This window comes from Fructobacillus durionis, assembly GCF_900112405.1.
Lineage (GTDB): Bacteria > Bacillota > Bacilli > Lactobacillales > Lactobacillaceae > Fructobacillus > Fructobacillus durionis.
The window spans coordinates 1-56,666 of the sequence record NZ_FOLI01000007.1; the positions used below are offsets into that span (position 1 = coordinate 1).

At 45.8% G+C, this 56,666-nt stretch carries 58 protein-coding genes, 4 tRNA genes, 1 other RNA gene, 1 riboswitch and 2 other annotated features (1 of these 66 running past the window's edge); of the genes, 6 read left to right on the plus strand and 57 right to left on the minus strand.

Annotation, left to right across the window (positions count from 1 at the left end; genetic code table 11):
* Positions 1-11: 11 nt before the first annotated feature.
* The 11 genes from BMZ93_RS05610 to BMZ93_RS05660 all read right to left on the minus strand — a co-directional run bounded on the left by BMZ93_RS05610 (position 12) and on the right by BMZ93_RS05660 (position 8,725).
* Positions 12-84, minus strand: a tRNA-Asn gene (locus BMZ93_RS05610).
* Between the two features lie 135 nt (positions 85-219).
* Positions 220-1,044 (minus strand): energy-coupling factor transporter transmembrane component T family protein, encoded by an 825-nt coding sequence (locus tag BMZ93_RS05615; RefSeq protein WP_091503030.1) that lies wholly within the window; start codon positions 1,042-1,044, stop codon positions 220-222.
* Positions 1,037-2,716, minus strand: coding sequence for an ABC transporter ATP-binding protein (locus tag BMZ93_RS05620; RefSeq protein WP_091503031.1), 1,680 nt, complete (start codon positions 2,714-2,716; stop codon positions 1,037-1,039). Before BMZ93_RS05620 ends, BMZ93_RS05615 begins: the two co-directional genes overlap by 8 nt.
* 14 nt (positions 2,717-2,730) lie before the next feature.
* A complete protein-coding gene (locus tag BMZ93_RS05625; RefSeq protein WP_091503033.1) occupies positions 2,731-3,288 on the minus strand; it encodes an ECF-type riboflavin transporter substrate-binding protein in 558 nt (185 codons plus the stop codon).
* The gene (locus tag BMZ93_RS05630; RefSeq protein WP_091503035.1) at positions 3,289-4,134 is read right to left on the minus strand and encodes an SAM hydrolase/SAM-dependent halogenase family protein; all 846 of its coding nucleotides are present in this window, start codon (positions 4,132-4,134) and stop codon (positions 3,289-3,291) included. It lies immediately after the preceding gene.
* A 74-nt stretch (positions 4,135-4,208) separates the two neighbouring features.
* Positions 4,209-4,457: a binding site (T-box leader), on the minus strand.
* A gap of 108 nt (positions 4,458-4,565) precedes the next feature.
* Positions 4,566-5,495 (minus strand): lactate/malate family dehydrogenase, encoded by a 930-nt coding sequence (locus BMZ93_RS05635; protein ID WP_091503037.1) that lies wholly within the window; start codon positions 5,493-5,495, stop codon positions 4,566-4,568.
* Between the two features lie 10 nt (positions 5,496-5,505).
* Positions 5,506-6,438: an L-lactate dehydrogenase gene (locus tag BMZ93_RS05640; protein WP_091503039.1), complete on the minus strand. Its 933-nt coding sequence runs from the start codon at positions 6,436-6,438 to the stop codon at positions 5,506-5,508.
* Positions 6,439-6,550: 112 nt separating this feature from the next.
* Positions 6,551-6,853: a CHY zinc finger protein gene (locus BMZ93_RS05645; protein WP_091503041.1), complete on the minus strand. Its 303-nt coding sequence runs from the start codon at positions 6,851-6,853 to the stop codon at positions 6,551-6,553.
* A gap of 131 nt (positions 6,854-6,984) precedes the next feature.
* Positions 6,985-7,440, minus strand: a complete 456-nt coding sequence (locus tag BMZ93_RS05650; RefSeq protein WP_091503043.1) for an NADPH-dependent FMN reductase — start codon at positions 7,438-7,440, stop codon at positions 6,985-6,987.
* Positions 7,441-7,625: 185 nt separating this feature from the next.
* Entirely contained in the window at positions 7,626-8,390 is a 765-nt protein-coding gene (locus tag BMZ93_RS05655) for a hypothetical protein (protein WP_091503045.1), read from the minus strand.
* Between the two features lie 247 nt (positions 8,391-8,637).
* Positions 8,638-8,725 (minus strand) — tRNA-Ser (locus tag BMZ93_RS05660).
* Between the two features lie 210 nt (positions 8,726-8,935).
* Here BMZ93_RS05660 and BMZ93_RS05665 point away from each other — a divergent pair.
* Positions 8,936-9,583, plus strand: a complete 648-nt coding sequence (locus BMZ93_RS05665; RefSeq protein WP_091503047.1) for an NAD(P)H-hydrate epimerase — start codon at positions 8,936-8,938, stop codon at positions 9,581-9,583.
* A gap of 97 nt (positions 9,584-9,680) precedes the next feature.
* Here BMZ93_RS05665 and BMZ93_RS05670 read toward each other — a convergent pair whose 3' ends face one another.
* The 35 genes from BMZ93_RS05670 to BMZ93_RS05840 all read right to left on the minus strand — a co-directional run bounded on the left by BMZ93_RS05670 (position 9,681) and on the right by BMZ93_RS05840 (position 40,772).
* The gene (locus BMZ93_RS05670; protein ID WP_091503050.1) at positions 9,681-11,195 is read right to left on the minus strand and encodes a Cna B-type domain-containing protein; all 1,515 of its coding nucleotides are present in this window, start codon (positions 11,193-11,195) and stop codon (positions 9,681-9,683) included.
* A 138-nt stretch (positions 11,196-11,333) separates the two neighbouring features.
* Positions 11,334-11,813, minus strand: coding sequence for a 23S rRNA (pseudouridine(1915)-N(3))-methyltransferase RlmH (gene rlmH, locus BMZ93_RS05675; RefSeq protein ID WP_091503052.1), 480 nt, complete (start codon positions 11,811-11,813; stop codon positions 11,334-11,336).
* A 544-nt stretch (positions 11,814-12,357) separates the two neighbouring features.
* Positions 12,358-13,119 carry a M15 family metallopeptidase gene (locus BMZ93_RS05680; RefSeq protein ID WP_091503054.1) on the minus strand — a complete coding sequence of 254 codons (762 nt, stop codon included), beginning with the start codon at positions 13,117-13,119 and terminating at the stop codon, positions 12,358-12,360.
* Between the two features lie 49 nt (positions 13,120-13,168).
* Positions 13,169-13,241 (minus strand) — tRNA-Lys (locus BMZ93_RS05685).
* A gap of 113 nt (positions 13,242-13,354) precedes the next feature.
* On the minus strand, positions 13,355-13,870 hold the full coding sequence (locus tag BMZ93_RS05690) for a helix-turn-helix domain-containing protein (protein ID WP_091503055.1): 516 nt from the start codon (positions 13,868-13,870) through the stop codon (positions 13,355-13,357).
* 22 nt (positions 13,871-13,892) lie between these two features.
* Positions 13,893-14,456, minus strand: coding sequence for a hypothetical protein (locus tag BMZ93_RS05695; RefSeq protein WP_091503057.1), 564 nt, complete (start codon positions 14,454-14,456; stop codon positions 13,893-13,895).
* Complete coding sequence (locus BMZ93_RS05700) at positions 14,453-15,649, minus strand: lysophospholipid acyltransferase family protein (protein WP_159427794.1); 1,197 nt, start codon at positions 15,647-15,649, stop codon at positions 14,453-14,455. The genes BMZ93_RS05695 and BMZ93_RS05700 overlap by 4 nt, the downstream gene beginning before the upstream one ends.
* A complete protein-coding gene (ribB, locus tag BMZ93_RS05705; RefSeq protein ID WP_091503061.1) occupies positions 15,642-16,265 on the minus strand; it encodes a 3,4-dihydroxy-2-butanone-4-phosphate synthase in 624 nt (207 codons plus the stop codon). The genes BMZ93_RS05700 and ribB overlap by 8 nt, the downstream gene beginning before the upstream one ends.
* A 131-nt stretch (positions 16,266-16,396) precedes the next feature.
* Complete coding sequence (locus BMZ93_RS05710; RefSeq protein WP_091503063.1) at positions 16,397-17,272, minus strand: ROK family protein; 876 nt, start codon at positions 17,270-17,272, stop codon at positions 16,397-16,399.
* 215 nt (positions 17,273-17,487) lie between these two features.
* On the minus strand, positions 17,488-18,483 hold the full coding sequence (galE, locus tag BMZ93_RS05715) for a UDP-glucose 4-epimerase GalE (RefSeq protein WP_091503065.1): 996 nt from the start codon (positions 18,481-18,483) through the stop codon (positions 17,488-17,490).
* A gap of 12 nt (positions 18,484-18,495) precedes the next feature.
* Positions 18,496-19,239, minus strand: a complete 744-nt coding sequence (locus tag BMZ93_RS05720) for an acyl-[acyl-carrier-protein] thioesterase (RefSeq protein WP_091503066.1) — start codon at positions 19,237-19,239, stop codon at positions 18,496-18,498.
* Positions 19,232-20,134 (minus strand): 16S rRNA (cytidine(1402)-2'-O)-methyltransferase, encoded by a 903-nt coding sequence (gene rsmI / locus BMZ93_RS05725; protein ID WP_091503068.1) that lies wholly within the window; start codon positions 20,132-20,134, stop codon positions 19,232-19,234. The genes BMZ93_RS05720 and rsmI overlap by 8 nt, the downstream gene beginning before the upstream one ends.
* 2 nt (positions 20,135-20,136) lie before the next feature.
* Entirely contained in the window at positions 20,137-21,036 is a 900-nt protein-coding gene (locus BMZ93_RS05730; RefSeq protein ID WP_159427795.1) for a DNA polymerase III subunit delta, read from the minus strand.
* A 59-nt stretch (positions 21,037-21,095) separates the two neighbouring features.
* Entirely contained in the window at positions 21,096-21,419 is a 324-nt protein-coding gene (locus BMZ93_RS05735; protein ID WP_091503073.1) for a cyclic-di-AMP receptor, read from the minus strand.
* Positions 21,420-21,422: 3 nt separating this feature from the next.
* Positions 21,423-22,076 carry a dTMP kinase gene (gene tmk, locus BMZ93_RS05740; protein WP_091503075.1) on the minus strand — a complete coding sequence of 218 codons (654 nt, stop codon included), beginning with the start codon at positions 22,074-22,076 and terminating at the stop codon, positions 21,423-21,425.
* A gap of 9 nt (positions 22,077-22,085) precedes the next feature.
* On the minus strand, positions 22,086-22,352 hold the full coding sequence (locus tag BMZ93_RS05745; RefSeq protein WP_091503077.1) for a DUF2508 family protein: 267 nt from the start codon (positions 22,350-22,352) through the stop codon (positions 22,086-22,088).
* Complete coding sequence (gene recR / locus BMZ93_RS05750; RefSeq protein WP_091503080.1) at positions 22,349-22,954, minus strand: recombination mediator RecR; 606 nt, start codon at positions 22,952-22,954, stop codon at positions 22,349-22,351. Before recR ends, BMZ93_RS05745 begins: the two co-directional genes overlap by 4 nt.
* A 9-nt stretch (positions 22,955-22,963) precedes the next feature.
* Positions 22,964-24,976, minus strand: coding sequence for a DNA polymerase III subunit gamma/tau (dnaX, locus tag BMZ93_RS05755; protein ID WP_091503082.1), 2,013 nt, complete (start codon positions 24,974-24,976; stop codon positions 22,964-22,966).
* Positions 24,977-25,018: 42 nt separating this feature from the next.
* Positions 25,019-25,105, minus strand: an RNA gene (gene ffs, locus BMZ93_RS05760) — signal recognition particle sRNA small type.
* A 64-nt stretch (positions 25,106-25,169) separates the two neighbouring features.
* Entirely contained in the window at positions 25,170-25,700 is a 531-nt protein-coding gene (gene tadA, locus BMZ93_RS05765) for a tRNA adenosine(34) deaminase TadA (protein ID WP_091503086.1), read from the minus strand.
* 2 nt (positions 25,701-25,702) lie between these two features.
* Positions 25,703-26,329: a class I SAM-dependent methyltransferase gene (locus BMZ93_RS05770; RefSeq protein ID WP_091503088.1), complete on the minus strand. Its 627-nt coding sequence runs from the start codon at positions 26,327-26,329 to the stop codon at positions 25,703-25,705.
* A 75-nt stretch (positions 26,330-26,404) separates the two neighbouring features.
* On the minus strand, positions 26,405-26,770 hold the full coding sequence (gene rplL, locus BMZ93_RS05775; RefSeq protein WP_091503090.1) for a 50S ribosomal protein L7/L12: 366 nt from the start codon (positions 26,768-26,770) through the stop codon (positions 26,405-26,407).
* Between the two features lie 50 nt (positions 26,771-26,820).
* Positions 26,821-27,342: a 50S ribosomal protein L10 gene (rplJ, locus tag BMZ93_RS05780; RefSeq protein ID WP_091503092.1), complete on the minus strand. Its 522-nt coding sequence runs from the start codon at positions 27,340-27,342 to the stop codon at positions 26,821-26,823.
* Positions 27,343-27,366: 24 nt separating this feature from the next.
* Positions 27,367-27,486 (minus strand) — a sequence feature (ribosomal protein L10 leader region).
* 36 nt (positions 27,487-27,522) lie between these two features.
* The gene (rplA, locus tag BMZ93_RS05785) at positions 27,523-28,215 is read right to left on the minus strand and encodes a 50S ribosomal protein L1 (RefSeq protein ID WP_091503094.1); all 693 of its coding nucleotides are present in this window, start codon (positions 28,213-28,215) and stop codon (positions 27,523-27,525) included.
* Entirely contained in the window at positions 28,215-28,679 is a 465-nt protein-coding gene (gene rplK, locus BMZ93_RS05790) for a 50S ribosomal protein L11 (protein ID WP_091503096.1), read from the minus strand. The genes rplA and rplK overlap by 1 nt, the downstream gene beginning before the upstream one ends.
* 116 nt (positions 28,680-28,795) lie before the next feature.
* On the minus strand, positions 28,796-29,365 hold the full coding sequence (gene nusG / locus BMZ93_RS05795) for a transcription termination/antitermination protein NusG (RefSeq protein ID WP_091503098.1): 570 nt from the start codon (positions 29,363-29,365) through the stop codon (positions 28,796-28,798).
* A gap of 98 nt (positions 29,366-29,463) precedes the next feature.
* Positions 29,464-29,640, minus strand: coding sequence for a preprotein translocase subunit SecE (secE, locus tag BMZ93_RS05800; protein ID WP_091503099.1), 177 nt, complete (start codon positions 29,638-29,640; stop codon positions 29,464-29,466).
* A gap of 9 nt (positions 29,641-29,649) precedes the next feature.
* Complete coding sequence (rpmG, locus tag BMZ93_RS05805) at positions 29,650-29,799, minus strand: 50S ribosomal protein L33 (protein ID WP_091503101.1); 150 nt, start codon at positions 29,797-29,799, stop codon at positions 29,650-29,652.
* Positions 29,800-29,862: 63 nt separating this feature from the next.
* Complete coding sequence (locus BMZ93_RS05810) at positions 29,863-30,420, minus strand: hypothetical protein (RefSeq protein WP_091503103.1); 558 nt, start codon at positions 30,418-30,420, stop codon at positions 29,863-29,865.
* Positions 30,421-30,458: 38 nt separating this feature from the next.
* Complete coding sequence (gene rlmB / locus BMZ93_RS05815; RefSeq protein WP_091503105.1) at positions 30,459-31,211, minus strand: 23S rRNA (guanosine(2251)-2'-O)-methyltransferase RlmB; 753 nt, start codon at positions 31,209-31,211, stop codon at positions 30,459-30,461.
* Complete coding sequence (locus tag BMZ93_RS05820; RefSeq protein WP_091503106.1) at positions 31,195-31,614, minus strand: Mini-ribonuclease 3; 420 nt, start codon at positions 31,612-31,614, stop codon at positions 31,195-31,197. Before BMZ93_RS05820 ends, rlmB begins: the two co-directional genes overlap by 17 nt.
* 195 nt (positions 31,615-31,809) lie before the next feature.
* A complete protein-coding gene (locus BMZ93_RS05825; protein WP_091503108.1) occupies positions 31,810-32,262 on the minus strand; it encodes a hypothetical protein in 453 nt (150 codons plus the stop codon).
* Positions 32,263-32,377: 115 nt separating this feature from the next.
* Positions 32,378-36,037, minus strand: a complete 3,660-nt coding sequence (rpoC, locus tag BMZ93_RS05830; RefSeq protein WP_091503110.1) for a DNA-directed RNA polymerase subunit beta' — start codon at positions 36,035-36,037, stop codon at positions 32,378-32,380.
* Between the two features lie 22 nt (positions 36,038-36,059).
* Positions 36,060-39,689, minus strand: coding sequence for a DNA-directed RNA polymerase subunit beta (gene rpoB, locus BMZ93_RS05835; RefSeq protein ID WP_091503112.1), 3,630 nt, complete (start codon positions 39,687-39,689; stop codon positions 36,060-36,062).
* A 339-nt stretch (positions 39,690-40,028) separates the two neighbouring features.
* On the minus strand, positions 40,029-40,772 hold the full coding sequence (locus BMZ93_RS05840) for a sulfite exporter TauE/SafE family protein (RefSeq protein WP_091503114.1): 744 nt from the start codon (positions 40,770-40,772) through the stop codon (positions 40,029-40,031).
* A 142-nt stretch (positions 40,773-40,914) separates the two neighbouring features.
* Between BMZ93_RS05840 and BMZ93_RS05845 the strand changes: the two genes are divergently transcribed.
* From BMZ93_RS05845 to BMZ93_RS05860, 4 genes are all read left to right on the plus strand, one after another.
* A complete protein-coding gene (locus tag BMZ93_RS05845; RefSeq protein WP_091503116.1) occupies positions 40,915-41,598 on the plus strand; it encodes a response regulator transcription factor in 684 nt (227 codons plus the stop codon).
* A complete protein-coding gene (locus tag BMZ93_RS06630) occupies positions 41,591-42,574 on the plus strand; it encodes a sensor histidine kinase (RefSeq protein ID WP_200769370.1) in 984 nt (327 codons plus the stop codon). Before BMZ93_RS05845 ends, BMZ93_RS06630 begins: the two co-directional genes overlap by 8 nt.
* A 96-nt stretch (positions 42,575-42,670) precedes the next feature.
* Positions 42,671-43,426 (plus strand): ABC transporter ATP-binding protein, encoded by a 756-nt coding sequence (locus BMZ93_RS05855; protein WP_091503118.1) that lies wholly within the window; start codon positions 42,671-42,673, stop codon positions 43,424-43,426.
* Between the two features lies 1 nt (position 43,427).
* A complete protein-coding gene (locus BMZ93_RS05860) occupies positions 43,428-45,383 on the plus strand; it encodes an ABC transporter permease (RefSeq protein WP_091503119.1) in 1,956 nt (651 codons plus the stop codon).
* 41 nt (positions 45,384-45,424) lie between these two features.
* Here BMZ93_RS05860 and BMZ93_RS05865 read toward each other — a convergent pair whose 3' ends face one another.
* The 3 genes from BMZ93_RS05865 to trpS all read right to left on the minus strand — a co-directional run bounded on the left by BMZ93_RS05865 (position 45,425) and on the right by trpS (position 48,863).
* On the minus strand, positions 45,425-46,873 hold the full coding sequence (locus tag BMZ93_RS05865) for an amino acid permease (protein ID WP_091503121.1): 1,449 nt from the start codon (positions 46,871-46,873) through the stop codon (positions 45,425-45,427).
* 85 nt (positions 46,874-46,958) lie between these two features.
* Positions 46,959-47,132, minus strand: a riboswitch (Lysine riboswitch).
* Positions 47,133-47,149: 17 nt separating this feature from the next.
* Positions 47,150-47,803, minus strand: coding sequence for a hypothetical protein (locus BMZ93_RS05870; protein WP_143404279.1), 654 nt, complete (start codon positions 47,801-47,803; stop codon positions 47,150-47,152).
* 43 nt (positions 47,804-47,846) lie between these two features.
* Positions 47,847-48,863 carry a tryptophan--tRNA ligase gene (gene trpS, locus BMZ93_RS05875; protein ID WP_091503125.1) on the minus strand — a complete coding sequence of 339 codons (1,017 nt, stop codon included), beginning with the start codon at positions 48,861-48,863 and terminating at the stop codon, positions 47,847-47,849.
* A 133-nt stretch (positions 48,864-48,996) separates the two neighbouring features.
* On the opposite strand from trpS, the gene BMZ93_RS05880 reads away from it, so the two are divergent.
* On the plus strand, positions 48,997-49,980 hold the full coding sequence (locus BMZ93_RS05880; RefSeq protein ID WP_091503127.1) for a ketopantoate reductase family protein: 984 nt from the start codon (positions 48,997-48,999) through the stop codon (positions 49,978-49,980).
* A 117-nt stretch (positions 49,981-50,097) separates the two neighbouring features.
* Here BMZ93_RS05880 and BMZ93_RS05885 read toward each other — a convergent pair.
* The 8 genes from BMZ93_RS05885 to atpF all read right to left on the minus strand — a co-directional run.
* Positions 50,098-50,169 (minus strand) — tRNA-Glu (locus BMZ93_RS05885).
* Positions 50,170-50,265: 96 nt separating this feature from the next.
* Positions 50,266-51,129 carry a LysM peptidoglycan-binding domain-containing protein gene (locus tag BMZ93_RS05890; RefSeq protein ID WP_091503129.1) on the minus strand — a complete coding sequence of 288 codons (864 nt, stop codon included), beginning with the start codon at positions 51,127-51,129 and terminating at the stop codon, positions 50,266-50,268.
* A gap of 164 nt (positions 51,130-51,293) precedes the next feature.
* Positions 51,294-51,737, minus strand: a complete 444-nt coding sequence (locus BMZ93_RS05895; protein WP_091503131.1) for a F0F1 ATP synthase subunit epsilon — start codon at positions 51,735-51,737, stop codon at positions 51,294-51,296.
* Positions 51,738-51,748: 11 nt separating this feature from the next.
* On the minus strand, positions 51,749-53,149 hold the full coding sequence (atpD, locus tag BMZ93_RS05900; RefSeq protein ID WP_091503133.1) for a F0F1 ATP synthase subunit beta: 1,401 nt from the start codon (positions 53,147-53,149) through the stop codon (positions 51,749-51,751).
* A gap of 48 nt (positions 53,150-53,197) precedes the next feature.
* On the minus strand, positions 53,198-54,115 hold the full coding sequence (locus BMZ93_RS05905) for a F0F1 ATP synthase subunit gamma (RefSeq protein WP_091503135.1): 918 nt from the start codon (positions 54,113-54,115) through the stop codon (positions 53,198-53,200).
* 11 nt (positions 54,116-54,126) lie between these two features.
* Complete coding sequence (atpA, locus tag BMZ93_RS05910; RefSeq protein ID WP_091503137.1) at positions 54,127-55,644, minus strand: F0F1 ATP synthase subunit alpha; 1,518 nt, start codon at positions 55,642-55,644, stop codon at positions 54,127-54,129.
* 12 nt (positions 55,645-55,656) lie between these two features.
* The gene (atpH, locus tag BMZ93_RS05915; protein ID WP_091503138.1) at positions 55,657-56,199 is read right to left on the minus strand and encodes an ATP synthase F1 subunit delta; all 543 of its coding nucleotides are present in this window, start codon (positions 56,197-56,199) and stop codon (positions 55,657-55,659) included.
* A gap of 9 nt (positions 56,200-56,208) precedes the next feature.
* Positions 56,209-56,666, minus strand: partial view of a F0F1 ATP synthase subunit B gene (gene atpF / locus BMZ93_RS05920; RefSeq protein ID WP_091503140.1) — the 3' portion only. It continues 49 nt past the right edge of the window; only the last 458 of its 507 coding nucleotides appear in the window; its start codon lies off the right edge, out of view; the stop codon is at positions 56,209-56,211.

Below are 56,666 nucleotides of genomic sequence, written 5' to 3' on the forward strand. Positions count from 1 at the left end.
TTTCTTTCCAACTGTCCCGGCTGGGCTCGAACCAGCGACCTTCGCATTAACAGTGCGGTGTTCTACCTGCTGAACTACAAGACAATCAAATAGCGTGATATAAATATATCACGCTACCATGTGTTTGACAACACTTTTATGAAATTAATTTTAATTAAATAACAAAATTATGATAAAAAGCTCATTATATGCGCTTTTATGACATTTTTGAACTTTAAATTAAGCAAAGGGGTTCCAGAATCGACCATCGTCGACTGAAACAAGGACAATGGCTAGGATTAGCAAAGCAATTCCTAACAATAGTCCAACCCAGTCAGCCAAATGCCAGGATTGGGCATAGTACCAGGTACGCTTCTTCTTTTTTCCAAAGCGACGAAGTGCCATCGCTTCTGAAATTGTCTCGACTTTTTCAAGGGTTGAAAAAGCCAAAGCTAGGAGCAAACGTGTTGAGGCAACTAACTTCTTTCCAAGCGATGCTTTCTTACCTAAGGCAAAGCCACGGGCTTCTTGCACCTTACGAGTTGTTTGAAACTCACTTTGGATGGTTGGCAAGTAGCGCAGTGTGAGTGAAAAGGCGTAGGCGACTTTGTAAGACACCCCCACCTTGTTCAAACCGGCCGCCAACTGGGAGGGCTGGGTCGTCAACAAGAAGGCCAGTGAAAGCGGAACCGAGAAACAGTACTTTAAGAGCACGAGTAACTCGTAAAAGATCTGTTGGGAAGTTAAGGCGTAGTAGCCTGAACCAAGCAAAACTGTCTTACTATGGTAGAGTTCTACTCCGTACTGTGGTGCAAAGACGTAAATCAATAGCAGGTTCAGCACGGCAAAGAGAACCGTTAAATAAACCAGGATGCGAATGGACTGCCAGGAAATCTTGGATAGGTAGAGAACCAATCCCGCAAAGACCGTTAGTCCAACTAGGAAACGCATGTCAAAGGAAAGAATACCGGCAACTGTCAATAGAATGAAGACAATCAACTTACTCGTTCCGTTCATCTTATGAATGAAAGAATCACGTTCCTGGTAACCAAGAAAATCATTCATGGCTGGCCCCCTTTCCCTTTAGGCCTAGTCGTTCTAACAAGACCTGATCAGATGGTTGAATCAAAGACGTTTCAGACAACAAATCAGTACTTTCGAACAGCGTCTTTGGACTAGTTTGACTAGTGATTCGACCATTTACTAATGAAACTACTCGATCCGACCACTTTTCAATCAAGGCCATGTCGTGGGTCACTGTAACAAGAGCTAATCCCTTATCACGGAGGGATTGCAAGTAAGTTAAGAGTCCCTTAGCCGAGATATCATCCTGTCCAGCAGTTGGTTCATCAAGAATCAAAACGGCCGGTTCTAGAATAGCGACAGCTAGGACGGACAAACGACGCTTCTGTCCAAAGGACAGGGCTTGGCTTGGCCAGTTACGATATGGATAAAGGTTGGCTTCCTTTAGGGCAACCAAGACTTTTTCATTAATGGTCTCTTCGGACACGTTGCGCAGGCGTAAGCCAGCGGCAACTTCCTCAAAGACTGACAAACCAATCAACATTTCATTGGGGTTTTGCGACACATAACCCACGTACTGAGCGTGTTCTGCCAAAGGCAAGCCGTTTAATTCAACGGCCTTATCATCTTTGCCATTCGCCTTCACAAGACCTGCCTGTATAGGCAAGAAGCCTGCCAACAAACGAGCTAAGGTCGATTTACCAGAACCGTTTTCACCAATTAAGGCTAACCATTCCTTCTTCTGGACTGAGAAGTCAATGTCTTTCAAAACCTGACGCTCTCCGTACTGGTAGTCAATCCCAGTCGCTTCCAAAGCCGTGGAGCCAAAGCTTTCTTCCGCCTTCACGGTTGGGTGGACGGCCAAAAAATCAGACAACTTATCCGCTAGTTTCGGCCCGTCAACTTTCACCAAGTCCGAGATGTCCGTTAAATCGTCCAAAGCGTAGCCCGACTTTTCAATCAAGGAGACATAAGCTGGCTGAGCCAACTGCCAGTCATGAAAGTCCGGCTGGACTAATAGTTCGTCAGCGCCACCATCAAAGACTAGTTCCCCCTCTTCGAGGACCAAAACTTGGTCGACGCCCTTGCGCAAGACTTCATCAATCCGGTGCTCAACCATGATGACCGTGATGCCTTCTTGATGAAGTTGGTCCATCGTTTCAAGCAAGGATTGTCCCGCCTTTGGATCCAAACTAGCCAGTGGTTCGTCCAAAACCAAAATGGGGCTATCCCCGACCAACACGCCAGCTAAGGCGACCCGTTGCTTTTGTCCACCGGACAAAACGTTTGGCCCCAATGGCAAAAGCTCGGTTAAGCCAAAACGTTTGGCAACATCCGTCACTGCCTGGCGCAACTTGGACAAAGGTTCCCCCTCGTTTTCCAAAACAAAGGCAATGTCTTCTGCTACCGTTAAGCCAACGAACTGACGGTCCGTATCCTGCAAAATCGTTCCAACTAAGAGTGAACGGTCAAAGGGGTCTTTCCCAGATTGGTCAACATCGTTAATCAAAACACGTCCTGATAGGTCCCCGTTTTCTTCGGTCACTAAGGCGTTAATCAAGGAAATCAAGGTTGACTTACCGGATCCAGAAGGCCCCAAAACTAAGGTTTTGCTACCCGTCTTAATGGTAAAGTTAATATTTTTCAACGTTGGCTCTGCCTGCGTTTCATAGCGGAAAGTCACGTTGTCGAATTGTAAAGCGGAATCAGCCATTCGCTGTCCTTTCTTTAATCTTCTTTGCGCAGCAAGGTTTGCTGCCCCTTGTTCTTCAAATAAAGTGATAAGAGTGTCGTTCCGATGATACCCGTTGAAATCACGTTCACAATAACCGAAAGGCCACCCTGTAGATAAACCTTGTTGGCAGGCTCAGCGTAAATCACGATGTCCAAAGTTGGCGCGATCAACAACCAAGCAATCAAGTTGGCAATCAACTGGCTAATGTTAAACCAGGCGATTTTCCAAAAGTTCAGCGAACCCTTTAGTAAACGGGCACGCTTCACCAATAGGGCAAAAATGAAAGCATAGCAGCCGTCAGCAATCACCCATGACCACCAGACGGATCCGTAGGAAATGGCATCATTCAAGCTGTGTCCTAAGATGGCAACGAAGAAGCCAACCATTGGTGAAAAAAGAATCGAAATCAATGATAACCAAGACTGGGCCACGTTGACTTGCGTGTTGGGAATTCCCGTTGGAATCGCCACAAACTTAAACAGAATCAAAAAGACGGCAGCACCAATTCCAATGGCTACGACATCCTTTGTTGATAAGCCCTTCTTTTTCATTTAGTTATCCTTTTCAATTTCAATCGTCCAGTTTTGACCGGCTGACAAGTGGTTTTCAGCAGCCATTGAACCCATTCGGATGGCAATTCCAACCGTGTAAACCGAGTTCATGTAAATCAATGTTTCGCCGTTCTTCACATCGGCAAAAGTCTTGTAGTAAGGCAACTTTGCCTGGTAAACACGCTTGCCTTCGTAGAAGACAGAAACGTTGAAGACATCCCCATAACGGGCACCAAAGTCTTCTTCCCAACGTGATTCTTCAATGTTGGTCCACAATGAACCGAAGTTAACATCGGTAATATCAACGTTACCAACAATCTTGTTACCTTCGATACGGGCTGGGTTCAAGGCCAAGCGTTCAATATCTGCCACTGGCAATTCCTTACCAATTTCTTCAAAAGTAATTTGTCCACCGGCCAAACGAGCACCGTTGTATACATAGATGTCACGGCCGTGGAACGTAGCGGACTTTTCAGAGCCTGGCAAACGGTCGATGCTTTCATCGATGACGCGCACGGCTTCGATTCCGTATAACTTGTCCAAGTGAGTCAACGTTCCGTTATCAGGTGTTACGACATAGTGACCAGTTTTCAACTTGGCAACCAATGACAAACGCTTTGAGCCAACGCCAGGATCAACAACTGAAACAAAGACCGTACCAGCTGGCCAGTACTTCGCTGTTTGTGAAAGTCGGAAGGAACCTTCAAAAATGTTAAATGGTGTAATCCCGTGCGTTAAATCGGCCACGGTCACTTCAGGGTCAACCTGACGTGCCACACCGTACATCGTTGAAACGGCGCCGTCATTCAATCCAAAATCTGTTTGCAATACAAGTGCTGCTTTCATGTTCTTCCTCCGGCTCAATGTGAGCATTTTTTGTTTTAGTAAGCAAATAAAAACCCGGACAGGTCAAAAGACCTGCCCGGGACGAAATGTTCGCGTTACCACCTGGTGTTTGGTTATTTTTCACAAAATAACCCTTCATACGTTCGAGACTCTTTTGGTCTGAAACGATTCGCTGTAACGGGCGATTCCCGATTCAAGTTCACCAATAGCTCACCCAAATAATTAGCTCCCAGACCATATTCACTGTGTTGACTGTCCGGTTTTCACCAAACACCGGCTCGCTAAGCAGTCGCGACAGTTACTTATCTGTTCTTCGCTGTGATGTTTATTATATTACGACATTCGGCAATCAATGTCAAAAGTTTTTCAAAAATTAGTAATATTATAAATTCAAGTTAGAAAACGAACATTCAATTCGATATCGCCGACTTTTATTCGTTACCAACAACCTCAGAAAACTTTTCTGAAATCGATTTTGCGGAAGCTGCTAGCTTCTCCTTTTCATCAGACGATAAAGTCCAACTCGATTCGGCCACAATTCCTTGACGGCCAACGATGGCTGGCGTCGACAAGTAAGTACCAAAGGCCTCTTGGTAGTGTGAGACCGGTAGCTCTTCATGGGCGTCGGAAACAATGACTTTGGCCAAGCGCACCGCCGCGGCTGCGATACCGTATGAAGTATACCCCTTTGCATCGAAGACATCGTTTCCGCGGACAATGGAGGCCTTTTCAATTTCGGCCAAATCAACCCCTGCTGCCTCAGCCATTTGCAGAGCGGGTTGGCCCATCACGGAACCCGTCGACCATGCCGTAAACTGCGTGTTTCCGTGCTCACCGAGGTTATACCCGGCTACCGACTTAGGAGACACAGCAAAAGCTTGACCAGCTGCCGCCCGCATCCGTGCCGTGTCCAATAGCGTTCCCGTACCAATCACTCGTTCAACTGGATAACCGGTTTCTTTTTGATAAAAAGCAGAAATGGCATCACAAGGATTGGTGATGACCACTAGTACGCCGGCAAAACTAGTCTTCTTCAATTGAGTCGCAACCTTTTGAACTTGTTCAACGTTATAGGGCAATTCAGTAAAGCGGTCCTTGCTAACACTGTTGTATTGCAAGGCAATGTGTCCCAGTGCTGAAATCACAAGGTCGGCATCATCCAAAGCGGCATAATCATTCACGGTGATTTTATAGGAGCCATTTTGGTTAGCTAAAGCATCTTCCAAATCCAAAGCTTCCGCACGGACTTTCTCAACCTTCGTGTCAATTAACACGTATTCATCAAAAGTGCCTTCTTGCACCAGGGCGTGGGCTATTGCTGATCCCACATGTCCCATTCCGATAATTCCGACTTTTCGCATGTTTTTATCCTTATTGTTGGCCTTGCACAACTTCAGCAAACTTATCTGAAATCGATTTGGCAGAAGCCGCTAGCTTCTCTTTTTCATCCTCTGTTAATGTCAAAGTCGATTCGGCCACGATTCCTTGGCGGCCAACAATGGCTGGCGTTGACAAGTAAGTGCCAAATGCTTCTTGGTAGTGAGAAACAGGCAATTCTTCGTGGGCATCCGACACAATCGCCTTAGCCAAACGAATGGCTGCAGAAGCAATACCATAAGAAGTAAAGCCTTTTCCGGCAAAGACCGTATAGCCACCGACAACGGAATCTTTTTCAATTTCCGCCAAATCCACGTCCTTGGCTGCGGCAGCATCTTTAGCTGATTGACCCATGACTGAAACCGTTGACCAGGCCGTAAATTGAGTGTTTCCGTGTTCGCCAAGGTTGTAGCCAGCAACAGACTTAGGCGACACATCGAAAGCCGCCCCGGTTGCACGGCGCATCCGAGCCGTATCCAAAAGTGTCCCCGTTGCAATCACTCGTTCGACTGGATACCCCGTTTCCTTTTGATAAAGGGCCGCAATGGCATCACAAGGGTTGGTAATGACAACCAAGACACCTGAAAAATCGGTCTTCTTCAATTGCCCCGCCACTTCTCGTACTTGTTCGACGTTGTATGGCAGTTCAATAAAACGGTCCTTAGATGGGTTGTTATGCTGTAATTGAATATTTCCCAGTGCTGAAATCACAACGTCGGCATCATCTAAGGCAGCGTAGTCGTTCATCACGATTTTATAGGATTCATTTTGGTTAGCCAAAGCGTCTTCCAAGTCCAAGGCTTCTGCCCGAACTTTTTCGACCTTTTTATCAATCAAAACGAACTCATCAAAAGTTCCTTCTTGAACCAAAGCGTGTGCTACCGCTGATCCAACGTGTCCCATTCCGATAATTCCAACTTTTCGCATGTTAATACCCCGCTTTCATGTAACAAAGGATAGAAGATTAATGAGAAGATGTCAAGAAAACGATTAGAAAAGACTAATTTTATCAAAAATAAAAAGCAGCTAGGATAGCTGCTTAATTGAAGTAGATATGACAGTGCTTGGCACAGCCCGGATTAAAGGGTGTCTGGCAGTAAATGCACTGTCCCTGTTGGTACTCAGAAAAGCTGAGCTTTTTTTGGCAAACACCGCAAAGAACCGGTTTTCCATCCCCCTTTGGCCAGGGTGCAAAGTCATGGTCCGCCAAGCGATTATGGCATTCGTAGCAGGCATAATAGCGTTGACATTGTGCACATTCCAGCGCCACCACGTCTAATTCGCTATGGTAGTGTTGGCAGGTACCCCGAGGGCCAATATCAATTCCATAAATCTTGGTCATGCTACCATCCTATCGGTTTCTGCTTGTCGATGCACGATTCGTTACTTCACTTCTTCTTTCAACGCTTGGACGAGTAAGTCCGCCTGATCTAAGTACTTTGCCAAAAAAGCATCTGTCTCAGCTTCGTCAGCTTAACGAGCGATTTCATCCGGCTTAATGCTCAAGCGTGGATTAACCGAGAGACGTTGCATCTTCAACCCCTGCAAGACCATTGAAAGGGCTAATTCACCCTGAAAACCACCATGAGATCCGATGGCAACGGTTGCAACGGGCATCCCCTGCCATTCTTGATAAAGTGTGTCCAAGGCGTTCTTCAAAACCGCTGGGTAACCCCAATTGTACTGTGGGAAAACGATGACCAGAGCATCGTACTCCTTAATCATTTCAGACCAGGTCTTTGTCGCTTCCAATTGGTAAAGTCCGAGGGCTGGTAGCTCGGGCTCATCCAACCAGGGAAGATTAATTTCGGCTAAGTCCAAAACATCCGCGTCCAAGCCCTTCATGTTGAGAATAGGCGCCAGCCAATGGGCCACCTTGCGTGACACACTAAAACGACGGTTTGATCCAACTAATACTGCGACTTTCATATCGGCCTTCTTTCAATCAATTCTGCTTCTATTGTAGTTGTTTTGAAAAGGAAAGGCGAATAGGTAAGAAAAAAGAGCTAAGTTCAGCAATGAATGCCAAGATTAGCTCTTTTCTGTTTAGTGGAGAAGAAAATCTTCCAACCAACACTCAGCTATTCAATCCCACTAATCAGCAAACTAACTCATCACAACTTTACACCTAGCGACTCGATCAATTGCCTCATTTCCGATTTCTGCAAAACGTGTGTCGTATTTTCTATTTCGATTAATCCTGATACCCCAGTCGCTAAAAAGAAAAAAACAGTCACAGCTAGTAGCCATTTCCCCTTCTTCGAGAGCGGAAGACCGGATCTTCGATTTGTACGCCACTCGATGACAAGGTAAAGCAACGCATCATATAAACAAGCGGCAAGTATGAACGAAATTTTAAACGCATCAGAAGAAACCGTTACGCCAAAACCAAGAAAAGAAAGTTCGAATGCGAAAAGCAGCCACTTTCCCTTTCTCGAGAGTGGTATCCCCATCTTTCGATTGGCGCGTGATTCAACAATTAACCAAATCGCAGTAACAATGCAGCTAAGCATGAAGAGTTCGGAAAGCTCAGATGAATCAGCATCGGATACGATGCTGTACATCCGAGTTGCAACAATGAATACAATTAGCCACTTTCCTTTTTTTGAGAGCGGAACGCCCATCTTTCGATTGGCACGCCACTCAACAATTAACCAAATGATAGCTACGATAAAAGTAAGCGAAACCACTTCATGAATTTTGGATGAACCAGAATTATTTTCTGCAATCATGACAAGCACAGAAAGAACCATGGTAACCAGTAACCACTTCCCCCTTTTCGAAAGTGGAACACCCGCCTTGAAATTTAAAATTCGCTCGATTAAAAACCAAATGCTAGCTACTAAAAACGCAAATCCTGCTAACTCATTAAAATACATCTTATCTCCAAAACAACTCTTTGAAACGATTGTTGTCGATTCTATTTAAAATATTCGATTCTATTTACGGAACAATAATATCACACAACAAAAAAAGGCGGCAAATAAGCCGCCTTTCCTAGTATCCCTGCTAAATAAAAATGTGTTATTTTGCTTACTTTCTCTTGATTTCTCTTGCCTTCGAAAAAATAAAAAAGGCTTAACACCGGTAGTTTTGACTACCAGTGCCAGCCCTTGATATAGCTGATGGAGAAGAAGGGATTCGAACCCTCGCACGCTTTAACACGTCTACACCCTTAGCAAGGGCGCCTCTTCAGCCTCTTGAGTACTTCTCCAATAACAGATAATACTATACCAGATTATCGGCCTCCCGGCAAGGAACATCGGCTTTAGCCGTGTATTCTTACTGGACTTTTAAAAAACCGACTAATTCATTTCGTAGGGCCATCTTTTGTAGAGCAAATGTCTTGAAACAAGTCCTTTTTCATGTAATTTCACCTCTGCTATACTATAATAGCTATATCGATTACACGAAGGTGGAACTTATGACACAACTCGTAACTAGAGATGAAATGCAGGCTATTGAAGCCTACACCATTCACGAAGCCGGCCTGTCAGCTGACGTCTTAACAGAGCGTGCAGCTATGGCTGCTATGAACGTTTTGGCCGCTGGCCGATTTGACCTTTCCAAGGTGTTAGTTCTAGCCGGACTAGGAAATAACGGTGCTGACGGTGTCGCCTTAGCCCGACTTTTACATCAGGCTAAGATTCCAGTTACCTTACAATTTGTTGGAAACGTTAACAGAGCGAATCAGGCAGTAAAGGACCAACTAAAAGCCGCCACAGCTTGTGGAGTGGAACGGGCCGAGAAATCCGATTTCAAGGAGCCTTCCCTCATCATTGATGCAATCTTCGGAACAGGTCTACACGATGATCTTCCAGAGGGTTTGCAAAAGATGCTCAAAGCGGCTAACCATATCGATAACACAGTTGTAGCCTTGGATATTCCAACCGGAATTAACGCTGACACCGGCGATATGTACGGAGCGGCTTTAAAGGCTAAAGCCACAATTGCCTTTGGCTACCCAAAAGCCGGCGTTAACCGTTCTAACGGAAAGAAAATGTCCGGACGTGTTATCACACAAGATATTGGCTTGATTACACCCGAAAACTTTGATTTCTCAATTAAATAAAGCCAAGTTTTAAACGAAGCATTCTTCCCAACTAAAAAAGTCCTCCGAAAGTTTATTTCTTTCGGGGGACTTTTTTCAGTTAATTATTAACAAGGAATTAATGCTTACGGGTGATGAATACCGCAGCGGATGCACTTGCTAGTGTGAAAATCAAGCCAAGGATGGCTGTTGAAGACGCCTGTTTAGCCGTTGCTGGCAGAACACTCGTCTTTTGTTCTTGGGCAGGTGTTGATTCAGAAGCTGGTTCGTCACCACCTGTTGCCGGCAAGACGTTCTTCTTACCTGGCGCTGGGGCAGGTGTTGGCGTACTTGGTGTATTTGGCGTATTCGGTACACTTGGCGTTCCTGGAACGTGTGTATTCGTAATATCAAAGCCATTGATGGATGAGCTATAACCACTTACCGGATCTTCAGAAACAGTGTAAGTGATTTCCTCGCCATTGTCAGACTTTGGTAGATCGTCGAATGTATACTCCCAGTTATCAGCAGCCGTCACAGTTGTCGTCTTAACGACTTTACCATTTGCTAACAAGTGAACAGTAATACTGTCTGGTCGAATCTTGTCTTGGTTGTTATTATCATTCCAAGTCTTTTTACCGCTTACAGAAGTCTTTCCGTTATCGGCAGTTCCACCGCCAGCGTAGTCTGCAGTCCAAACTGTCAGTTCCTTCTTTTGAAAGTTTGAACCAGTTAAATCAACCTTGTTACCGTATTTATTAGCTTTACCGTTATCCGTTATCCGGGTGTAGTAGTAAATTTGGTAGGTATCATCAATATTTCCGAGGTTAACATGGAATTTAGTATCACTGTCACGGATAATATTTGAACTATCCACACTACCCTTCGCTTTGAATTTACCGTTTTCATAGTCGCCGCGTAATATAACGAACGGATAAATTGCTTCATTTACCAATTTCTGGTTATTAAGCGACTCGTCCGTCACAACAGCGTTGTCAACGTGCTCACACCCGGCATTCACGATAACAGTCCAACGAATCAAAGTGGGGTCTCTAGGATCATAGACACCGAATTTTGTTAATACTTGGTCTTTACCAGGTCCGTTGTCAGGATTAATCACGACAACTGTCTCGCCAGGCTTGATGTTATCACTACCTGGTATGTTCCAATGAATCGGTACCTGTACACCGGCATCAACTTTTTCCATGTTCCAGTTGGCCAAAAACCACATACTACCCGAAACATCACGAGTCGCATTATCGTTTACAACATCGTCTGCCATTGTAACGTGGATAGTATTAGTGGTTGGGTCTGCAACCGCTTCCCCCAAAGTCTTGGAACCGTCACTAGACTTAATCTCGAACTGAACGTCTCTTGTTAAAGTAAACTGTTCTGGGAGAACGGCGTCAAATGTCTTATTATTTTCACTCAATGACCCCGTAGGAATTTTAAAGGTGTATTCAACCTTCATTGAATCGTGCTGATCGTAGTTACCGTTTGCCTTCGGATTAGTATAATCAGTTAATTTTACATTTGTAATATATTGGTTGTCACTGGCGAATACTTGGTTATTTTGACTGAATACAATGGCACCCATTGTTAGTGCAGTTAAAATAAAGAAGAATAAGCATTGTCGCTGCTTTTTTATAATCATATCTCTTTCCCCTTTATTTCATTATTGTAACAGTTTTGTAGTATATTTGTTACATTTTATCTTAATTTATTCAATATTTAGTCCTTATTTTTACTTTAATTCAAAAAACAGGGACAGTTTTAAAACACTGTCTCTGTTTTACTTGTGATATGGCGATCCAACTTCAATCATCTGCGCTCGGTAAATCTGCTCCATCAAAACCAGACGCATCAATTGGTGAGGTAATGTTAATAAACCAAAGGATAGCAGCAAGTCCGCCCGCTTCTTGATTTTAGGGTCCAATCCCAAAGAACCACCAATGATAAAGGTAAGCGTGCCGTGACCTGATAGCTTAGCCTGCTGCAAGGCCTTAGAAAACTTTTCAGATGGCAACTGCTTTCCTTCAATAGCTAAGACCACAACATAGTCCCGTTCACCAATTTTGGCCCAAATGCGTTCGCCCTCTTTGGCCATAATCTCCTGGTTTTCCGCTTCAGAAGCCTTTTCAGGCGTTTTTTCATCGGCTAATTCAACCATATCAACTTTGGCAAAACGCTGAAGGCGTTTCGCGTACTCCGCAATGCCGTCTTTTAGGTACTTTTCTTTTAATTTTCCTACGGTAATTACTTTAATTTTCATTTAAATTTCTCCCTTTTCATTTGGTCTAAGCGTTTTACTTATCCCGACTTTTGCACTTATCAACAAGGTTATCCACAGTTATCCCCCATTGACTCGGTAAAAAGTCCGCTTATATCCGCATTTCACTATAGTTATCCACAGTTATTCTCTTTTTACACAACTTTTTAGTCAAAACTTATCCAAGTATAAAAAGATTATGATACCGCGGTTTATCCCCCATTAGGTCGATTTATCCACAGACTTATCCACAGCTGTTGATAAGCACATTTGTTCGGACTTGTTCGACCAAGAATACTTCGGTTTTTCCGGTACGTTTTCACCAATAAATCCCATAAACATGTTAAAAAAACTTTTAAGAGCGACGATAAAACCGAACGGCCTTTTCCAAAAAGGGTCAATGCATAGATTTTACCCCAAAACAAGCGAACATGCATTCTAAAATTGGTATAGTTGCTATCCCATATTACCTTCTTTACATTTTCAAAATCTGTTCAATAAAGAAAAGGCATTGACCGTAGTCAATGCCTTTTTTAATTAAACTTTCTTAACGTCCCGCTTCTTTCAAAGCCTTCACATAGGCCTCGAGCGTCAGGTTGTGCTTAACCATGTACTTAGCGTTCTTCACACCAACGTAGCGGAAGTGCCAAGATTCATAGTCAATTCCAGTTTCTTTAATTTTACTCTTTGCTTCAGGATAACGGAGGACGAAGCCATAATCGGCAGCATGGTCAATTAACCACTTCTGAGAGTCAAAGGTATCCATATTAGCCTCTAAGCTAGGATACTTTTCAAAGGCGTCAGAACCCGCAATATCGATTGCTAAACCAGTATGGTGCTCAGATGATCCAGGTTCTTGTACAACAGCCTTCGTCGCCTTCTCAGCTTGGGCATCGGTCATCCCCTCAGCCATATCGTTTTTCTTCACGTTATCAAAGACTTCTTGCTGGTATTGAATAGAGCGATAACCCGAGACAAGGACTGTTTGGTAGCCAGCCGCACGGGCGCCATTCTGAAAGTCGAGAACAGCCTGCTTAATACGGGCGTCTACGACTTTACCGGAAACCGACACCTTATCAAAGTTCATTTCAGAAGACAAAGGATGCCACTTGTTCACAAGCGTCAGGTCCCAGTCCGTTGACTTCACACCCTTTGGCAAATCCTTTAAGGACGACGAACTCGATTGGCTCTTTTCAGACTTACTAGACGTCTGATTGCCATGGTCGCCATTCAGCGTGTAAGCCGCCACTGATCCGGCAGCCAAAACAACTAGAACGGCAAGAGCGACAATGCTTTTCTTATGTTTCATAGTCTCCTCCAGTGTACAAAAAAGGACCGGGAATTCCCGGTCCTTACGATGGTCAGTCAGGGGCTCGAACCCTGGACCCACGGATTAAGAGTCCGTTGCTCTACCAACTGAGCTAACTAACCATGATGTCTTTATCAACAAAAAATATCATACCATGGATTCCTTAGGGTGACAAGGTTTTTAGAACAGTTTTTTCAATTAATTTTACAAGGAGTCTCAACACGCTTCCTATCAATCAACGAATTTTTTCTAAATGATTAATCAACCATTCGGGCAGGTCCGATACGACAATTTGATAAAGATAATCATCGAATTCTAGCAAAATATCTAAGTCCTCAAAGTAGTTAATCACTTCGTCAATACTATCATGTAATCCTAAACGCAATCGCAATACTCGACGAAAAATCATTTCATGTCGTAAACGATACTCAATCTTTTGCACATTATCTAATATATTAGATAGCATTTCTCTATTTTGGCTATTTTCTGCAGCCAGCTGTGCCCAATCCAGTAAACGAAATCCTTCAAAAACGCCCTGCCGGCAAAGGTCTTTCATACTTACACCCATGGCTGCCAACAGTTGAATGGTTGTACTCAACTGCATATCTGTATGGCCTCTTTCAAACTTTGAAATGGCGCTTGTTGAAACCTTCGTTTTTTGCGCTAATTTTGCAGCTGAGATGCTCCGTGTTTCTCGTATATGCCGAATTAGTTTCCCCAACTTTTGTACTTCTGTAAAATTCTTGTTCACTCAAACCTCCATTTTCAAAAAATTAGTTAGCATACTTTTTGAATGCAAAAACTACCGTTGAATCAATTCGCATGTACAGGCTAGCCAATTCAACCTGTCGACGCCGTTCCGCCTGCGTTTTAGCTTGTACGTGCAACCCCTGTTTAATAACTGACACCGCCTCTAACTTTCGCCCAACATCGTATAAATAAAATGACAGAGACTTTGCCGTTAATAAATTATGGGGATTGCTAAGCAGCGATTTTTTGTAATATTCTTCTGCTTTCTGACTCTGCCTAAAAAAATAGGCGATAGCACCAGCCAAGTAAAGTGTTCGATCATTCTGAGGATTAATGTTCAGACTTTTGTGAGTATAAAAAACCATCTTAACCATTGGCAAAAATTTAGTAAATAAATTGCGATTAACTAGCATTTGGTGAGCGTATGCATGTGCCAATTCATAATATAGTACGTCGTCTTTATGTTTTCTTTTTAATTCCTTAGCTAATTTAATTGCTTGACGATGATACATCCGCTTTCTTTGTACCGAATGTTCCATATTCTCAATTCCTTTTTGATTTAATTCGTGAATTTTATCAAAGGTCATGGTTGTTTCTCCTGTTCAACAATGTAATCGTATTTTTTATTAAAGCGCATTAAGAAAGCCAGCGCTTCTAACTGACGACGTTGTGAAACTTGATCGACACTCTGTAAAGTAGTCGTATTTTTCGCTAACGATTCAGCCAAATTGTATTCTTTTTGTTTCTGATAAATTCGGATAAGCCAGATTCGACTTGGGAAATGATTAGCATTTACTTTTAACGCCCGCTCGTAAAAAAGGCGCGCTCTTTCATATTTCTTTTGCTCATGATAGAGTCGTCCCACCGCAAATAGTATGGATTCATCTTCTCGGTTAATAAGAAGAGACTCATCAAAAGCCCCCATCGCTTTTCGCTGATAATACCAGCGCTTTACAGTATGACGAGTTAACAAAGAAAGACGGGCATAACTAATGCCAAGCTCTAACCAGGCCTCTTCATCCTGAGGATTATTTTTGACATATTGTTTCATCAACAATTGCGCACGAATAAAAGCAGTACGAGCTGGTATTCTTTCATTTAAGAAATCTCGAATACCTACAGTATTGTAGAAACGGGCTACATCAACAACGGATTGGACCTGATTGTTATTAGAATATTCGCCACTTAGTTGCGCAATGTCATCCATTAATTTTTGCGTCTCAACTGCACGATGCCGATTCCCTTTAAACTGGATTCTTCTTGCAGAACCAACGGCTACGTGAACGATAGATTTTCTAGGCCAGAAATGCTTCGCGGGTAGGGCATCAAAAGCACCCGTAATGCCAATCGGGATAATTGGTGCTCCCGTTAAATTTGCTATTACAACGGCACCATCACTACCCTGTCCTATTAAACCTGTTCTTGTACGCGTTCCCTCTGGATAAATCACGACGACATCACCTTGTTTGAGATGTTTTACAATTTCTCTCAAAGAAGATGTGGCCTTTCCATCACGATCTATTGAAATCCCCTGCATCATTTCATGCCACCACTTAGTAAAGAGACCTTGAAATGCTTCTTTTTTAGTTAAAAAATAGATTTTCTTTCGATCAATTACGCCTTCTAATAAAGCTAAAATAATAAAATGGTCAAGGTAACTAGCATGGTTAGCAGAGATGATACTGCCTTCGAGATGCTTTAAATTTTCGATTCCCGTCACCTTTCGAAGATAGAACGTACGAATCGCCCATGAGAGACAAGTAGAAATCAACTTAACCACGGTCTTTTCCCTCCAAGAGATGCTTTCTTAAATCAGCAATGGTTATCATTGGCAGATTCCATTCAATTGACATTTGCCGCAGATATTCCGACCGAGCCATCTGACCGTCAGGCATTAAAATTTCAATAATAACGCCAACCTCAGCACTACCCGCTAATTTAGCCAAGTCAATGGCGGCTTCCGTATGACCAGCACGCTCCAATCCCCCTCCTGTTTTCGCAACTAAGGGAAAGGTATGCCCAGGTTGAACGAAGTCTTCAGCCATAGCCTCTGTTTTAACTAATTGGCGAATGGTTTGTGTGCGGTCGCTAACAGAAATACCTGTTGTCACACCTGTTTTAACGTATTCGCCATCAATTGAAACAGTAAAAGCTGTTTGATTCGATTCTGTATTATGGTCTTTCATTTGCTTTAATTTAAGCTTTTGCGCCAGTTTCTCAGTAATCGGAGTGCAAAGTAAGCCGCGCCCCTTTGAAATCATAAAGTTAATATTATCTTCAGTAATATATTGGCCCAGGCCTAGCAAATCGCCTTCATTTTCCCGATCAAAATCATCCAGTACGATTAACAGTCCACCTTTTTTCAACCATTCCACTGCATCCAAAATCTTTTGCATCGTCTATCTCCTTTTTTGCTTTAGTGTATCTTTTTTTGTAATGTCTTCTTCCTATATTGCTTAAGAGAAACTCAAAATAAAAAACGACAAAACCATCATCGGTTTTGTCGTTTTTTTCTTTTAATCGTTTATTACGCCCTTGTCATCGCTGACTTGGCTAAGTAAAAGCAGCCTAAGATACCGGCGTTATCGCCGTTCGCAACGGGCACGAGGTAGTCCTCCAAATCAGGAGTGGCCAAGTAGCCAGCCATTAATTCTGCAAAGCGCTTTCGAATCAATGGTAGTAAGACCTCGCGATGGGGTACACCACCGCCGAAAACAATCTTATCGGGCCGCAGAATGGTCGTGTAGGTCATCGCGGCTTGCGCTAAGTAATCCGCCTCAATTTCCCAAGCCATGTGTTCGTCAGCCAGCTCCTTTGCAGACTGCTGCCAGCGGTCTTCCATGGCAGGACCAGAAGCGACCCCCTCTAAGCAACGGTCATGATGAAAGGGGCAGTGCCCGAGGTAGTGATCCTTGGGATTCTTTGAAATGATAATGTGCCCTGCTTCAGGATGCCCAAAGCCAGACAAAATTTGTCCGTTCACGATGATACCAGCCCCAACACCGGTTCCCACAGTCAAGTAAACCAGGGACTTCACCTCAGAATTAGCTCCGTGGCGGTACTCCGCCCAGGCTGATCCGTTGACATCCGTTGTCCAGTAGTATGGAATATCCCGCCAATTTTTCAGGTAACCTAAGAAATCAAAGCCAGCCCAGCCGGGTTTAGGCGTATCCAAAACATAGCCGTATGTTTTCGACTGAGGGTTTAAATCAACTGGTCCAAAGGCTGCCACACCAATCGCATCAATGTTATCAAATTGGTCAAAATAGGTCGTTACTTTGGCCAAAGTGGTAGGGCCGTCTTCCGTTGGGACGACCGTTCGGTCAATAATATTAAAGTTTTCATCACAGACGGCCAAGATGAACTTAGTGCCGCCGGCTTCAATTGCTCCTAAGAGTGCCATTTGAAGCCTCCTTTTGTCTCGTACTTGCACTCTATATTGTAAGGACTTTTTTTGAGACAAACAATACTTTACGGCCGAAAAAGTCTAACTGGTCTAGTCCGATAAGCATTGATAACGCTATACCTGAAACGACTCCTAAGATTTTGGTCTATCATCGCATCCCAAAATCACCAAAATAAAAAAGCGGCCACAAGGTCGCTTTCTAAAATTAATTTTTACTTTTTGTCATCGTAGCCATTTGGATGCTTTTCAGTCCAGTTCCAGGCCGTCTTGATGATTTCTTCCACGTCATCGTACTTTGGCTTCCAGCCAAGTACTTCACGAGCTGCCGTTGAGTCAGCAATCAAGATGTCAGGGTCACCGGCACGGCGAGGACCAATCTTTGACTTAATGTCGACACCGGTTGCCTTACGAGCAGCTTCAACCATTTCCTTCACAGAGAAACCAGTGGCTGAACCGAGGTTAAACTGAGCGGATGGCTTGCCTTCCTTCAAGTAGTTCAAAGCCAAGATGTGGGCATCGGCCAAATCAACGACGTGCACGTAGTCACGAACGTTGAAACCGTCTGGTGTATTGTAGTCATCACCGAACATTTCGATGTAGTCACGCTTACCAGAAGCAGCTTGCAAAATGATTGGAACCAAGTGTGTTTCAGGTCCGTGGTCTTCACCAATTGAACCGTCAGGCATTGCACCGGCCACGTTAAAGTAACGCAGGGCAACCCACTTGATGCCGTAGGCCTTGTCAGCCCATCCCATCATCTTTTCCATCATCAGCTTTGATTCACCGTATGGGTTGATTGGATTTTGTGGATCCGTTTCCTTAATTGGAATGTTAACGGGGTTACCATAAGTAGCGGCCGTTGATGAGAAGACAATCTTCTTCACATCGTGTTCCTTCATGACTTCAAGCAAAGTCACCATTCCGGCCGTGTTGTTATCGAAGTACTTCAATGGCTCTGCCACTGATTCAGGAACGATTGAGAAGGCTGCAAAGTGAACAACCGCTTCAATATCTTCCTTATCGAAAACTTCAGACAAAGCCTTCTTATCACGAATATCAACTTGATAGAACTTTGCTTCTGGTGCAACCGCAGCGCGGTGACCCTTTACCAAGTTATCAACAACGACAACATCTTGACCGTCGGCCAAAAGCTGACGAACCATGTGGGAACCGATGTAACCGGCACCACCCAATACTAATACTGACATGTTTATCCTCACTTACTTCGCTTTGACAGGAGTCCAGTGGATAATGGCCTCGGCTGCCGTCTGTTCACCGTCTTTGACCCGGTGTTTCGTCTCATTATCCCCCATTACGACCTGAGAATCAACTTGATGGCCATAGTGGACCTCATTCTCATATCGAATAGAAAAGCGACTTGGTTCATGCTCTTTTAAGAATTCTAATGGCAAAACGTCTAACATCCATTCCAAGTATTTGGAATTATTTACGTGGCGATTACCATCGATATCCAAGAAACGCACCTGATAGGGTTTATCCGTATCAACCGGCTCATCCTTAATCTTAGGAATCTTAACCATTTTAGGCAGTCGCTTGGACTCTTCTCCACCGTATGGTTGGACAAGGTCCAAAGGCAGTTTTTGAATGTGCCGACTTTCCAAATCAATCAGGGTCCAGAGTGAATCGATGTCGATAATCACTTCGCCCTTGGCGTCTTTAAAGAGAAAGCCTCGCATGGCAAAGTAGGTTGACCAAGCACCAGCCTTGGTTTCGATAGTTAGCTCTTCTCCCAGCTTAGGACGACGAATGATGTTGACGTCGTACTGCAGGATAACCCAGCCTAAACCACGTCGGTCCGTTTCCTCGTAACCAACTTTAAGGTACTCCCCTTGTTTACGTGAACAAAGGATTGCAAGATTCAAAATCATTGAAAGCGAAAGCTTTCGAGTTAGGTCGACCTGGTAGTATTCAACCGGTCGGTCAATGGAATAGATATCAGCCATTTTCTTCCTCGATGTGATGATAAAGTTTATAAATTTCTTGACGATTTCGTCCGGTTTCCTTGGCCACCTGCTTAATGGCAGCGTTTGGCTTCATCCCCGAATCAACAAGGGTGCGAACTGCGGCTTCCGGGTTGGTTTCGACCTCTTCGTCCAGTAGTGACTGGTCATCTGCTGGTAGACCGTCCCCGTCCTTTTGCCCTTCTAAGAGAACAACAAACTCACCCCGAATTTCATTATTGTTCGCCCATTCTAAGGCTTCTTCAGTAGTACCACGCAGGAACTCTTCGTAACGCTTGGTCAACTCGCGGGCCAAAACTATTCGACGCTGTCCGCCCAAAACTTCGACAAGATTTGCCAAAGTCTTCTTCAAGCGGTGAGGCGCTTCATAGAAGATGATGGTTTCTGGACGCCAGGAGAGCTTTTGAATTTCTGCCGCCTGTTCCTGCTTCTTTCGTGGCAAAAAGCCGTGGAAGTAGAAGGGCTGTGGTACCAATCCCGAAGCAATCAAAGCGGTAATCCCAGCAGATGCGCCAGGAATTGGAACAACCGGAATACCGGCTTCAATTGCCTGGGCAACCAATTCCTTACCGGGATCAGAGATTGATGGCAAGCCGGCATCCGAAACCTGGGCAATAGACTTACCAGAGAGGAGTTCGGCAACCAACTCCGGTGCCTTTTCCTGCCAATTGTGTTCATGCAAGGAGGTCTTATTGTTCTTGATATCAAAGTAGTTCAAGAGCAACTGCGTATGACGAGTGTCCTCGGCCGCAATCAAATCGACTTCTTGCAAGGTTTCCAGCGCCCGGTTGGACATATCCTGAAGGTTACCAATCGGCGTCCCAACCAGGTAAAGGGTACCAGTATCATGAGTTGTAAAGGACTTTTGTGTCTGCATCGTTATCCTAACAAAATGGCGCATTCAAGCGCTGTTTTTTCCAGCTTTGATTGGAAAGCTAATTGTACATTCTTTAGTTTATCGATAGATAAAAACTCTTCGACCACTTCCTGCAGTTGCTTTTCCGAATATCTGGCCGCGGCCTTTTTATAGAAGCCTGCCAGCTGTGGAAAGTAGAGTCTTGGTTGAGCCAGGCTCTTCTGCATGTAGAGGTCGCGGGCCAGTTGCTGCAACCAAAGTAAGGTAGTTTCTTCCTTGGCCTTCTCGTCGATGTTTTTAATCAAGGTTGTTTGCAAATAGGCCATGGAGGCGACGTCGCGTGCGACGACTTTTTCAAACCACTTAAAGACCAAAGGCTGCACTTCTGCTTCGAAGCTAGCCATTCCCTCCTGTGCCTTCTCCGCCACCTCAGGGCTAGCCTTCAAGTGAACAACTTGAGCACGGGAAACAATGGTCTGCAAAACATCATCTGCCTTGTTAGCCAGCAAAATAATCAACTGAGGTCCTGCCGGCTCCTCGATGAACTTCAACAGGGAATTAGCAGCTGCGGTCGTCAATGTTTCCGTACGGTCGATAATAAAGACCTTAGCGGGGGCTTCTAGCGCCGTTGTCGTCAACTCAGGAACGATGGCTCGAATCTGGGCAATCTTAATGCTAGCACCCTTTTTCTCGGGTAAGACCGTTACCAAGTCCGGATGGTCAAGCTTCGCAATTCGTGCCTGCGTATCCTCATCCTGCCCCAAAACCATTGAGGAAAAAGCGAGGGCTAAGGCCAATTTTTCCTCATCGCCCGGGCCAGCTAAGAGGTAGAGGTGGGAACGACGATTCTCATCAACGGCCTGCTGGAGCTGTTCAAGGTTTTCTGGATAAGCCGCTTTTGCAATGTCTAAAAAATCGGCCATCTCAAAAACGGCCGACTCGTTCGATTTTGCAGCAGTCGATTGTTTCTTCGCCGCTGCCATTAGAAGCGGTAAAAGTCATCGATGGTTTGTGTGAAGACAGTTGCACCACCAACTTCGATTTCAACTGGATAAGCAGCTGCACGTTCACCTTCGATTCCCATTGGTGGAACCATGAATTGCTTACGCTTTTGTGAAACTTCCTTGATGATGTCCAAAACTTCTTGGACACGCTGATCATCAATGGCAACTAAGAACGTCGTGTTTCCAGAACGCAAGAAGCCACCTGAAGTGGACAAGCGGGTCGCTTGAATCTTGTTCTTCACAAGGGCGTTAGATAACTTCGTGGCATCCTTATCTTGTACAATGGCGTTAATCAGCTTCATGTTCTACCTCCAATTTTCTTCAATAATTGCTTTAACTGCAGTTAAGACCTCTTCTGGTGACTGAGTCGCATCCACCGTTTGAATGCGGTCGGGGTTTTCCTGAGCCAGTTGCAAATAACTGTTACGTACCTGCTGGTGAAAGTCTAATCCGGCTTGATCCAAACGATCAATCTTATCAGTACGGTTACTAAAAATTCGTTCCAAGCCAATTTCAACGGGTAGGTCCAAATAAATCGTTAATTCAGGAAGGACCGCCTCCCCGTTTTCTGGATTACGGACGGCAAAGTCATTAATCTCTTGCACATCGGCCATCCCCAGGTGGCGGGCGCCACCCTGGTAGGCCAGTGACGAGTCCAAGTAGCGGTCAGATACGACGACCTGATCAGCTTTCAAAGCTGGCAAAATCGTTTGAACTACGTGTTCGCGCCGGGAAGCCGCTAGTAAAAGTGCTTCTGTCCAGGGGTCAATTTCTGGTTCCGTTTGAGCCTTCAGTAGGTTGCGAATCGCTTCTGCAACGGGATTACCACCCGGTTCACGGGTGAGCAACACTTTTCGTTGACTGAGTTCCTCGATATAGGGCAAAACAGCTTGAATAACCGTTGTTTTCCCCGCACCCTCAGGGCCTTCAAATGATATAAAATGGGCTTTTTTGTTCATCATTTCCCCTTATTCATCACTTTGGTGGTACAAACGAGGGCCGTTGGCCACCGTCTTTCGGCGCTTTGCTTCCTTATAGAGGTAAGTAAAGCGTGCCTTCTTCAAAGCCGTTTGCGCCTGAACCATGTGGCCGTTCACACGGGCATCCACCAGAGCCGTTTCAGAATCCTGGGCCTGATGGTAGTCCTTACGAGCGTGATCAACCTCTTGTAATAAAATTTGGTCGTACTCAGCCTTTAAATTGTTATAACGAGTTGTTCTCTTCTTAAAAATCATAGTTCGTTTCGACCTTCGATTGACTTGATCAAAGTCAATTGGTCGGCGTAGTCGATGTCAGAACCGACTGCCAAACCGGATGCTAAGCGCGTGACTTTGATGTTGGCGGGCTTCACTAGACGGGCAATGTACATGGCGGTTGCTTCACCATCGGTGTTAGCGTTCGTTCCAACAATAACTTCCTTAATCTCATCATCCTTTGACAAACGACGGATTAGAGCTGGTAAGTTAATGTCTTCTGGTCCGGTACCAGCAGAGGGTGAGATAACCCCGTTCAAAACGTGGTAAAGACCGTGGTATTCCTGGGTCTGTTCCATGGCCATGACATCCTTTGGATTTTGTAGCACTAGGACCGTTGACCGGTCTCGAGAGCTATCCATGCAGATGGCACAGGGGTTTTCGTCCTTACTGGTAATATTACCGCAAATCTCACAAAAAGTAATCGAATCTTTTACAGTAGACAATGAATCAGCAAAATTCTTTACGTCCTCTGGGTCCATTGTTAAGGTGTAAAAGGCTAAGCGAGAAGCGGTTTTAGCACCAACCCCGGGTAGCTTAGAATAAGAGTCAATTAATTTTGCGATTGGTTCAGGGTATTGCATTGTTTTTCCTTACTTGGTCTCGGACTTTACCTCAACCAGATCGTCGCCAAAGAGTGCCTTGGCAGAGGCGACGACATCATTTTCATCATCTTTATTGTCAGCTTCAACTACGGGTGCTGAATTAGTTTGTCCGACGGAATGGTTACTTTGCTCAGCCACAACCGTGGGCGTCAAATCAGACAAGGCAATTTTGACCGTTTGACCAGCCTTCAAAGCCTTTACGTAATCAGCACGGTCGTTTTGCCACTGGTCTTTACTACGCATGACCAATGTTTGTGGCAAATCTTCTGCCTTCAATGCCTGGGCCAACTCTGCTTGTAAGGCGCTATCCTTCTGTGCCTTATCCTGTAGGGCCGGATAATCAAAGGCCAAAACAATGGCATCCATGGAAGCCGCCATTGGTTCAGCAGTTTGCAAAACAGCCTGATCCTTCACAGGTAGCTTCCCAACAATATTTGGCCACTCTGACTGTGCCTTATTCAACTGGTCACGCTTGGCCTGAGCCAACACCGCTTGAACAGGTTCGTTACCCGTGTAAATGGTCAGTGATTGAGCGGCTGTTGCTGCTGTTGAGGCAACTGGGTTATCGCTGACCACCGACTGTGCTTCCGTAACCGATTGCGAAGCATCAGCAGTTTTCTCTTCAACTACTGGGTTTTCGTCTGGTGCTGCTGGTTCTGCTTTCTCTTCTGGCTTCGCTTGAGCCGTAATTTCAACAGAATCAGTCGCCACACTGGCTTGCTCAACAGCAACTGGTGCTTCTACCGGAGCTTCCGGTTGAGTAGTGGTTTTTTCTTCAACCTTTGTCGCTGGCTTTGCTGGTTCTAACTGAGCCTGTAATTCTGACTGTTCTGGTGCAGCCTGTTGAACTGGCTGTGGTGCTGGTTCAGCTGTTTTAGCCGGTGCCTCAGCCGTTTGCTTTGCAGGCTTTGCCGCTGGTGCGGGTGTTGCCTGAGCCCCCGTCACACTTTGATTCTTTTCTCCTGCCGCCTTTTGTGCCAACTGGACGGTTAGAATCTCTAGGTAAATATCAGACTGCAAAGATTGCGCCAAGGCTGTCTTGATTTGGTCAATGACCTGTAGCATGTCTTGAATCTGAGCCTGTGAACTCTCAGCCAGAAAGGCCTTTAGTTCAGCTTCCTTCGACTTGGCCTTCACCAAATCCGGTGCCAAATCAACTAACATAACGTCACGCAGTGTGGCGATTAGGTCGGACAAGAAGCGGTTGGCGTCCTTACCAGACAACAAAATCTGAGTCAAAGTTTCGAGTGCCTGTGCGGTGTCACCGGCCAAAACCTGGTGTAGGTAGGTCAAGACTTGGTCAATATCAACCGATCCCGTCACTGTCAGAGCATTCTCAGCCGTGACTTTATCAGGACCGAAGGCAATCACCTGGTCCATGATGGACAAGGCATCACGCATTCCACCTTCAGCGGCGGTGGCAACAATGTCCAAAGCCGCCTCTTCGTATGGCTGGTTTTCCTTGTTCAAAATTTCTTCCAAACGCCCCTTAATTGTTTGGTTGGACAAACGTTTAAACTCAAAGCGCTGCGTACGCGATAAGATTGTTGCCGGCATCTTTTGAATTTCGGTGGTGGCTAGAATGAACTTTACCTGTGCAGGTGGTTCTTCCAGTGTCTTCAAAAGGGCGTTAAAGGCACCTGTTGAGAGCATATGTGCTTCATCAATGATGTAGATTTTGTAGGGAGCCTCAATTGGCGCATAGTTAGCAGAATCACGGATGGAACGGATTTCATCAACCCCGTTGTTGGAAGCCGCATCGATTTCAATGATATCGGGTTGCGACTGCCCTGCCTGATCCGGTCCAATGCCGTTCACTTCACGAGCGAAAATCTTGGCAGCGGAAGTTTTACCAGTTCCACGTGGTCCAGCAAACAAGTAAGCGTGCCCCGTTTGCTTCTTTTCAATGGCGTTTTGCAGTGTTTTGGTAATGACCTCTTGGCCAACCATTTCTGAAAAAGTCTTTGGCCGGTATACCCGGTACAATGCTTGATACGCCATCTTTTCTCCCTTACAAAAAAAGCCGCCGGAAGGCGGTTTTGCTATGTACACAAGCACAAGGTCAAGCAATCTTAGAGCTGCTACATCTCTGTCCTGACTCGGTTCGAAAGTAGACCCTTGCCTGCTCCTTTATTATATCGAAAATTCGAAAGGGGCGCAAACAAAAGCAGTCATTTTTATAGGGAAACTATCACTAATTCTGTCCAGTATCTTGAGCAGCCTTTCGGAGTTTCTTCTCGGCCTTTTGCTTGGCACGTAGGCTCTGGAAAAAGTCCTTCAGCATCGCTGACGACTCTGCCTGCAAGACACCTGGCACGACTTTGACCTGGTGATTCAAGCGCTCATCATCAAAAACGGAATAAAGTGAAGTGACCGCCCCCGCCTTTTTATCTTGGGCCCCGAAGTAGACCAAGGGAATCCGTGCGTTCAAGATGGCACCGGCACACATCAAGCAGGGTTCCAAGGTCACAAAGAGCGCGGTTTCTTCTAAGCGCCAGGTTCCCAGCTTTGCGTTCGCTTCCAAGATGGCATGCATTTCAGCGTGGGCATCGGTTTTTTGGTCCTCTTCCCGACGGTTACCGGCCGAAGCGATAATCTTACCGTCTTTGACAATGACGGCCCCAATTGGCACTTCACCACGGTCGCCGGCTGCCTTGGCTTCAGCTAATGCCGCTTCCATAAAGGTCTTAATCTGGCTTGATTCCAGTTGTGGAATGACTGCCATCCTTAGTTCTCCTTTGGGTTCTTTGCCATCAAAACAAAGTAGCCCTTCTTCTTACCAATAACGGAAACGTCTTCAAAAACCGCTTCCAAATTCTTTTGTGCAGATGGTGCGCCCTGCTTCTTTTGCAACACGGCAACAATTGCACCGCCATCCACCAGGTGCTTCGCTGCCCCCTGAAGCATGGCCGTTACAACGGGCTTCCCAGCACGAATTGGTGGGTTGACCAAGATGGCAGCGTACTGATCCTGCACGTTGTCATAGATGGAAGATTGGAAAACGTGCGTCAGAATATCGACTCCGTTCTTTTGACAGTTGACCTTGGCCAAGTCCAGGGCACGATCGTTCACATCCACCATGTCGACCTCGCGACCCCAGGCCTTTGCAACTGCGTTTCCTACTGGCCCGTAGCCACAACCCAAATCCAGGATTTTTCCAGGCACAAAGTCTTCTTCCGCCGCAGCGTCAAGCATGACGCGCGTTCCGAAGTCGATCGTCTTTTTGGAGAAAACACCGGCATCAGTCTTAAAGTGCAGGTTATGACCTAGTAATTCAAAGTCGAAGTTCTGGTAATCGTGTTCCGCCGTTGGATCAGCCGTGAAATACTGTTGTCCGCTCACTTTTTCTGCCATCGATTCTCTCCTCTGTTTAGCACCAACAAATTTATGTACAAAAAAAGAGCACGAAGTGCTCTCTTCTTTTAAGAATTACTTCAAAGTAACTGAGGCACCAGTTTCTTCCAAAGCTTCCTTCATTGCGTTGGCATCAGCTTCAGCAACGCCTTCCTTGATGATTGAAGGTGCGTTGTCAACTAAGTCCTTAGCATCCTTCAAACCAAGACCAGTTGCTTCACGAACTGCCTTGATAACCTTAACCTTTGCAGTACCTGCAGAAGTCAATTCAACATCGAATTCTGACTTTGCAGCGGCACCTTCGCCAGCAGCACCAGCAGCGGCAACAGGGGCAGCAGCTGAAACGTCAAATTCTTCTTCGATAGCTGAAACCAAGTCAGCCAAGTCCAAAATCGTTGCATCCTTCAATGATGCGATAATCGCGTCTTTATCAAAAGCCATGATTAATTTCCTCCAATTTATAAATGTTTAGTAATAAGTATAAGTCAAACTTATTCGGCAGCTTCGGCAGTTTCGCCTTCAGCTTCCTTCTTTTCTTGCAATGCCTTAACAGCATATGCAAAGCTCCGGATTGGGAACTGGAACTCGGCCATCAACTGACCAAGCAAACCTTCGCGAGAAGGCAATGAAGCGTACTTGTTGATTTCGTCGATATCTACGACAGAACCATCAATAACACCACCCTTGATAGTCAACTTTTCGTTGGCATCAGAGTACTTCTTCAAAATGCGGGCTGGGGCAACAGCGTCGTCTTCTGAGAAGGCAACGGCAGTAGGACCAGCAAACAAATCGTTCAATTCTTCAAAGCCAGCATCCTTGGCAGCACGTACAAGAACCTTGTTCTTGATGACTTCCAAAACGACACCTTCTTGACGTAATTGGTGACGCAAATCAGTTGATTCTGCAACTGTCAAACCAATAGGATTAACAAGAACAGCAGATGAAGCGTTCTTGAATTGTTCAGTCACTTCAGCAACCTTTTGCGCTTTCAAAGCAATAGCTTGTTCACTCATGTGAAATTCTCCTTCCTAAAGATTTTTTTGCAAAAGAAACCCGCCTGCCAGAAGACAGACGGGTCAGTTAGTTTTCATAACTTCCTCGGCAGGAGATTAAGGTGCAAGCACCACCTGAGTCTTAGGCAAAATTGATTTAATTTACTTAGTTAGTCTAACAGCTTAATTGACGACTGTCAATTAAAGAGACGTTACATCCAAAGTAACGGCTGGTGACATCGTTGAAGCCAAAGCCACGTTAGAAACGTAAGTTCCCTTAACAGCGGCTGGACGAGCCTTCAAGATAACAGAAGCGATTGCCTTGATGTTTTCTGCCAACTTAGCATCATCAAATGATACACGGCCAACAGTAACAGCAACGTTTCCGTCACGGTCAGTACGGTAGGTAACTTGACCACCCTTGGCGTCAGAAACGGCCTTCTTAACGTCCATGGTAACAGTACCAGTCTTAGGGTTAGGCATCAATCCCTTAGGACCCAATGCACGACCTACACGACCAACTTGTGCCATCATGTCAGGCGTTGCGATAGCAACGTCAAAGTCAAGCCATCCGCCTTGAATCTTTTGAACCAAGTCAGCAGCGCCGACAACGTCAGCACCAGCAGCTTCGGCTTCCTTAGCCTTGTCGCCTTGCGCGAAGACAACAACCTTCTTGTCCTTACCAGAACCGTTAGGCAAAACTACGGCACCACGGAGTTGTTGGTCAGCTTGACGAGTATCAACGTTCAACTTGAAAGTCAATTCAACAGAAGCGTCGAAGTTTGCGTATGAAACTTCCTTCAACAATGAAACACCTTCAGTCAAGTTGTAAGCCTTTTCGGCTTCAACCTTGGCTGCGGCTTCTAAATACTTCTTTCCATGCTTTTGAGTCATTATTCTGCGTCCTCCTTGATTGCTGTTCCATCAACAGTCAAGTCCACACCGTCGACAGTAACACCCATTGAACGGGCAGTACCTTCGATCATCTTCATGGCAGCTGTGATGTCATTGGCGTTCAAATCGGCCATCTTGTTTTCCGCAATGGCACGGATTTGGTCAAGGGTAACATTTCCACACTTAGTGCGGTTAGGTTCACCAGAACCCTTACCAACAATCTTACGCAATTGGTCAGCTGCTGGTGGAGTCTTCGTTACGAATTCGAATGAACGGTCATCGAAAACTGAGATTTCAACAGGGATAGTTGAACCAGCTTGGTCAGCAGTCCGGGCGTTGAATTCCTTAGTAAACTGTGCAATGTTAATTCCAGCTTGTCCCAATGCAGGACCTACTGGAGGGGCTGGTGTTGCCTTAGCGGCAGCGATCTGTAGCTTAACTACATTTACGACTTTTTTAGCCACGATATTTTCCTCCTCGTGTTGTGGTAGAGCGCAGCTTAAGTGCTGCTTCCACACATGTCTTTGACATGCCCTATTATCATAACAAAAAAAGCCCCCTTCGTAAAGGGAGCTTCTCATTAAATGTTTGTATCGATATCGTTGAATCCAAGTTCAGTTGGTGTTTCACGTCCGAAGACTTCAACAGTTGCTTCAACTTCTTGCTTTTCTGGATCGATAGAACGGATAATTCCTTCCATACCGTTGAATGGTCCGGCAACAATCTTGATTGTTTGACCAACTTCAACGTCCAAATCAACAACCTTTTCACCAGTCATGCCCATTCGCTTCATCAACAAATCAACTTCTTCTGGCAAAAGTGAGTTAGGCTTTGAACCGGCACCGTGAGAACCAAGGAATCCAGTAACACCTGGCGTGTTTCGAACAACGTACCAAGCTTCATCCGTCATGTTGCCATCTTGTGGCGTAGCCATTTCGACCAAAACATAACCAGGAAAGTCGTTTTCAATCGATGTCTTTACTTCACCATCTTGCACTGTTGAAACTTCTTGTTCAGGCACCAAGACACGGAAGATTTGGTCAGCCATCCCCATTGTTTGTGTACGTGATTCAAGGTTAGCCTTCACCTTGTGTTCGTATCCTGAGTAAGTATGCACAACAAACCATGCTTTTTCGATTGAATCGGTCATATTCCTGCGAGCTAGGCTCGCCCTCCTTTGATTTTTTGTAAATAAAAAAGAGTCGATTGACTCTTTTTCTCGCTGCATCTAGTATACTACAGCTTTTCTTAGTGCGCTACCAAGAAATTAACACCTTGCTTCAAGACCCAATCAAAGGCCCCAATCAAGACACCGAAGATGATTGACATAGCAATAACCGCAACGGTTTCACGGTTTGTTTGCTTCCATGACAACCAGGTCACTTTCTTCATTTCTGAAGCTACATTCTTAAAATAAGTAATCATGAAAAAACCTCACTTAGTTTCTCGATGGAAGGTGTGCTTGCCACAATGTGGACAAAACTTTTTAACACCCAGACGTTCTGTACGGCCCTTTGAAAGGGTTACCGTGTAGTTTCTTGAACCACAAACGTCACAGGCTAACGATGCTTTTTGACTAGGCATATTAATCCTCACTTCCTGTTATAATAGCACGATTTCAGGCGGAGAACAAGTTACAGCTACCTACTATTGCAGTACTTGATGAATCGTCATTTTCAAATGGTATTGTACCTGTTGTACCTGTCGCTTTTCTTTAACAGATATCTTTTTCAATAGGGGGTTTACCCCAATCAAGGTTAGTAAACCCTGTCTGTAAACGATGCCATGCCGCAAGTGCGTATGGGATAGCGACTCTTTTAGTATGGCAATCTGTTCAGGGTTAAAAGTATTCGTTGCAACAAAGCGCTCCACGCCCGGTGTTTCTTCTAACGAAAGCTGGCTCGTTCGAAAATGTCCTTTATCACTCTTGTGAATCCGTTTTAAATCAATGGACTTGTTGATTAAAGACTGCATGTAATAGGTTGAAAAAAGCGCTCGCGAATCTAAAGCAATGAAGCAACGCACAGAATTCAGCAAAACCTCTAAAGCATCCGCCTCCCAATCATCCAAACGATAGTAGCCGGACAGGTGGTCTTCATATACTTTGTAAGCTAATCTTTTTGTTCTGCTTTTCAACACACAATAGGCCCACTCGTGGCCGCGCTGTGCCGCAATAACTGCTGGTAACAGGATGTCTTTTCTCATCCAAACCTCCCAAATTCTGGCAGGTTTTTAAGACCCACCTAGTTCTTTGGGTGTCTCGTACCAAAGGCTTGATAAATCAAAAGCGATGCGGCTACGGAAGCGTTCAAAGATTGCACGTGACCAATCATTGGAATCGTTAACATGGCATCGACCTGCTTTTTAAGCAAGGGCGAAATACCCTTTCCTTCGTTTCCAATAATTAAGGCCGTTGCCCCCTTGGCATCCCAGGTCCGGTAGTCCTGACCATTCATGTCAGTACCGAAGACCCAGAGACCACGGTCCTTCAAAGTCTTAACAGTCTGAACCAGGTTCGTCACACGGCAAACCGGCACGTGTTCAATCGCACCAGTCGATGCCTTCGCCACCGTTCCAGTTAATTGAACTGAACGGCGCTTCGGAATGATAATTCCATGAACACCGGCAGCGTCTGCCGTACGCATGATTGATCCCAGGTTATGTGGATCTTCGATTTCGTCCAAAATCAGGAAGAAAGGTTCTTCACCAGCCTCTTTTGCCTTTTCAAAGAGCTGATCTAAATCAGCATAATCATAGGCTGCAACGGAAAGAACCAATCCCTGATGGTTACCACGGTCAGCCAATTCGTCCAACTTACCCTTAGGTCCCTGCGTGACAACTAAGCCACGGTCCTTAGCCAGCTTACTAGCTTCTTGGGCAACACGTGGGTTCAAACCAGTTTGAATCCACAACTTATTCAAGGACTGGTCACCCTTCAAAGCCTCAATAACAGCGTGGTGCCCGTAAATAAAGGCTTGGTTATCTTGTTTTGGCATCGTCTGTTCTCCCTTGTTCAACCTGCTCGTAAATCCAATTCATCATCTGTTCCAAGCGTTCTTCTTGGCCGGATAAGTAAAGGTATCCCACCATTGCTTCAACACCGGTTGAAATCCGGTATGCTACAACGTTGGTATTTTTGGCCTTCGTATAGGACTTGGCGTTGCGGCCACGCTTAAAATAGTGCATCTCCGTCTCGGTCAAGTAGTCCTCATCCCGCATGATATCAAACAAGGCCGCGTGTGCCTTGGCTGAAACATAGTGCCGGGATTTCTTTTGAAGATCGTTAACCTTCGTCAAACCGGTGGCCACCAAATGTGTCCGCACCTTAATCTCATAAATTGCATCGCCAATGTAGGCAAGAGACAACCCATTCATTTGTTCGTAGTCGAGCTTTTCCATATTTTCCTAACTAATAAAAGAATCCCTCGAGCAACTTCATTTTAATTCCATATTGGAATAATGCGTGAAAAGTCGCCCGCCATTTCCTTTAATTTGGCCAAAGAGGCCTTTTTTATACACTACTAAATTTAATGTCCCTATCAATCCGATAAAAAGAACCCATTCCTGGAAAAGTACACCAGTCAGGGCCTTTTTTTATTTCTTTGATTGGTGTTGGGCACGAATTCCATTGTACCAGCGCCAGGTCCACATCACCATGAAACCAAGTACAACGGATGCAATGACGTGCACCGCAATTTCACCCTGATTTTGTGGTGGCCAGAATAGCAAGGCTGCAATTAACAAAACTGCAGTTGCCATAAGGGCCTGCGTCCACTGTGTCCAGTTCGTAACCTGATATTGGTTATGAGGCACAGACTTAGGGAAGAGGCGGTACTGGATTTGTTCTCCGGCAGGGCTAAAGGCTAAGGCATAGTAAGTACAAAGGCCATAAGCAAACCAGTTTACTTCATACTCTGAATTACCAGACTTCACGCGCCAAACTAACAATGCCAAGATAATAATAACCGGCACAATGGCAATGAGCCAAAGCTGCTTTTTAGACAACTTCTTTACCCAATTCACCCATTCAATTGTTACTTTTGCCATAGTAACCTCCATTTATTCACTAAGACTAGTCTACCCCATTTTAAGGGCTCACTCAATTAAAAAAGCCAGCTGACTAAGCTTCTTTCGCTTAGCCAACTGGCTTTTATTTAAGTCATTAGTCTTCTTGGTCCATCTTTTGGGCCACGTCATCCAATGATTGGATGTCTTCTGCTGAATCTTCTGGCTTTGCAACCACTTCTCCAACAACTTCTGGCTTAATCTTACGGTATTCAGACATACCCGTTCCGGCAGGAATAATCTTACCAATGATAACATTTTCCTTAAGTCCGACCAATGGGTCGTTCTTTCCGCGGATAGCTGCATCCGTCAAGACACGAGTCGTCTCCTGGAATGAGGCGGCTGACAAGAATGAGTTTGTCTCCAAGGCAGCCTTCGTAATTCCAAGCAAGACAGGACGTGCTGTGGCAGGTACCTTACCAGCAAAGAGTGCTGGTTCGTTAGCCCGCTTGAAGTCAGCGATGTCCAACAAAGTTCCTGGAAGCAAGTCAGTCTGACCTGGATCCATGACACGCACCTTACGAAGCATCTGACGAATCATAACTTCGATGTGCTTGTCGGAAACTTCGATACCCTGCAAACGGTAAACCTTTTGGATTTCTGACAACATGTATGATTCAGTAGTCAAAGTATCCGTAACGGCAAGCAATTCCTTAGGATCAATAGGTCCTTCGTTAATCGCTTCACCACGCTTGATGGCATCACCTTCACCGAAACGCATACGGGCTGTCAAAGGCAAAGTGTAAGTACGAGTATCCGTCTCACCTTCGATTGTGACATCCTTTGTACGTTCGGCAGGATTTTCTTCGATTGATGCAATCTTACCCGTTACTTCAGAAATTTCAGCGCGTCCCTTAGGGATACGTGCTTCAACAATTTCCTGCACACGAGGCAAACCTTGCGTGATATCGTTTCCACCGGCAACTCCACCCGTGTGGAAGTTACGCATGGTCAACTGAGTACCTGGTTCACCGATTGACTGTGCGGCAACCGTACCAACGGCTTCCCCAACTTCAACCTCTTCACCAGTAGCCAAGTTACGACCGTAATCAAGAACAGAAACACCGTGTTCAGTCGTTGAAGTAAAGACAGAACGGATAGTAACTTCTTCGATACCGGCAGCAACAATCTTCTTGGCTGCGATTTCATCAATCATTTCGTTACGTGGCACAATCTTTTCACCAGTTTCTGGGTCAAAGACAGTCTTCATTGCGTAACGTCCAAGGATTCGGTCGTAAAGTGGTTCAACAACTGACTTACCGTCGGTGATGGCCGCAACCTTCACACCACGATCTGAACCGTTGTCGTATTCACGAACGATAACATCCTGAGCAACATCAACCAAACGACGAGTCAAGTAACCTGAGTTGGCCGTCTTCAAGGCCGTATCAGACATTCCCTTACGGGCACCGTGGGTTGAGATAAACATTTCCATAACAGTCAAACCGTCACGGAAGTTTGATGTAACAGGCAATTCGATGATCTTTCCACCAGGTCCGGCCATCAAACCACGCATTCCAGCAAGCTGAACGAAGTTCGAAATGTTACCACGAGCTCCTGAATCCTGCATCATAAAGATTGGGTTTCGGAGGTCGAAAGTCTGAATCAATTCGTCTTGGATAACATCCTTGGCCTTTGACCAGATCTCGATAACACGTTGGTAACGTTCGGCATCAGTAATCAAACCACGACGGAACTGCTTCGTAACCGTAGCAACATCCTTATGCGCGTTTTCCAAGATTTCTTGCTTGTTGTCCAATTCCGTAACATCGGTCATGGCAACCGTCAATCCAGACTTGGTTGAGATATCGTAACCAAGGTCCTTCATACGGTCCAAAAGCAATGAGGTTTCTGTAACCTTATAACGCTTGTAAACAGCGGCGATAATGTCGGCCAAGAATCCCTTCTTGAAAGGCTTGATGATGGCTTTACCATCAAGGTAATCCTTGATGTCTTGTCCTGGTTCAAGGAAGAAGTCATCAGAGATGCTTTCAAAGTTTTCATCTGAAGGTTCGTTGATGTATGGGAATTCAACTGGCAAGATTTCGTTGAAGAAGAGCTTACCAACTGACGTCACCATAATCTTTGAACGTTGTTCATCAGTGAATGGCTTTTCGGCTGGGAATGAAGAAGTTTGGATACCAACACGAGTGTGGTAGTGGACCAACTTGTTTTCAAAGGCCAAACGAGCTTCATCAACAGATGAGAAGATCATGCCTTCACCTTCGCGTCCGGCTTCTTCAGTGGTTAGGTAGTAGTTACCGATAACCATATCCTGAGAAGGCGTAACGATTGGCTTTCCATCCTTAGGAGCCAAGATGTGTCCTGCGGCCAACATAAGCAAACGGGCTTCTGCCTGTGCTTCATCTGACAAAGGAACGTGAATGGCCATCTGGTCACCATCGAAATCGGCGTTATAAGCTTCACAGATCAATGGGTGCAGACGCATGGCCTTACCTGAAACCAAGATTGGTTCAAAGGCCTGAATTCCAAGACGGTGCAAGGTAGGTGCTCGGTTCAAAAGAACTGGGTGTTCCTTGATCACGTCTTCCAAAACATCCATTACGTCTTCGTCAGCCTTATCAATCTTACGCTTAGCAGACTTAATGTTGCCGGCAAGACCACGGGCCGTCAATTCCTTCATGATGAATGGACGGAACAATTCGATTGCCATTGGACGTGGCAATCCCATTTGGTTCATCTTCAAGAATGGACCAACATCGATAACGGAACGACCAGAGTAGTCGACACGCTTACCAAGCAAGTTTTGACGGAAACGTCCTTGCTTACCCTTCAACATGTGTGAAAGGGACTTCAATGGACGGTTACCAGGACCGGCAACAGGACGGCCACGACGACCGTTATCCATCAAAGCATCGACGGCTTCTTGGAGCATTCGCTTTTCGTTTTGAACGATGATACCAGGAGCGTGCAAGTCGAACAAACGCTTCAAACGGTTGTTACGGTTAATTACACGACGGTACAAGTCGTTCAAATCAGAAGTGGCAAAACGGCCACCTTCCAATTGGACCATTGGACGCAAGTCAGGTGGGATAACAGGAATAACATCCATTACCATCCACTCTGGCTTGTTGTCTGATTGCAAGAAGGCCTCAATGATATCCAAACGGCGAACCGCACGGACACGCTTTTGACCAGTTGCTTCTTGCAATTCAGCCTTCAAGGCAGCGCCTTCACCAGCCAAGTCAACGTCAGCCAACAATTCCTTGATGGCTTCGGCTCCCATTCCTGCCTTAAAGTTTGCCCCGTATTCCTTCTTCAAGTCGCGGTATTCGCGTTCTGTCAAAAGGCGCTTCTTTTCAACAGGGGCATCACCTGGGTCAACCACAACGTAAGAAGCAAAGTAAATTACTTCTTCCAATGAACGTGGTGACATGTCCAAGACCAATCCCATACGTGATGGAATTCCCTTGAAGTACCAGATGTGGGTAACGGGTGCAGCCAACTCAATGTGACCCATCCGTTCACGGCGGACCTTAGCTGAAGTGACTTCAACACCACAGCGGTCACAAACGATTCCCTTATAACGGATTCGCTTGTACTTTCCACAGGCACACTCGTAATCCTTGGTAGGACCAAAGATACGTTCATCAAACAAGCCGTCTTTTTCTGGCTTGAGTGTTCGATAGTTAATCGTTTCTGGCTTCTTAACCTCACCATGAGACCAGTCATGGATTTGATCAGGAGAAGCAAGACCGATTTGCATAGATTCGAACTTGTTAACATCGATTGCCATCTATTCGGTCACCTTTCTTAAATTATTGTTCTTCGTCAGTAAAGGTGCTTTGTTCTTGGGTCTCTTTTTGACCATCTACCTTATCAAAGGCAACCTTAACTTCTTCATCATCACGGTTCAACAAGTCAGGGTTGGTACGAGCCAACTTTTCCAAAGCGTCAACAGGCAAGACAGAGTCGTCTTCGTCCATTTGCTTCAATTGAACTGCTTCACCTTCTTGGTTCAAGACACGCATGTCCAAACCGAGGGCTTGCAATTCCTTGACCAAAACTCGGAATGATTCAGGCACACCTGGCTTAGGAATGGCTTCACCCTTGATGATTGATTCGTAAACCTTAACACGACCTGCAACGTCATCTGACTTGTAAGTCAAGATTTCTTGCAAGGTGTAGGCAGCACCATAGGCTTCCAAAGCCCAAACTTCCATTTCTCCGAAACGCTGTCCACCGAACTGGGCTTTTCCACCAAGTGGCTGTTGCGTAACAAGAGAGTAAGGACCGATTGAACGGGCGTGAATCTTGTCGTCGACCATGTGGGCCAACTTCAAGTAGTGCATAACACCAACAGCAACACGCTTATCGAAGGCTTCACCAGTTTGTCCATCATAGACAACTGTCTTACCATCGGCTGGCAAACCAGCTTCGGCCAAAGTCTCTTCGATTTCATCATCAGTAGCACCATCGAAGACAGGGGAGGCAACGTGGATACCAAGCTTCTTAGCAGCGTATCCCAAGTGCAATTCCAAAACCTGTCCGATGTTCATACGAGATGGCACACCCATGGGTGACAAACAGATGTCAATTGGTGTTCCGTCTGGCAAGTATGGCATGTCTTCTTCGGGAACAACGACTGAAACAGTACCCTTGTTTCCGTGACGACCGGCCATCTTGTCACCGACTTGAATCTTACGCTTCTGAGCAATGTAAACACGAACCATCTGGTTAACACCAGGTGAAAGTTCGTCACCGTTTTCAGGAGTGAAGACGCGAACGGATTGAACAACTCCACCACCACCGTGTGGCACCTTCAATGAAGTATCGCGAACTTCACGAGCCTTTTCACCGAAGATTGCGTGCAAAAGTCGTTCTTCAGCTGACAAATCAGTCACACCCTTAGGGGTAACCTTACCAACTAGGATGTCGCCATCCTTAACTTCGGCACCAACACGGATGATTCCGTTTTCGTCCAAATCACGCAACTGTTCTTCACCAGTGTTAGGAATTTCGCGTGTGATTTCTTCAGGGCCAAGTTTTGTATCACGAGCCTCTGAATCGTATTCTTCGATGTGAATTGATGTATAAACATCTTCACGGACCAAACGTTCGTTCAAAACGATGGCATCTTCGAAGTTGTAACCGTGCCAAGTCATGAAGGCGATGACAGGGTTTTGTCCAAGGGCTAATTCACCCTTTTCCATTGATGGTCCATCGGCCAAGATTTGGTCATCATCAATCTTTTCACCAACTTTGACGATTGGCTTTTGGTTATAGTTCTTACCACCGTTTGAACGGCGGAACTTCATCAATTCGTAAGTATCTAATTGACCGTCTTCGCGACGAACACGAATCTGCTTAGCATCAACGTATTCAACTTCACCAGCGGCCGTTGAAATCAAAGCAGCACCAGAATCGTGGGCAGCCTTGTATTCAACACCAGTACCAACAAGTGGCGCATGTGGGTCGAGCAAAGGCACGGCCTGCTTCTGCATGTTGGCACCCATCAAAGCACGGTTTGAATCATCGTTTTCCAAGAAAGGAATAGCTGATGTTCCAATTGAAACAACCTGCTTTGGGGAAACATCGACGTAGTCAATCTTTTCGATTGGCGTTTCGATGTTTTCTTCACCGTAACGGGCCATGGCTGTTTGATGAACGAATGAACCGTCATCTTCCAACTCCGTGTTGGCCTGGGCAACGATGTAGTTATCTTCTTCATCGGCAGTTAGGTAATCAATCTTGTCGGTAACCTTGTGAGTACCCCAATCAACACGACGGTATGGTGTTTCGATGAAACCGTACTTGTTGATACGACCGTAAGTGGCCAAGGAGTTAATCAAACCGATGTTAGGACCTTCGGGCGTTTCGATAGGGTCAATACGGCCGTAGTGGGTGTAGTGAACATCTCGAACTTCAACACCGGCACGGTCACGAGTCAAACCACCAGGACCCAAGGCTGACAAACGACGCTTGTGGTTCATTTCGCCAAGTGGGTTGGTCTGATCCATGAACTGTGACAACTGTGATGAACCGAAGAATTCCTTAATTGACGCAACAACCGGACGGATGTTGATCAATTGTTGTGGTGTAACCGTTGCGGCGTCTTGGATAGACATGCGTTCGCGAACGACACGTTCCATACGAGTCAAACCAATACGGAATTGGTTTTGCAACAATTCACCAACAGAACGGATACGACGGTTACCCAAGTGATCGATGTCATCAACTTGGCCAACGCCTTCTTGCAAGTTCAAGAAGTAGTTCATACCAGCGATGATATCAGCTGGGCGAACGTTGTGTTCGTTTTCAGGCAAGTGACCGTTACCAATTAATAGCAAAGTCTTGTCTGGGTTTTCAGGTGATTCAATCTTAATCTTTTGCAATACAACAGGGTCTTGCAAGACAGCATCACCAGATGGTGTATAAGTAACCGTCTTGAAGTCAGGGTTGTCCAAGAATGGTGCCAACTTAGCCATCACAGCCTTGTCCACAACCGTTCCCTTTTCCGCAATGATTTCACCAGATTCAGGGTCAGCCAAAGTTTCGGCCAAAGTCTGGTTCAACAAACGGTTCTTCAATGACAACTTCTTGTTGATCTTGTAACGACCAACAGGAGCCAAATCGTAACGTTTTGGATCGAAGAAACGAGCAACCAAAAGGGCACGAGATGAGTCGGCCGTCTTAGGTTCGCCTGGACGCAAACGTTCGTAGATGTCCTTCAATGATTCTTCAACACGTGAATCGGACATGTTCTTGTGAACATCCTTTTCCAAAGTCATGTTCAAGGCATCGTAGCCATCAGAGAAGATGTCGATGATGTCAGAATCTGATCCGAACCCAAGGGCACGTACCAGTTCCGTCATCAACAACTTACGTGTACGGTCAATACGAACGTTAGCGATACCCTTGGCATCTGTTTCGTATTCCAACCATGCACCACGGTTAGGGATAACCGTTGTACCAAAGTGTGGACGACCGTTCTTATCAGCTTCCTGGTTGTAGTAAATACCAGGTGAGCGGACAAGCTGAGAAACGATAACTCGTTCGGCACCGTTAATAATGAAAGTACCTTGCTTTGTCATCAATGGGAAATCACCAAAGAAGACGTCTTGTGACTTAATTTCGCCAGTTTCCTTGTTAGTCAAGCGAAGAGTCACGTGCAAAGGTGCTGAGTAGTTCGCATCGTGCTCGCGAGCTTCGTCCATAGTGTACTTTGGCTCCATCAACTGGTAGTCAACGTACTCCAAAGACAAGTTACCCTGGAAGTCCTCGATTGGCATGATGTCGTTAAACATCTCCTTGATTCCTTCATCAAGGAACCACTGGTAAGATGCCGTTTGCACTTCGATCAAGTTCGGAAGATCAAGAACTTCTTTGATCTTTGAATATGAACGACGAGTACGGTATTTACCATATTTTACTAAATGTCCTGCCACACTTATCACCTCATCTAAAATTCACTGTTCATGCAAAATAAATATTACAATTTCATAAAAATTTAGCAAAAAAGTCCTTATTTTAGCGCCGTAAGGCACAAAAAAAGCAAGTCTCGCGCCTTAAAAAGTCGCGGACCTTGCCTGCTATAAGGGCTCTGATGGACAATAGATCACCAGTCGCCATATTTATTTACAGTGTTACTGAATACTATTATACGGGTTTTGAGCGGAAAAACAAGGGTGGTACTTGACAAAAATTCAGAAAACTGCTTTAGCTGATTCAATTTAAAAAGTCGAGCAAGCGCGCGACTTTGACAGAAAAGATTGATTTATTCAAAATTAGCAATAGGCCTGGTAAAAGAGCACCACGGACAAAAGCAAGGCAAAGATGCCGACATAAGTCTTAATTTTGTCTTGCGGTACGTGACGAACCACAATGGGTCCCAGAAAACCGCCGGCAAAGAGGCCAATCATCAAGACTGGCACCACCGTCCACTTCACCGGTAGCGAGAAGCAGAACATCCCCGCCGCAATCAGGTTGTTGATGAAGGTGGCGAAGTTTCGAATGGCGTTGTAGGTGGCGTACTTCTCGTTCAGCGCACGAGAAAGGACGGCAATCATCAGCAAACCCGATCCAGCGCCAAAGTAGCCAATGTAGCCTCCAACTAGGAAGATACTAATCCAAGACACAACCTTGACCCACTGCTTTGTAGGCTGATTACTCCCCTGCTTCTTGGGCATCAAAATCAGAACAGCCGCTAATAAAATGAAGAAAGGCACGACTTTTTTAAAGTTCGAATCCGAACTGTGAATGAGTAGCAAAGCGCCTACTACACCAGCAGTTGCATTAATGACCGTAATCAGTAATGTTTGTTTCCAGTGGTTCTTCAGTTCCTTTAAGGAAGACAGAAGCGTTCCCACCCCCGAGGCCATCTGTGAAATCGTAATGGTCGCATTGGCGGAAACTGGCGGAATTCCAAGCGACAGCAAGACTGGATAAAGGGTCAGCGCGGCCATCCCCACAATGCCGTTCAAAACACCGGCAATCAAAGCCATTGCAATCAGATATAAAACGGAAGCCATTAGCTCTCCTCCTAACAGAAAAGAATAGTTCTAATTAACAACTTCAGTATAGCACTGCTACACACGAACAACGCCGCTGTTCGTCGCTATGTTAATATAAAGTCAACCAAATCAATTTGTAGAAAGAAAGACAGACATCCCCATGACCGCACACATTTTTATCGTGGAAGACAATCAAGAAATCGTGGACCTTTTGGAAAAGGGCCTTGCTGGCTGGGGCTTTACTGTCTCTTCCTGCCAGGACTTTCATGAAGTGGACCAAGAGGTCTTGGCAGCTAAGCCAAACCTGGTCTTGATGGATGTGAACCTGCCCTTCTTTAATGGCTTTTACTGGACACAGGCGATTCGCAAGCAGTCGCAACTGCCCATCATCTTCCTTTCTTCCCGCGCGGAAGACGCGGATCAGATTATGGCCATGAACCTGGGTGCCGATGATTACATGACCAAGCCCTTTAACTTGGACCTGCTGATTGTCAAAATTCAGGCTCTCTTGCGACGGACAGAAAGTGCTGCTGAATCCACGTCAACGGCCGTGAGGGACTTTGCCGGATTCGAACTGAACATCCTGGATAATAGCTTGAGCAAGGATGGCCAGGTCGTTTCCTTGAGTAAGAACGAAACCAAGCTTCTTTATCCCCTTTTTGAAAAACCGGGTCAGGTTGTTTCCAAAGAAGATATCATGGAGGCTCTCTGGGACGACGAACTCTTCGTTGACCGCAACACCTTGTCCGTAATGGTCAACCGAATTCGGACAAAGACGAAGAAGATTGGCTTTGATATGGTCTTACAAACGGCCAAAGGAAAGGGACTGATGCTTCATGATTAAAAGTTGTCTTACCTTTCTGAAGGATTACTGGCTGCTCTACTTCTTATATGCCTGCACGATTCTCTTCTTAGCTTGGTCCACCCTGCTGCGTTCGGCCAATGCTGCTATCTTTTCAGATGTTTTCTGGCCGTTTACCTATTTGCTCCTGATTATGACGGCCATCTTAGCCATCAAATGGCGGCGCAAGCGCCTGGCTGTTCGTAAGCTGCTAAAAGACCCAGACTTATCCACAGTGGAAGAGCACTTAGGGAGCAGTAGCCAGGAAAAGGCACTGCAAGAACTACTGGAACAGGTTCTCTCACAGAAAACCAACCTCGTCGAAGAAAAGGAACGGGAGAGCCAAAAGCTCAAGGATTACTACGCCCTCTGGGCCCACCAAATCAAAGTTCCCCTCTCCGTCTTGGACTTGATGAACCAAACCGGCACGGTGGACCAGGCGCAAACCAAGGAACAACTTTTCTTGATTAATCAGTATCTTGAGATGCTCCTTTCCTTTATCCGTCTGCAGAACTTTAACGGTGACTTAAACCTGAAAAAGGCCTCTGCCCGCTCACTTGTCATGCAAGTGTTAAAACAGTACAAGTTCTTCTTTATCCAAAAGGACCTGTCGCTCAAAGTTTCCGAGGGCGACTTTACCCTGATGACCGACAGCAAGTGGCTACGCTTTGCCCTTGAACAGATTATCTATAACGCCATTAAGTATACGAAAGAGGGCTCGATTCAAGTTTCCTGCACGGATGATCAAAAGATTATCATTCAGGATTCCGGGATTGGGATTGATGCAGCCGACCTTCCCCAGGTCTTTAATCAGGGCTATACCGGCTTTAACGGTCGTGTCCAAGATAACGCCTCTGGTCTGGGTCTCTACCTAGTCAAAGAGATTCTAGACAAACTAGGCCACAAAGTCTCGATTGAATCGACGATTGGGGTCGGTACAACGGTGACCATCGACTGCTCCCAGCAGACTTTATCCTAATCTTACAAGACTGTAAGGATGGCAGCCCTGCCTGTAAGCACGGCCGCCGTCCTTTTTACGTTATGCTTAATTCACGTTAAACAGAGAGGAAACATCATGACACTATTAGCCGTTAATCATCTTAAAAAAGAATACAAATCAAAGCGCTCAACCCAAAAGGTTCTCGCCTTAAAGGACGTGGACTTCCAGGTCAACGAGGGCGAGTTCATCGCCATCATGGGGGAGTCGGGTTCTGGTAAGTCCACCTTGCTAAACTGTATCGCGACCTTGGACAAGCCCACTGCCGGCCACATTCTCTTGAAGAATGACGACCTGGCTAACTTGAAGGACAAGGACCTGGCCGCCTTTCGTCGCGACCACCTTGGTTTCGTCTTCCAGGACTTCAACTTGTTAGACACTTTGTCCGTTAAGGACAACATCTACCTTCCACTAGTGCTCGCTAAGAACACCAAGGGTAAGGAAGAAAAGCTGGCTCACCTAGCCAAGCAGCTCGGTATCGAAGACCTCTTGAACAAGTACCCCTACGAACTCTCCGGTGGACAGCAACAACGTGTGGCCATCGGCCGAGCCTTAATCACGAAGCCCGAATTACTGCTCTGTGACGAACCAACTGGGGCCTTGGATTCCAAGAACGCCGCCGACATCTTAAACCTCTTCGATGAATGCCACGAAAACGGACAGACCATCTTGATGGTTACCCATTCATCCCTTTCGGCTTCCCATGCCGGACGAGTGCTCTTCATCAAGGACGGTACCGTCTTCCACCAGCTCTACCGGGGCGACAAGTCCGAGCAGGAAATGCTCGTGGCCATCAACGAGGCCATGACCAACCTACTGGGAGGGCAGTCTTAAAATGTTTTACGTGAAACTCGCTTTCGACTCGCTTCGAAAGAATAAGGAAAGCTACCTGCCCTTCCTCCTCGCTGGAACAGCCGCGGTAGCGCTGAACTTCTTAGTTCAACTGCTCATCTACTCATCAGGTGTTAAGAACCTACAGTTCGCCTCCGACATCGTCCGTCTGCTACTCGTACTCGGACAGGTCATCATCGGCCTGCTCTCCCTGGTCATCATGATCTACACCTACTCCTTCTTAAAGAAGGGCAAGGAAAAAGAGTTTGGCCTTTATAGCATTCTCGGAATGAAAAAGTCGGACTTGGTCAAGATTTCTTTGATTCAACAGGCCATGTCCTTTGCCATCACCATCGTGACCGGTCTGATCACAGGCTTCGTTTTCGCCAAGCTGATGATTCTTTTGCTCGTTCGCATGGTGGGTGGTAAAACTTTCGGGATGGAACTTTCCCTCCCCGCCTTGGCCTGCACCATCGCCTTCTTCTTTGGCGTCTATGCGGTACTGACCATTATCGATGCCATCGCAGTCGCTCGCACCAAGACTTTGGACCTAATGAAGTCCGAAAAAAAGGGTGCATCGGCTCCTAAGAACCGCTGGCTCTTCTTCCTCTTCGGTGGCGCTGCCCTTATCTGGGGTTACGGTCTGTCATTGACGGTGCCATCCCCCATCAAGGCAGTCAACCAGTTCTTCTTCGCCGTTCTGCTTGTGGCGGTGGCCACCTACCTCCTTTTCATCGCGGCTTCGACTTTGATTTTGAAAGCCCTGCAAAAGAAGGAAGGCTACTACTACCAAAGTAAGCACTTCATTACCGTTTCCAACATGCTCTTCCGTATGAAGCAAAACGCCGTTGGACTAGCCTCGATTGCCTTACTCACTACCATGACTTTGGTCGTGACCGTGACGACGGCATCGATGTACTTTGGTAAGGCCGACCTCGTTCAGAAAATGTTCCCACGAGACGTTGAGGTAGCCCTCGAAAACAAGGGCATTACAGAAGAACAGGTCGATTCACTTGTTAACAAGTACGACTTAAAAGCATCTGGTAAGTACACGCAAACCGTATCACTGCCAGCCCGTGCGGCCATGTCAAAGGATCAGCACTTCACTAGCACGGAGTACGCAAGCAATGCCAACGAACGTAACATTCAGTTCATGACCTTGGACGAATACCAGGCCGCAACCGGCGACAAGCAAAGCCTAAAGGCCAACCAGGTCTTAGCCTACGGTCGTAACGGTGGCAAACTAACCCGCTCTGACATTTACTTGGGTAAGGACCGCTACAGCGTCAAGCAAAACCTGAAGAGCATCAAGGGTATGCCATCTGCATCGGCCGATAGCACCGCTTCCTTCGTCTTTGTTCTACCAACCGAAGAAAGCCTGCAGTCCGCAACCAAGACCTTCTTCCCAGAGGTGGATGAGTCAAAGATCATGCAAACCAGCTACTTCTTTAACATTAGCGGTTCAGCAAAGCATGAAGAAGACTTCTGCAACGCCCTCGATAACTACCAGGGCCAGAACATGTCCTTCCAAGTGAAGTCCATGACTGAAAAAGTCATGAACGGTATCTACGGTGGCTTCTTCTTCATCGGGATTCTCTTCTCGATCTCCTTCATCCTGGCCACCGGCTTGATGATTTACTACAAGCAGATTTCCGAAGGAAAGGCCGACCAGGCCCAGTTCGAAATCCTGCAAAAGGTGGGAATGTCCGAAGGGGAAATCAAGAAGACCATCCGCTCACAAATCATCTGGCTCTTTGGTCTCCCAATCGCCGTTTCACTCATTCACTTGAGTTTCGCCATGCCAATGATTAACAAGCTGCTCCTAGCCTTCTCAGTTCCCGTAACCGGCGCCGTTTACGTGGTAATGGCGATGACCATTCTCCTGATGGTGACCATCTACTACATCATTTACAAGATTACTTCCCACACCTATTACAAGCAGGTCACGGAATTAAATTAAGGCACAAAAAAGTCGTTCGCGAATGCGAACGACTTTTTCATTTACTTATTTTTACCAGTTAAATCCACGTCTTGCAGTGGGATAACCTTGGTCTTCTTTGACCACTTGTAGCCCAAGTAAGGAATCACAAAGATTGGCACGGACAAGTAAGTCACGGCAATCTTATCCCATTCCCAGTGCGCAAAGGCTTCGGGATCTTGCAGGAAGATAACAACCAAGGACATGAAAAGTGCAAAGATTGGACCGAATGGGAACCACTTTGCCTTGTATGGCAAGTCGTTGACATCGTTGCCCTGTGCCACGTAGGCCTTACGGAAGCGCAAGTGGGCGATGGCAATCCCCATCCAAGCCAAGAATCCAGTCAAACCAGAAGCGGCAACCAGCCAACCGTAGACAACGTTGCCGCCCTTCATTTCTGAAGTAAAGGCCACAAGGCCAACGCACATCGTCAGCAAGAGTGATGCCCATGGCACACCGTGCTTTGTTAGGCGACCAAAAATCTTTGGTGCCTGACCCTTCTTAGCCAATGAGTAAAGGGTACGGGTTGAAGCGTAAGTTCCTGAGTTGGCGGCTGACAAAACAGAAGTCAGGATAACCGCGTTCATCAAGGAAGCAGCGAAAGCAATACCAGCGTTCTTAAAAACGATGGTAAATGGTGACATCATGACGTTACCGGAATCGGCAGCGGACATCAAACGTGGGTCTTGGTAGTAAACCAAGGCTGAAATCACGAAGATGGCCCCGATGTAGAAGAGCAAGATACGCCAAAAGACCGAGTGAATGGCCTTTGGCACAGACTTGCGTGGGTCCTTGGCTTCACCAGCCGTAATCCCAATCAATTCGGTTCCCTGGAATGAGAATCCAGCCACAACGAAGACGGAAAGGACACCTTGCCAACCGCCAACGAAACCGTGTTGACCAACTGAAAGGTTGCGGACAACGTCCGTGTTGGAATGAATGATACCAAAGATAGCCAAAACCCCAATGAAGAGGAAGAAGCAGATGGTAACAACCTTAATCAATGACAACCAGAATTCCGTTTCACCGAAGGTGCTAACGGAGAAGAGGTTAATCAAGAAGATTAAGAACAGTGCAATCGCCGAGAAAATCCAAGATGGAACGTCTGGTAGCCAGAACTGAGCAACCAACCCAACCGTCACTGTATCAACGGCTAGGGTAATGGCCCAGTTAAACCAGTAGTTCCACCCTAAGGCGAAACCAAAGGCTGGATCAACGAAGCGGTTCCCATATTCTGCAAATGAACCCGACGTTGGTGCAAAGGTTGCCATCTCCCCAAGGGAAGTCATGAGGAAGTAGACCATGATTCCGATGATGAGGTAGGCCAAGATAGCACCGAATGGTCCGGCCTGTGAAACTGAAGCACCCGAGGTCAAGAAGAGCCCGGTTCCGATTGACCCACCGAGGGCAATCATCGACACGTGGCGTGTCTTCAATTCATGTTGAATTGTATTTTCATTTGTTTCTGCCATGAGCAAAAACCTCCGTTTGATTTTTCAAACAAAAAACCTACTCTTGTATCAAAACAAAAGTAGGCGTCATCACATTTTTTAAGCATGATAGCAAAGCGCACCGTTTAAAAAACGACAGTCCATGAAATCTTTTTCCATGTCCCAAGCTCTGCACTCCCCCGAGTGGAAAACTTTCGGCAACCGCACCTTTTGTACCGGGTCATCGTCTTGGGTAGACTAGCCGGCAGGACTGATTTTGGTCGCAACCTCTTTGTTTGTATTTTTAGAATAGCATAACTAAATTTTACCGTCAACACCGAAGAACTGCTGCCAGTGCTTTGAAAGACGGATGTACATCCCCGCAGCCGTGCGGAAGAACCAGTAGCCGAAGAGGGCGGAACCAATTAAGGTTGTCACTGACACATCGTAATCAACGATGGAAGCAGCGGCCAAAATTAGCCAGAAGAAAATCATCAAGCCGGACAAAGTCGACTTTACCCAGTAGGCCAGTGGCAAACGTACCACAAGGACCTGCTGAATTTGGAAGAGCAAGAATGCCCAAATCGTATTGGACAGTGCTGGCATCATTTGCAGCAAAACCGGCCCATCGTCCCAGTAGAAGAAGGTCAACAATGACCAGGCCCAACACATGATAATCAAAATCGATGAGCAGGCCAAGGACCACCAGAAACCAACTTTGAAGCCGAGGGTTCTTAGGAAGGCCGCCCAAACAATGGTTAGCAACCAGGCCATCCAGAAGTTCTTCAACAGGTAGGCCGGTCCGAAGAGAAAGCCGAGCTTTGAATTCGCGAGCGCCTGAATCGCAATCGATCCAGCTGCGTCAAACAAAGTCAAAAAAGAGGAGTTAAAGCGGAGCATCCCCGACAGAATGATAAAAATAATTAATGCAAAGAGTGGCAGGAAACGTCTCTTTTTCAGTGGATAAATCAATGAATTTGCGACCTTTCATCTAATGTTCTGCAATGGTGAATGTTTATCCGAAGTAGTTAATGCCCATTGCTGCACGCACTTGCTTCATAGTTTCTTCGGCCTTGGCATTGGCCTTGTCAGATCCGTCCTTCAACATCTTCAAGACAGCATCCATGTTCTTGGCGTATTCCAAACGACGTTCGCGGATTGGTGCCAATTCAGCTTCCATGACGTCAATCAAGTGCTTCTTCAACTTCATGTCGCCGAGTCCACCACGTTGGTAGTGGTCCTTTAGTTCTTGAACACGCTTCTTATCTGGATCAAAGATGTCCAAATAAGTGAAGACAACGTTGCCCTCCACGTGACCTGGATCTTCCACACGAATGTGCGTTGGGTCCGTGTACATGGACTTGACTTTTTTGGCCAAAGTCTCGGCATCATCTGACAGGTAAATCCCGTTGTTCAAAGACTTTGACATCTTAGCATTACCGTCGATACCAGGCAAACGGCCCTGCCCCTTAGGTGGGAAGACCCCTTCTGGCTCAACCAAAATATCTGTGTTGTAAGCGGAGTTGAAAGAACGAACCAGTTCACGGGTCTGTTCAATCATTGGCTTTTGGTCGTCACCAACCGGCACCTTTGTTGCCTTAAAGAGGGTAATATCAGCAGCCTGGGAAACAGGGTAAGTTAAGAATCCGGCTGGGATTCCTTCGCCGAAGCCCTTTTGCTGGATCTCAGTCTTAACTGTTGGGTTTCGTTCCAAACGGCCCAGTGAAACCAAGTTCATGTAGAACATCGTCAATTCGGCCAAAGCTGGAATCTGTGATTGCACGAAAATCGTTGACTTGCTTGGATCAATCCCAACAGCCAAGTAATCAAGGGCCACTTCAGTCAGTGACTTCTGAATCTTTTCTGGGTCGCGGGCGTTATCAGTGAAAGCCTGTGTATCCGCAATCATGATGTAAGGGTCATAAATCCCCTCGTTCTGCATTGCCACACGGTTCTTCAACGAACCGATGTAGTGCCCGATGTGCAATTTTCCAGTTGGTCGATCGCCGGTTAAATAAATTTCTTTTTCCATGGTTGCTTTTATTTCCCTTTATTTTCTAACCACTCTATTATATCGAATTGTATAAAGTCTTGCAGGATAGCTTTGTTATTGGTATATTATTAAGAACAAATTAAAAACATTTAATGAAAGTGAGGTCGGTACTATGAAATATGCAGTTGTTGGAGCAGGTGCCATGGGCTTGCGCTATGGGCTTTTACTTCAAGAAGTCGCTGGCAAAGAGGTTGAGTTCGTTGAGCCAACCAAGGAGTCAGTTGATAAGATTAAGGCTCAAGGTAACGTTGTCTACCAATCACGAGATCATGAGGACCGACATCCGGTCCCAGTAAAGGTCTTTTCACCAGAAGAATACGAAGGTAATCCTGACGTCTGGATTTTCTTTATGAAGCAGATGCAGATGGAAGAGACTTTGAAGCGAATGGCGCCCCACTTCAAGGACCACCAAGTGGCCGTGGGTGCGATGAATGGTATGGGCCACATCGAAAAGCTCCAATCCTACTTTAAGGATGACAAAATCATTGGTGGAACAGCCATGATTGCCACAATCTTGAGCGATTATGGTGATGTTGACTTCATCGGTAAGTCAAATTCAGGTGCTTCTGCCTACTCAAACTTGTCTGGTGTGAAGACTGCCGAGACCCAAGAGGTCATGGAAGATTTCCAAGCCGCCAATTTGAACCCAACGTACTCAAACAACTTTATGGGTACCTTGTTGACAAAGGTCTTCTTCAACGCCGTTGAGAACTCCATTGCAACGATGTTCCAAGCACGAATGGGTAACTTGTTGTCATACGACCAATTCGTCCCAACCATCGCCAAGCCATTGGTTGATGAAGCCTACGATGCTGCGGCAGCAGCCGGCATCACCTTGCTTGAAACACGCGAAGAAATGTTGATTCAAGTGGATTACGTTGCCCGTGAAGTGGTACCACTCCACTTCCCTTCAATGTACCAAGACTTTGTTAAGAACCGTCCAACAGAAGTTGATTATATCAACGGTTGGATTGCTGACTTAGCTGAAGAACACGGTGTCGCAGCGCCAACGCAGCGTTTCATCACAGGTTTGGTTCACTTGGCCGAAGCCATGCGTGAATTTAACCCACCGGTTAACCAGTTGGAAGTAAAGTAATTCATTAAAAAAAGCCTCTTACCAGGGGCTTTTTCTTTTGTCTACAATTTATAAATCAAGCAATGACTATTAAAAATGTAAACAAAAAAGCCGCAAGCAAAGCTTGCGACTCTTTAGTAGCCCGTGAGAGAATCGAACTCTCGATTCCGCCGTGAAAGGGCAGCGTCTTAGCCACTTGACCAACGGGCCATGGTCAGTTGTTGTTTCATATCGCTATCAAACAACTATGTTAGTATAGCAAGTAGACGCTACCCTCGTCAATAGGAAATCTAAAATATTTTTATTTTAGTACCAATTGTATTGGTTGTGGTGAGCCAAAGCAGCTTGAGCTGAACCATAACGATCGGCAATGTAAGCCTTCATGGCTTGCAACTGGTCTTGGTAATCGGCAGTGTTTCCACCGTAGCGAGCACGCAATGATGGTGACAATTGACCGATTCCGTAGTAAATACCGTTTGTGGCGTTTACGTTACCACCAGATTCCTTGTTAATAATGGCTTGCAAAGCAGCTTCTTCAGAAGAGTCCGTGCTTGTTGCAGTTGATGTATTAACAACTGTTGCTGATGATGAGGCGGAAGCAGCCTGTGCCTGTGAAGCAGCAGCTTGTGATGCAGCAGCCTGTGAGTCAGCTTGACTTTGAGCAGTTGCTGAATCAGCTTGTGCTTGTGAGTCAGCCTGGCTTTGGCTATCTGTATTGGTTGTCTGCGTGTTCTGTGTTGCGGCTGCAGTACCAGTCGTCTTCAAAACTTGTCCGACTGACAACTTACTTGCATCTTGAATATTGTTCAATGATGCCAAATTATCAACTGTTGTGTTGAAGCGTTGTGCCAAAGTCCAAAGGTTATCCCCTGATTGAACCGTGTAGCTTCCAGTGTTTTCATTTGAATCGGTAGTCGTTTGATTTGAATTGTCTGAGCTTGTTTGGTCGATAACCAAGTTTTCACCAGCGTAAATCTGGTGAACGTTTTGAATGTTATTTTCCTTAGCTAGTTGGTCAACACTGACGTTGTAGTCTTTAGCGATACTTGTCAATGTTTCGCCTGAGCGAATGGTGTGTTGCTTTGCACTATTGGCAGAAGCAGCGTGGTGACCTAAAGCAACTGATCCAGCAAGTCCTGCAGCAACTAACAACTTATTCTTAATAGTCATGTGTAATCTCCTTTTCTGTAACTCATTTCAAGAGATGTTTCCACTTCCTGAACTTACTCTATGTCCTATGATACACCCCTAAAGTTTAAGTACACATTAAATATGCAAAAAAACTTTTAAAAAACATAAAAAAAGGACTAGCTTTCGCTAGTCCTTTTCACTTCTTATCGGCCTGAGCGGATAGAAGCAACATGAATTCGGTTAACAGCTCGCATCAACGCGACTTGAGCCATCTTGATTTCACGGTTATCGTTGACCTTTTGTGCTTCAGCCAAACGTGCTTGCGCACGTTCTTTGGCACTCTTAGCTCGATCAACATCAATATCGTCAGCGACTTCGGCTGAGTCGGCAATAACCGTTAATAGGTTATGTGAAAACTCGGCAACTCCACCGTTAACGGCAAGGGAACGTTGCTGATTGTCTTTTTTAACAATCATTTCATCGATGGCCAGCGCTGCCAAAATTGGCTCGTGGCCAGCCATGATTCCCATCTGGCCACCCTTAGTGTTAATTACGGCAATTTCGGATCCAGATTGATCAAAAACTTGACCATCTGGTGTCACGATTCTCACTGTAATACCAGTCTGTTGTTGTTCTTGTTCAGCCATGGATTACCCCCTTATTGGGCCATTGACTTCGCCTTATCCACCACTTGTTCGATGGGACCGACGTTACGGAAAGCATCTTCAGGTAGGTCATCATACTTACCATCCAAGATTTCCTTAAATGAGCGAACCGTCTCAGCGATTGGGACGTATTCACCCTTTACGCCAGTAAAGGTTTCAGCAACAGCGAATGGTTGTGAAAGGAAGAATTGAATACGACGAGCACGGTTAACTGTAACCTTTTCTTCGTCTGACAATTCATCCATACCCAAAATGGCGATGATGTCTTGCAATTCACGGTAACGCTGGAGCGTCCGTTGAACTTCAGTTGCCACTTCGTAGTGTTCTTGGCCAACCACTTCTGGGTCCAAGGCTGATGACGTTGATGCCAAAGGATCAACGGCTGGGTAGATACCTTGTTGCGTTAATGAACGCTCCAAGTTGGTTGTGGCATCCAAGTGGGCGAAAGTCGTCGCAGGAGCAGGGTCGGTATAATCATCGGCAGGCACATAAACGGCCTGGATTGATGTAACGGCACCCTTCTTCGTTGACGTGATTCGTTCCTGGAGCTTACCCATTTCAGAAGCCAACGTTGGCTGGTAACCAACGGCTGAAGGAATACGGCCCAAAAGGGCTGAAACTTCAGAACCGGCCTGAGTGAAACGATAGATGTTATCGATAAAGAGCAAAACATCTTTTCCTTCGTTATCACGGAATGATTCGGCCATTGTCAAACCAGTCAAGGCAACACGCATACGTGCACCAGGAGGTTCGTTCATTTGACCATAAACCATGGCAGTTTGCTTCAAAACGCCAGATTCCTTCATTTCGTGGTACATGTCGTTACCTTCACGGGTACGTTCCCCGACACCAGTAAAGACAGAAATACCATTATGACCCTGGGCGATGTTGTGAATCAACTCTTGAATCAAAACGGTTTTACCAACTCCGGCACCACCGAATAATCCAACTTTTCCACCACGAATGTATGGCGCCAACAAATCGATAACCTTGATACCAGTTTCGAGAATTTCTCGAGAAGTAGTCAATTCATCGTATTCAGGGGCTGCCCGGTGAATTGGGTGACGTTCAACAGAATCGTCAATGGCACCAGCGTTATCAACTGGTTGACCCAAAACGTTGAAGACACGACCCAAAGTTGCTTCCCCAACGGGAACTTCAATTGGCTTACCAGTGTCTTGAACGGCCATGCCGCGCTGCAACCCATCCGTTCCGTCCATGGCAATGGTACGGACAACGCCGTTACCCAAGGCCAATGAAACTTCAACGGTCAAAGTCTTATCATCCCCTAATTGAACCAACAAAGCGTTGTTGATTTCAGGAATTTCGACTCCTTCATCAAAGGCCACATCAACGACTGGACCGATCACTTGTACGACTTTTCCAGTAGTCATGCTTGTTTCCTTTCTGTGTTAACGGTGTTAAACACCGCCCTCAATTTCTTATTCCAAAGCGACCATACCACCGGTAATTTCGGTGATTTCAGTCGTAATCTGTGACTGACGAGCACGGTTGTACTGCAAACTGAGTGTTGAAATCAAATCATCAGCAGAGTCAGTTGCAGAAGACATCGCTGTCGATGAAGCAGCGTGCTCGGTGGTTTTCGCATCGAGCAAGGCCTCAAAGACGAGGGACTGAATGTATTGTGGCAAAACCACGTTCAAAACAGTCGCTGTATCCGGCTCAGAATCGTAGGCAGACATCGTATCGAACGATTGTTCCTGCCCATCTTCATCCTCTTGTTCCTTGGTTTCTTCAACAACTTCACGTGTCAACGGAAGCAATTGGACGTTTCGTTGGTCCGCTTGCAAACGGTTAATGAAGTGGTTGTAGACCATGTGCAAAGAGTCAAAGGCTTCGGCTTCGTAAAGGGAAATCACAGTCTTTAGAACCTGACGAACCTCGTTAAAGGTAGGCACATCCGATAGACCACGGTGTTCCAAAGCAACGGTAAAGCCACGTTTCTTATAGAAGTCGGCTCCGTTACCTCCGATAGCCAAAATCACAGTGTTTTCTGGCGTTAAGTTGTGTTCCTTCATCAAGGCGTTTGTTTTCTTGATGATGTTGGCGTTGTATGATCCTACCAAACCACGATCAGAAGTCACAAGCAAGATTCCCGTTTTCTTAACAGGACGCTTGGCAACCATTGGCAAATGGGATGAATCAACGTTATCCAGGACGTGTGCTTCAATCAAATGTGAAACAACGGCCTTTAGACGGTAGGCATACTCATGGTAGCCCTCTGTCGAACGTTGGATTTGGCTCAACTTTGCAGTTGAAACCATCTGCATGGCTGACGTAATCTGACGAGTTTTCTTGGTAGAAGCAATTCGCCGCTTAATATCTTGTAAAGAAGCCATTTTGCCTCCTTTTATTTGTCAGCTGAAGAGCCTGTGTAGCTATCCTTAAAGGTCTTCACTGCAGCATCCATCTTATCGGTGTCAGGCAATTGCTTTGTTGTCACGATTTCGTTCAACAAATCCTTTTGACTAGCATCCAAGTAAGCGATGAATTCATCTTGGAAGTGTTGGATGTCAGAAACAGCAACATCGTCCAAGTAACCATGTGTCAATGCATACAAAACGAAGACTTGGTGTTGAACAGCCATTGGCTTGTGCAATGGTTGCTTCAAAACTTCAACCGTACGCTTACCACGGTTCAACTTAGCCTGCGTTGCCGCATCCAAATCAGAACCGAACTGGGCAAATGATTCCAACTCACGGTATGAAGCAAGGTCCAAACGCAATGTTCCGGAAACCTTCTTCATAGCCTTAATTTGGGCATCTCCACCAACACGGGAAACAGAAGTTCCGGCATCGATGGCAGGACGTACACCAGCGTAGAACTGGTCAGCATCCAAGAAAATCTGTCCATCGGTAATTGAAATAACGTTGGTTGGGATATATGCAGACACATCACCAGCTTGCGTTTCAATGATTGGCAAGGCCGTCATTGATCCACCACCTAGTTCGTCTGACAACTTGGCTGCACGTTCAAGCAAACGTGAGTGCAAGTAGAAGACATCACCAGGATAGGCTTCACGACCAGGTGGACGACGAAGAATCAAAGATATCTCACGGTATGCCGTTGCTTGCTTTGATAGGTCATCAAAGACAATCAAGACATGCTTACCGTTGTACATGAATTCTTCACCCATTGCTGCCCCAGCATATGGTGCCAGGTAAAGCAAAGCAGCTGCTTCAGCAGGCCCTGCGTTAACAACAATTGTGTAGTCCATTGCGCCCATCTTCTTGAGCGTTTCAACTTGTTCACGAACCGTTGAATCTTTTTGACCAACCGCTACGTAAATAACGATCATATCTTGGTCTTTTTGGTTCAAAATCGTATCGACAGCAATTGAAGTCTTACCTGTCTTACGATCACCGATGATCAACTCACGCTGACCACGACCGATTGGAACAAGGGCATCAATCGCCTTGATACCTGTTTGCAATGGTTCAGAAACTGACTTACGAGCCATGACACCAGGTGCCTTGGCTTCGACAGGTCGAGTCTTTGTAGTATTTAGGTCGCCTAATCCATCAATGGGTTGTCCCAAAGCGTTGACGACACGCCCAATCAATTCTTCACCAACAGGAACTTCCATTACGTGTCCTGTTCGCTTAACTGTATCCCCTTCACGAATACCTTCTGAGGAACCTAAGACAATGATTCCAACTTCAGATTCTTCAAGGTTTTGGACCATACCATAGGCACCGTTGTTAAAGGTAACCAATTCACCGGAAAGGGCGTTTGCCAAGCCAGTTGCTCGGGCAACACCATCACCGATATAGGTAATCGTTCCAATTTCTTCTACAGTCAGTTTTGTGTCGAACTTTTCGAGCTGCTGCTTAATTAAAGCAGAAATTTCTTCAGCTTGAATCGCCATGTCTTTTCCTCACTAACCTAGTAACTCTGCCTTCAATTTGGCAATTTTCGTCTTCAGCGATCCGTCAATCAAAATTGACTTGGATTGCATGGACACACCCGCGATCAACTCGGGGTCGACCGTGTAGGTTGCTTCAACCTTCTTTGCCCCGCTTTGCTTTTGGAAGGCTTGTGCTAAGCGTTCCTTTTGACTATCATCAACTGCTACGGCTGAAGTGATGACAACACTTTCAATACCCTGGCGTTCTTGATAAAGGTCAAAGAATCGGTTAACGACTGCCCCAAACAATGCGAAGTGGTGGTGACTCAACAAAATTTTTGTTAAGTTCACAACACCTTGGTTAGCACCCTTGGTTAATGTGTCCAATAAGGAGACTTGGTCTTCTTCTGAAATCGTTTGCGCGGATAGCAAAGCCGTTAATTTCGGATTCTTTGTTACCACATCGTTCACGACTTTCAAGTCAGCCAGTAGGCTGTCAAAAGAATCTTGATCGGAGCCGTACGCCAAAAGCGCTTCGGCGTATTGTTCGACCACTTTTTCCTTTTTGTTAGCCATCTGTCCTCCTTACTGCTGGCCTAATTCTGCTAAGTAAGCATCAATTAAGGCTCGCTGGTCATCAGCAGATAATTCCTTTTGAATCAACTTGGAAGCGATGGTTACAGACAAGTCTGCCACGTCCTTCTTGGCCGTGTTCATCGCATCGTTCTTCATCTGCACAGCATCTTCTTGGGCTGATTGGCGCATGCCAGCAACCTGCGTATTTGCTGCTTGAATCAATGAGTCGGATTGTGCTTGAGCGGACTTCTTAGCCGTCTCAATCATCTGGCTCGCTTGGTTCTTTGATTCAGAAAGTTCCTTTTGGCGTTGTTCAACCAAGGAAGCAGCATCTTCACTCTTTTGTTGAGCGTCATCTAAGTCCTTGTTAATCTTATCCGCACGTTGGTCTAAGACCTTTGTTAAAGGTCCATAGGCCACCTTCTTCAAAATGACCATTAGTAGGAGGAAGGCAACAATAATAAAGA

Bases quoted from the DNA above. Each gene is read 5' to 3' on its own strand.
- galE (WP_091503065.1), bottom strand. From the start codon at position 18,483: ATGTCAGTATTAGTATTGGGTGGTGCCGGTTACATCGGTTCCCACATG.
- rplJ (WP_091503092.1), bottom strand. From the start codon at position 27,342: ATGAGTGAACAAGCTATTGCTTTGAAAGCGCAAAAGGTTGCTGAAGTG.
- BMZ93_RS05810 (WP_091503103.1), bottom strand. From the start codon at position 30,420: ATGAGAAAAGACATCCTGTTACCAGCAGTTATTGCGGCACAGCGCGGC.
- dnaX (WP_091503082.1), bottom strand. From the start codon at position 24,976: ATGGCGTATCAAGCATTGTACCGGGTATACCGGCCAAAGACTTTTTCA.
- trpS (WP_091503125.1), bottom strand. From the start codon at position 48,863: ATGGAAAAAGAAATTTATTTAACCGGCGATCGACCAACTGGAAAATTG.
- BMZ93_RS05890 (WP_091503129.1), bottom strand. From the start codon at position 51,129: ATGACTATTAAGAATAAGTTGTTAGTTGCTGCAGGACTTGCTGGATCA.
- BMZ93_RS05620 (WP_091503031.1), bottom strand. From the start codon at position 2,716: ATGGCTGATTCCGCTTTACAATTCGACAACGTGACTTTCCGCTATGAA.
- nusG (WP_091503098.1), bottom strand. From the start codon at position 29,365: ATGACCGATTCAATCGAAAAAGCATGGTTTGTTGTGCATACTTACTCA.
- BMZ93_RS05650 (WP_091503043.1), bottom strand. From the start codon at position 7,440: ATGAAAGTCGCAGTATTAGTTGGATCAAACCGTCGTTTTAGTGTGTCA.
- recR (WP_091503080.1), bottom strand. From the start codon at position 22,954: ATGCAATACCCTGAACCAATCGCAAAATTAATTGACTCTTATTCTAAG.
- BMZ93_RS05655 (WP_091503045.1), bottom strand. From the start codon at position 8,390: ATGTATTTTAATGAGTTAGCAGGATTTGCGTTTTTAGTAGCTAGCATT.
- BMZ93_RS05855 (WP_091503118.1), top strand. From the start codon at position 42,671: ATGACACTATTAGCCGTTAATCATCTTAAAAAAGAATACAAATCAAAG.
- BMZ93_RS05710 (WP_091503063.1), bottom strand. From the start codon at position 17,272: ATGGCACTCTTAGGAGCAATTGAAGCCGGCGGCACTAAGTTCATCTTG.
- BMZ93_RS05820 (WP_091503106.1), bottom strand. From the start codon at position 31,614: ATGGAAAAGCTCGACTACGAACAAATGAATGGGTTGTCTCTTGCCTAC.
- BMZ93_RS05615 (WP_091503030.1), bottom strand. From the start codon at position 1,044: ATGAATGATTTTCTTGGTTACCAGGAACGTGATTCTTTCATTCATAAG.
- BMZ93_RS05730 (WP_159427795.1), bottom strand. From the start codon at position 21,036: ATGGCCGATTTTTTAGACATTGCAAAAGCGGCTTATCCAGAAAACCTT.
- BMZ93_RS05880 (WP_091503127.1), top strand. From the start codon at position 48,997: ATGAAATATGCAGTTGTTGGAGCAGGTGCCATGGGCTTGCGCTATGGG.
- BMZ93_RS05825 (WP_091503108.1), bottom strand. From the start codon at position 32,262: ATGGCAAAAGTAACAATTGAATGGGTGAATTGGGTAAAGAAGTTGTCT.
- BMZ93_RS05635 (WP_091503037.1), bottom strand. From the start codon at position 5,495: ATGCGAAAAGTCGGAATTATCGGAATGGGACATGTGGGATCAGCAATA.
- rlmB (WP_091503105.1), bottom strand. From the start codon at position 31,211: ATGCCAAAACAAGATAACCAAGCCTTTATTTACGGGCACCACGCTGTT.
- rpoC (WP_091503110.1), bottom strand. From the start codon at position 36,037: ATGGCAATCGATGTTAACAAGTTCGAATCTATGCAAATCGGTCTTGCT.
- BMZ93_RS05860 (WP_091503119.1), top strand. From the start codon at position 43,428: ATGTTTTACGTGAAACTCGCTTTCGACTCGCTTCGAAAGAATAAGGAA.
- BMZ93_RS05665 (WP_091503047.1), top strand. From the start codon at position 8,936: ATGACACAACTCGTAACTAGAGATGAAATGCAGGCTATTGAAGCCTAC.
- ribB (WP_091503061.1), bottom strand. From the start codon at position 16,265: ATGCAAAAGATTTTGGATGCAGTGGAATGGTTGAAAAAAGGTGGACTG.
- rlmH (WP_091503052.1), bottom strand. From the start codon at position 11,813: ATGAAAATTAAAGTAATTACCGTAGGAAAATTAAAAGAAAAGTACCTA.
- BMZ93_RS05670 (WP_091503050.1), bottom strand. From the start codon at position 11,195: ATGATTATAAAAAAGCAGCGACAATGCTTATTCTTCTTTATTTTAACT.
- atpH (WP_091503138.1), bottom strand. From the start codon at position 56,199: ATGGCTAACAAAAAGGAAAAAGTGGTCGAACAATACGCCGAAGCGCTT.
- tmk (WP_091503075.1), bottom strand. From the start codon at position 22,076: ATGAACAAAAAAGCCCATTTTATATCATTTGAAGGCCCTGAGGGTGCG.
- BMZ93_RS05625 (WP_091503033.1), bottom strand. From the start codon at position 3,288: ATGAAAAAGAAGGGCTTATCAACAAAGGATGTCGTAGCCATTGGAATT.
- BMZ93_RS06630 (WP_200769370.1), top strand. From the start codon at position 41,591: ATGATTAAAAGTTGTCTTACCTTTCTGAAGGATTACTGGCTGCTCTAC.
- BMZ93_RS05770 (WP_091503088.1), bottom strand. From the start codon at position 26,329: ATGGCAGAAAAAGTGAGCGGACAACAGTATTTCACGGCTGATCCAACG.
- tadA (WP_091503086.1), bottom strand. From the start codon at position 25,700: ATGGCAGTCATTCCACAACTGGAATCAAGCCAGATTAAGACCTTTATG.
- rplA (WP_091503094.1), bottom strand. From the start codon at position 28,215: ATGACTCAAAAGCATGGAAAGAAGTATTTAGAAGCCGCAGCCAAGGTT.
- BMZ93_RS05695 (WP_091503057.1), bottom strand. From the start codon at position 14,456: ATGACCTTTGATAAAATTCACGAATTAAATCAAAAAGGAATTGAGAAT.
- BMZ93_RS05905 (WP_091503135.1), bottom strand. From the start codon at position 54,115: ATGGCTTCTTTACAAGATATTAAGCGGCGAATTGCTTCTACCAAGAAA.
- BMZ93_RS05720 (WP_091503066.1), bottom strand. From the start codon at position 19,239: ATGGCTGATATCTATTCCATTGACCGACCGGTTGAATACTACCAGGTC.
- BMZ93_RS05680 (WP_091503054.1), bottom strand. From the start codon at position 13,119: ATGAAACATAAGAAAAGCATTGTCGCTCTTGCCGTTCTAGTTGTTTTG.
- rpmG (WP_091503101.1), bottom strand. From the start codon at position 29,799: ATGCCTAGTCAAAAAGCATCGTTAGCCTGTGACGTTTGTGGTTCAAGA.
- BMZ93_RS05865 (WP_091503121.1), bottom strand. From the start codon at position 46,873: ATGGCAGAAACAAATGAAAATACAATTCAACATGAATTGAAGACACGC.
- BMZ93_RS05840 (WP_091503114.1), bottom strand. From the start codon at position 40,772: ATGGCTTCCGTTTTATATCTGATTGCAATGGCTTTGATTGCCGGTGTT.
- BMZ93_RS05630 (WP_091503035.1), bottom strand. From the start codon at position 4,134: ATGAAAGCAGCACTTGTATTGCAAACAGATTTTGGATTGAATGACGGC.
- atpD (WP_091503133.1), bottom strand. From the start codon at position 53,149: ATGACTACTGGAAAAGTCGTACAAGTGATCGGTCCAGTCGTTGATGTG.
- rplL (WP_091503090.1), bottom strand. From the start codon at position 26,770: ATGGCTTTTGATAAAGACGCGATTATCGCATCATTGAAGGATGCAACG.
- rsmI (WP_091503068.1), bottom strand. From the start codon at position 20,134: ATGCAGACACAAAAGTCCTTTACAACTCATGATACTGGTACCCTTTAC.
- BMZ93_RS05640 (WP_091503039.1), bottom strand. From the start codon at position 6,438: ATGCGAAAAGTTGGAATTATCGGAATGGGACACGTTGGATCAGCGGTA.
- BMZ93_RS05735 (WP_091503073.1), bottom strand. From the start codon at position 21,419: ATGAAGCTGATTAACGCCATTGTACAAGATAAGGATGCCACGAAGTTA.
- BMZ93_RS05845 (WP_091503116.1), top strand. From the start codon at position 40,915: ATGACCGCACACATTTTTATCGTGGAAGACAATCAAGAAATCGTGGAC.
- atpA (WP_091503137.1), bottom strand. From the start codon at position 55,644: ATGGCGATTCAAGCTGAAGAAATTTCTGCTTTAATTAAGCAGCAGCTC.
- BMZ93_RS05645 (WP_091503041.1), bottom strand. From the start codon at position 6,853: ATGACCAAGATTTATGGAATTGATATTGGCCCTCGGGGTACCTGCCAA.
- BMZ93_RS05895 (WP_091503131.1), bottom strand. From the start codon at position 51,737: ATGGCTGAACAAGAACAACAACAGACTGGTATTACAGTGAGAATCGTG.
- BMZ93_RS05745 (WP_091503077.1), bottom strand. From the start codon at position 22,352: ATGATTTTTAAGAAGAGAACAACTCGTTATAACAATTTAAAGGCTGAG.
- secE (WP_091503099.1), bottom strand. From the start codon at position 29,640: ATGATTACTTATTTTAAGAATGTAGCTTCAGAAATGAAGAAAGTGACC.